This is a genomic window from Photorhabdus hainanensis, assembly GCF_018448965.1.
Lineage (GTDB): Bacteria > Pseudomonadota > Gammaproteobacteria > Enterobacterales > Enterobacteriaceae > Photorhabdus > Photorhabdus akhurstii.
This window is the reverse complement of sequence record NZ_RCWD01000043.1, coordinates 1-43,132: the sequence shown is the minus strand read 5'-3', so window position 1 is coordinate 43,132 and position 43,132 is coordinate 1. Positions and strand designations below refer to the sequence as shown.

The window sequence follows — 43,132 nt, the reverse complement described above, 5'->3', positions numbered from 1 at the left end:
ATGCCGCGCTGAACCTGACCGCCGTCAGTGATGACGGGCAGCCGTTAAATTATCTCCTCAACGGCAACGGCCAGGTGATGTCGGTGGGGGAGGGACGGACACTGCGGGAGCATTATCAGTATGATGAAACCGGGTACCCGTCAAGACGGTTTGACGGGGTGCAGGAGATTATGGGGGAAACCCTCTATCAGGAGGGCCATCGCCTGAACTGGGTGGGCTCGCACCGGTTTGTTTACGACCGGGCCGGCCGCATGCAGGAGAAGCAGTTTTTAGCGGAAGGTTGCCGGCTGGCGCTGACAAAATACCGGTGGAACAGCCAGAATCAGCTGACCGGGCTTATCACCCCGGACGGGATAGCGTGGGAATATCGCTATGACGCTTTCGGGCGACGGATAGAAAAACGGTGTATCCAGAGCGGTAAGCGGACCACCTATGTGTGGGACGGCGACGTGCCGGCGGAAATCCGGGAATATCAGCACGGCCGGCTGAAAATGATCCGCCATCTGGTGTTTGACGGCTGGGAGCTGATAGCGCAGCAGACGCAACAGTTTACGCTTAATCTGGACAACCGGGTGGAGCTGATGGCCGGGGAGGTGCAGACCCAGTATGCGGTCAGCGCCCCGACCGGCGAGCCGCTGGCGCTGTTCGACCCGGCAGGCAAGCGGGTGTGGCGGCGGCCGAAGCAGTCCCTGTACGGGCTGCGGCTGGGCGGACACGGCGAGAATCCGCAACTGGACCCGGGCCTCCGATTCGCCGGACAACTTTTTGATGAGGAAAGTGGTTTATTTTATAACCGGTTCAGGTATTATTTGCCGGAAGCAGCGTGCTACCTCAGCCCCGATCCTTGGGGGTTAGCAGGAGGAGTAAATCCTTACAGTTACGTGCATAATCCGACGGGTTGGATCGACCCATTCGGGTTAGCCGGTAAAAATTGCCAAGATGTTGGTAATAAGTCTAAAAATGCTCAAGAAATGGCAGAGGAGTTAGCTAATCAACTTAATAAAAATACAGTGACATTCTCAACTCCAACGACTATGGGGCATATAGATTTAAGAGGTAGAGCGCATTTTGATAAAATAACCCAAACGGATATACCAACTCCACATGTTCAAACTTCACCAATAAATATAGCTCCTAATGGAAAACGCTTTCCTTTGAAAAAGCAGGAAGTAGCCAGACCTGCTACTAAGCAAGATATACGTACAGCTAGAGAACTAGCTAAAAAACAAGGGATATTAAAATGAATGATAATATCATTGAACACCTTCAAAACTGGTATCAATCTAAATGCGATGGAATGTGGGAACATGAATATGGCTTTGATATCAGTACATTAGATAATCCTGGTTGGAAGGTTAATATATCAGGAGAAAATGGGAAAAACCCATTAAATATTATTGTAAATAACACTGATGCCGATTGGGTAAATATAAAGGCAAGTGAAAGAGAATTTAAAGGATATGGAGGTATTGCAAATTTAGAGACAATACTGAAATATGCAGCACAATGGCTTGATAAAGTGTAGAAATATAATTAATTAAAGCCGGAAAGATCTTTCGAGATCTTCCGGCTTTCTGATGATCTATCTTGGTGAATACCCACGGTAAGCCAGAGCGGACTGGAGCTTAGCGATCGCATCCTTAATCTGATACGCTTCCTCGTCATTCACGGCACAGGCGCGTATCTCTGCCCAGTTCAGCCGTTTAACCAGTTGGGCCAGAGCCAGCGCTTCAATGTGAGTTAACTGAATGTCCTGCAAATGTTCAATCACCACTTTCATTTTATCCTCTTCCTTAACCCGCAAAACCGGTTATCAGCGCCTGCATCTGCTGCTTAATCTCCCGCAGTTGGGCCTGTTGCCGCTGGTACTGCTGATGCTGTTGTTGCGTGGCCTCACTCTCTGGAATCAGCACCAGACAACCATCCATCACCTTCACCGTAATCTGGCCGCCAGTATTAAATCCCGCCTGTCTGAGCCACTGGCCCTTAAGATGTATTGCCGGTGTGGCGTTGTTGACCTTATTCCCGTTCGGTACATAACCCACGGTGTAATAACGTTCTGTTTTCACGGCTTTATTTACTGCCGCTTCTGCTTTAGAATGCGCCTTAGCCATAGTAACTACCTCTTTTAGTTGCTTGTGGTGAGCGGCAGACGTGAGGTGCGAACTCACCGTCTGCCGCGCTATCTCAACGCTTAGTGCTGTTAAATCCCATTGCCTGTTCAACCATTGCTTTCTTGACAAAGCTGTCAAGCACCAAAATCAACGCTTGTTGATCGGTATCTGGCAACAGGTCCGCTTTTTGCCACAAGGAATGTAATGTGTGGTTGCGGATCTTCACTTCATCCGATATGGCCTTGCGGCCAACCAGTTCATCTATCGTGACCTGGAGCACATCAGCGATCTTAATAACCGTTTCCAAATGTGGCGCACTCGCGCCTTTTTCCCAACGATTATAAGCGCGCGGATCAACGCCCAACAGTTCAGCCAGCCGAACCTGACTTAAATTACGTGCCTCACGCAACAAGCGAAGACGTTCTGCAAATGCTGACATATCCAACCCTGCACACAATGAATCAATAGGGTTCATTGTATCGTCTCCTTTTTTAGCTGCCTGTTGCAAATCCCATAATGTATAGATAATATAATCTACATATATGTCTATTGACAAGGGTTTAAAAGGAACATTTTTATGGCACGCATCCCGGAAGCAGAATTACAGCACCTGAAAGCCGCCGCCTCCTTAGTGGCCGTGGCGGAACAACAGGGACGAAAGCTGATTAAACACGGCAAAGACGATTACGTGGTGCTGTGCCCGTTTCATCAGGAGAAAACCCCGTCAATGGTGCTCAGCCCGAAAAAGAATCTGTATCACTGCTTCGGCTGTAATGCGGGCGGTTCGGTGCTGGACTGGGTGATGAAAACCGAAAGCTTAAGCCTGCGCCATGCGGCGGAGCGGTTGCGGGCTTTATTGGGCGAAAATCCGGCGGTCGAACCGCTGGTTGCGCCGTCTGAACCAACATTGCTGGCCGAAGATGAAGCCGGCCGGCAGGCGCTGCTGCATCGGGTGGTTGAGTTCTATCACCACACGTTGCTGAACGCGCCGGAGATGCAGGCGTATCTGACCCAGCGGCGACTCAATCACCCGGAGTTAGTGGCTCACTTCCGGCTGGGCTTTGCCAATCGCACGCTGGGGTATCGGCTGCCGTCGAAGAAGCTCAAACCGGGCGCTGAAATCCGGGCGCGACTGCGGGCGGTAGGGTTGATGCGTGAATCGGGTCATGAACACTTTAGCGGAGCGCTGGTTATACCGGTGATTGACCTTGAGGGGCAGGTCCGGGAAGTATACGGGCGCAAAATCCGGGACCGGTTGCGGCCGGGGTCCGTCTATCATCTCTATCTGCCAGGTCCCCATCGCGGGGTCTGGAATGAAGCGGCGCTGATGGCCTCGAAAAGCCTTATCTTATGTGAATCGCTGATTGATGCGATGTCGTTCTGGGTCGCCGGTCATCGGAACGTGACCGCCGCTTACGGGGTCAACGGGGTGACGGCTGACCACTGGCAGGCGTTTGAGCGGCATGGCATCAAACAGGCGCTTATCGCGTTCGACAATGACAGCGCGGGCAATGAAGCGGCGGTAAAACTGGCGGCGGCGCTGCTGACAAAAGGTATCACCCCGCTGCGCGTGATGTTCCCGCCCGAAATGGATGCGAATGAGTATCTGTGTCAGGCGGCCGAGCCGGAAGCCGCTTTCTCCCTGCTGCTTGAGAGCGCGACGCCAATGTCAACCGCAGTGACAACGCGCACGGAAGCGGAGGTATCCGCCGAAGCCGCCCCGCCACCGGCTTTAGCCGCTGCTGTGGCGGCAGTGCAAAACCCGACGCCCGGCCTCATCTGGGAAGCGGGGGCAGACGGGGAACTTAAGGTCTCGCTGGGCAGCCTGCGCTGGTGCATTCGGGGGTTGTCTTCCGTGAAAGCGGGCGCAGTTGCCATGAAACTCAATGCGCAGGTCATTGATACCCAAAGCGGCGTGATGTTCCTGGATGGCGTTGACCTGATGAGCGCACGCAGCCGTCAGGGTTACGCGCGGATGGCCGCGGCTGAGCTGGGGCTGGCTGAGGGGGATATTCGCCGGGCACTGGGGCAGGTGTTACTGGCGGTTGAGCAGTGGCAGCAGCAGGGGGAAATGGGAACTGAGCAGAAAACACCAGAAATGAACGACGCCGAGCGGGCAGCGGCGCTGGCGCTGCTGCAAGACCCGCAACTGAGTGAGCGCATCACCGCTGACTTAGCCGCCTGTGGCGTGGTGGGGGAATCCACTAACCTGCTGGCCGGTTACTTAGCTGCCGTCAGCCGCAAGCTGGAACGTCCGCTGGCCGTGCTGATACAGAGCAGCAGCGCAGCCGGGAAAAGTTCACTGATGGATGCGGTCCTCAATCTGATACCGGAAGAAGAACGGCTGCAATACAGCGCCATGACCGGCCAGAGTCTGTTCTATCTGGGGGAAACCAATCTCCAGCATAAAATCTTAGCCATTGCCGAAGAAGAAGGGGTGCGGCAGGCCGCCTACGCGCTTAAGCTGTTGCAAAGCGACGGCGAACTGACCATTGCCAGCACCGGTAAAGACGACGCCAGCGGGAATCTGGTCACCAAACAGTACACAGTGAAAGGACCGGTGATGCTGATGCTCACCACCACGGCGATTGATGTCGATGAAGAGCTGTTAAACCGCTGTTTAGTCCTGACCGTGAACGAATCGCGGGAACAGACCGAAGCTATCCATGCCTTACAGCGCCATAAGCAGACCCTCGAAGGTTTACTGGCGGAAAATGAAAAGACCTATATCACCGAGCTGCATCAGAACGCCCAGCGGCTGTTGCGCCCGCTCAATGTGGTTAACCCTTACGCCTCACAACTGACGTTCATGAGCGATAAAACCCGCACCCGCCGCGACCACATGAAATATCTCACGCTGATACAAAGTATCGCCCTGCTGCATCAGCACCAGCGCGAGGTGAAAACCGCGGAACACCGGGGCAAACGGCTTGAATATATCGAAGTCGCCAAAGAAGATATCCGCCTGGCGAACCGGCTGGCCCACGAGATATTAGGCCGGACGCTTGATGAAATGCCGCCGCAGACGCGCAGGCTGTTGCTGCTGATACAAAGCTGGGTCAGGGAAAGCGGGCAGCCGCGCCATGAAATGTTGTTTACCCGCAAAATGTTGCGTGATGCGGTGCAGTGGGGCGATACCCAGCTGAAAATCCATCTCTCACGGCTGGTTGAAATGGAGTACCTGCTGTTGCACCGGCGCGGGCTGACGTTCATCTACGAACTGCTGTTCGACGGGGAAGGCAGCGACGCTGCCCACCTGAGCGGGCTGATAGCGCCCTGAATGGCGCAGTATGAAATCGCCCGGTCGGGGTAAGGCGTTAAGCGGTCGCCCGCTGGTCGGTATCAGGTCGGCAAGCGGTCGGGTTAAAAATATCAGCGCAAAGTCAGATACAGCAAGGCTTCACAGCAAAGCGGTCGGGTTAAGTAAAAATTACTGTTCCGGCAGGACAGGATAAAAAAACCGTAGCATACCGACAGACCCCCATTAAGAGGCAGACAATGGAAACACAACCTGTTTTTACCCTTGCGACCTTACGCCAGCAGCTTGAGGCGTATCTGGAAATCCAGACCGCCAGCGGGCACAGCACCCGAACGCCGGAAACCTATCGGGAATGGTTAACGCCGTTCGTCGACTGGTGCGAGATGCGGGCGGTCTACCATGCGCCGCAGGTCTCCCTGCCGTTGCTGGAGAGCTGGCAGCGTTATCTGCGCCGTTACCGCAAGGCAGACGGACAGCATTACGGCAATAACAGCCAGTTACAACGGCTCCGTGCCTTACGGGGGTGGTTCCGCTGGTTATTACAGCGCCACCATATCCTGTATAACCCGACAGAAATGTTAATCCTGCCGAAAGAAGAGCAGCGGCTGCCGACGCAGGTACTGAGCGATGCGGAGACTGAGCATGTGCTGACCAGCCTCGACACCCAGACGCCCCTCGGCCTGCGTAACCGCGCCATACTGGAAGTGTTCTGGAATACCGGTATCCGGCGCACAGAACTGATTAATCTGAGACTCGGCGACATAGACCGCCATCGCGGGGTGGTGGTAGTACGGCAGGGAAAAAACGGCCATGACCGGGTGGTGCCGATAGGAGAACGGGCGCTGGCGTGGCTGGAGCGGTATCTGGCCAGCGTGCGCCCGCAACTGGCTTATCGGTATGACAGCGGGCATATGTTTATCACCGTCAGAGGCAGACCGCTGGCCCGCAACACCTTAACGCAAATCGCAGGGCGAACCATCCGGGAGCAGGCAAAACTCGACAAACCGGGGTCCTGCCACGTGTTCCGGCACACAATGGCGACGCAGATGCTGGAGAACGGCGCGGACACCCGGCATATCCAGGCGATACTGGGGCATAAAAAGCTGGAGACCACGCAAATTTACACGCGGGTTGCCATCGGACACCTTAAAGAAGTTCATCAACAGACGCACCCGGCAGAGCGGAAACCGAAGAAAAAGCAGACAACGCGGCCAGAGGACAAACAGGCGAATAGTAACAAGCCGGACAGCCCGAAGCCGGTCTGAACGCGCTGTGTTGTCGGACTAGTCTTTAAGGTTAGCCGGTTCCCTGTGAGCGCGTGGGGTGCAGTGAAAGGCAGACTGCGCGCGTCCCTGCGCACAGACTGCCTCCCCACCTCCGGCGTGCCCGGCAGTAAATGCCGGCCGCCCGGCGCTGAACTTCGGCGTTCTCTGTAACAATCGTTGCCGGTCAGCCGCCATTCAACATAATGTGGCATTAAGCGCAATGGGCCTGAACGGCCCGCCACGCTTAACGGAACATTATGTCGGCGCCGCCCACCCACGGGCGCTGCGCGGCCACCTCAACCCCGGTGAGCGGCTGGCCGCCGGGTTGAGCTTCTCAGCCCCAGCGGCGCACCGGGTTCGCCCGCTCACCCGCTGCTGTCAGCCGCGGCGCTAAAACCCACCGCCGCAGTCGCCGCCGTCCGTGGCGGCTCCGGTATCAACACCCGCCTTAAGTCGTTGTCGGTCAGTCCGTCAGGGTCAACCGCCCTGAAGGCAGGCCAGCAAGCTGGCCGCGGTTTATTGCCCCCGCCCCAACCCTGCTGCACTGGCTGCGCCCGGTTCGCAGTCGCAGGCTCCTTGCTCATTCCCGTGCTCGCCATCTCCGCCCCGTGCAGCCCCCGGGGGCTTCCCTGCTGAACAGCTTCACCTGCGGGCTTCGCCAGCCCGCACCCGGCCAACCCGCGTCAGCGGCGCAGACAAGCTGCCCCGCCGCCACGGGTTATCGAGAAAACCCGGTTCTGGCAGAAAAAGCGGGCGGAAACCCGGCACTGACATCGGGGAAAAAGTGAGCTAAAATCGGCAAAGTGCACATCGGGGTTTTGGGTTCGCGGCGGTGAGTGCAGTGGGACGAAGTGGCTCTTTAACAGGTTGTTATTAAAGAAAAAATCCCGGTCAAAAAGTATGGTCGTGTCGGGGCAGTCCCTAAGACCCATTCGGGTTAGCCGGTAAAAATTGCCAAGATGTTGGTAATAAGTCTAAAAATGCTCAAGAAATGGCAGAGGAGTTAGCTAATCAACTTAATAAAAATACAGTGACATTCTCAACTCCAACGACTATGGGGCATATAGATTTAAGAGGTAGAGCGCATTTTGATAAAATAACCCAAACGGATATACCAACTCCACATGTTCAAACTTCACCAATAAATATAGCTCCTAATGGAAAACGCTTTCCTTTGAAAAAGCAGGAAGTAGCCAGACCTGCTACTAAGCAAGATATACGTACAGCTAGAGAACTAGCTAAAAAACAAGGGATATTAAAATGAATGATAATATCATTGAACACCTTCAAAACTGGTATCAATCTAAATGCGATGGAATGTGGGAACATGAATATGGCTTTGATATCAGTACATTAGATAATCCTGGTTGGAAGGTTAATATATCAGGAGAAAATGGGAAAAACCCATTAAATATTATTGTAAATAACACTGATGCCGATTGGGTAAATATAAAGGCAAGTGAAAGAGAATTTAAAGGATATGGAGGTATTGCAAATTTAGAGACAATACTGAAATATGCAGCACAATGGCTTGATAAAGTGTAGAAATATAATTAATTAAAGCCGGAAAGATCTTTCGAGATCTTCCGGCTTTCTGATGATCTATCTTGGTGAATACCCACGGTAAGCCAGAGCGGACTGGAGCTTAGCGATCGCATCCTTAATCTGATACGCTTCCTCGTCATTCACGGCACAGGCGCGTATCTCTGCCCAGTTCAGCCGTTTAACCAGTTGGGCCAGAGCCAGCGCTTCAATGTGAGTTAACTGAATGTCCTGCAAATGTTCAATCACCACTTTCATTTTATCCTCTTCCTTAACCCGCAAAACCGGTTATCAGCGCCTGCATCTGCTGCTTAATCTCCCGCAGTTGGGCCTGTTGCCGCTGGTACTGCTGATGCTGTTGTTGCGTGGCCTCACTCTCTGGAATCAGCACCAGACAACCATCCATCACCTTCACCGTAATCTGGCCGCCAGTATTAAATCCCGCCTGTCTGAGCCACTGGCCCTTAAGATGTATTGCCGGTGTGGCGTTGTTGACCTTATTCCCGTTCGGTACATAACCCACGGTGTAATAACGTTCTGTTTTCACGGCTTTATTTACTGCCGCTTCTGCTTTAGAATGCGCCTTAGCCATAGTAACTACCTCTTTTAGTTGCTTGTGGTGAGCGGCAGACGTGAGGTGCGAACTCACCGTCTGCCGCGCTATCTCAACGCTTAGTGCTGTTAAATCCCATTGCCTGTTCAACCATTGCTTTCTTGACAAAGCTGTCAAGCACCAAAATCAACGCTTGTTGATCGGTATCTGGCAACAGGTCCGCTTTTTGCCACAAGGAATGTAATGTGTGGTTGCGGATCTTCACTTCATCCGATATGGCCTTGCGGCCAACCAGTTCATCTATCGTGACCTGGAGCACATCAGCGATCTTAATAACCGTTTCCAAATGTGGCGCACTCGCGCCTTTTTCCCAACGATTATAAGCGCGCGGATCAACGCCCAACAGTTCAGCCAGCCGAACCTGACTTAAATTACGTGCCTCACGCAACAAGCGAAGACGTTCTGCAAATGCTGACATATCCAACCCTGCACACAATGAATCAATAGGGTTCATTGTATCGTCTCCTTTTTTAGCTGCCTGTTGCAAATCCCATAATGTATAGATAATATAATCTACATATATGTCTATTGACAAGGGTTTAAAAGGAACATTTTTATGGCACGCATCCCGGAAGCAGAATTACAGCACCTGAAAGCCGCCGCCTCCTTAGTGGCCGTGGCGGAACAACAGGGACGAAAGCTGATTAAACACGGCAAAGACGATTACGTGGTGCTGTGCCCGTTTCATCAGGAGAAAACCCCGTCAATGGTGCTCAGCCCGAAAAAGAATCTGTATCACTGCTTCGGCTGTAATGCGGGCGGTTCGGTGCTGGACTGGGTGATGAAAACCGAAAGCTTAAGCCTGCGCCATGCGGCGGAGCGGTTGCGGGCTTTATTGGGCGAAAATCCGGCGGTCGAACCGCTGGTTGCGCCGTCTGAACCAACATTGCTGGCCGAAGATGAAGCCGGCCGGCAGGCGCTGCTGCATCGGGTGGTTGAGTTCTATCACCACACGTTGCTGAACGCGCCGGAGATGCAGGCGTATCTGACCCAGCGGCGACTCAATCACCCGGAGTTAGTGGCTCACTTCCGGCTGGGCTTTGCCAATCGCACGCTGGGGTATCGGCTGCCGTCGAAGAAGCTCAAACCGGGCGCTGAAATCCGGGCGCGACTGCGGGCGGTAGGGTTGATGCGTGAATCGGGTCATGAACACTTTAGCGGAGCGCTGGTTATACCGGTGATTGACCTTGAGGGGCAGGTCCGGGAAGTATACGGGCGCAAAATCCGGGACCGGTTGCGGCCGGGGTCCGTCTATCATCTCTATCTGCCAGGTCCCCATCGCGGGGTCTGGAATGAAGCGGCGCTGATGGCCTCGAAAAGCCTTATCTTATGTGAATCGCTGATTGATGCGATGTCGTTCTGGGTCGCCGGTCATCGGAACGTGACCGCCGCTTACGGGGTCAACGGGGTGACGGCTGACCACTGGCAGGCGTTTGAGCGGCATGGCATCAAACAGGCGCTTATCGCGTTCGACAATGACAGCGCGGGCAATGAAGCGGCGGTAAAACTGGCGGCGGCGCTGCTGACAAAAGGTATCACCCCGCTGCGCGTGATGTTCCCGCCCGAAATGGATGCGAATGAGTATCTGTGTCAGGCGGCCGAGCCGGAAGCCGCTTTCTCCCTGCTGCTTGAGAGCGCGACGCCAATGTCAACCGCAGTGACAACGCGCACGGAAGCGGAGGTATCCGCCGAAGCCGCCCCGCCACCGGCTTTAGCCGCTGCTGTGGCGGCAGTGCAAAACCCGACGCCCGGCCTCATCTGGGAAGCGGGGGCAGACGGGGAACTTAAGGTCTCGCTGGGCAGCCTGCGCTGGTGCATTCGGGGGTTGTCTTCCGTGAAAGCGGGCGCAGTTGCCATGAAACTCAATGCGCAGGTCATTGATACCCAAAGCGGCGTGATGTTCCTGGATGGCGTTGACCTGATGAGCGCACGCAGCCGTCAGGGTTACGCGCGGATGGCCGCGGCTGAGCTGGGGCTGGCTGAGGGGGATATTCGCCGGGCACTGGGGCAGGTGTTACTGGCGGTTGAGCAGTGGCAGCAGCAGGGGGAAATGGGAACTGAGCAGAAAACACCAGAAATGAACGACGCCGAGCGGGCAGCGGCGCTGGCGCTGCTGCAAGACCCGCAACTGAGTGAGCGCATCACCGCTGACTTAGCCGCCTGTGGCGTGGTGGGGGAATCCACTAACCTGCTGGCCGGTTACTTAGCTGCCGTCAGCCGCAAGCTGGAACGTCCGCTGGCCGTGCTGATACAGAGCAGCAGCGCAGCCGGGAAAAGTTCACTGATGGATGCGGTCCTCAATCTGATACCGGAAGAAGAACGGCTGCAATACAGCGCCATGACCGGCCAGAGTCTGTTCTATCTGGGGGAAACCAATCTCCAGCATAAAATCTTAGCCATTGCCGAAGAAGAAGGGGTGCGGCAGGCCGCCTACGCGCTTAAGCTGTTGCAAAGCGACGGCGAACTGACCATTGCCAGCACCGGTAAAGACGACGCCAGCGGGAATCTGGTCACCAAACAGTACACAGTGAAAGGACCGGTGATGCTGATGCTCACCACCACGGCGATTGATGTCGATGAAGAGCTGTTAAACCGCTGTTTAGTCCTGACCGTGAACGAATCGCGGGAACAGACCGAAGCTATCCATGCCTTACAGCGCCATAAGCAGACCCTCGAAGGTTTACTGGCGGAAAATGAAAAGACCTATATCACCGAGCTGCATCAGAACGCCCAGCGGCTGTTGCGCCCGCTCAATGTGGTTAACCCTTACGCCTCACAACTGACGTTCATGAGCGATAAAACCCGCACCCGCCGCGACCACATGAAATATCTCACGCTGATACAAAGTATCGCCCTGCTGCATCAGCACCAGCGCGAGGTGAAAACCGCGGAACACCGGGGCAAACGGCTTGAATATATCGAAGTCGCCAAAGAAGATATCCGCCTGGCGAACCGGCTGGCCCACGAGATATTAGGCCGGACGCTTGATGAAATGCCGCCGCAGACGCGCAGGCTGTTGCTGCTGATACAAAGCTGGGTCAGGGAAAGCGGGCAGCCGCGCCATGAAATGTTGTTTACCCGCAAAATGTTGCGTGATGCGGTGCAGTGGGGCGATACCCAGCTGAAAATCCATCTCTCACGGCTGGTTGAAATGGAGTACCTGCTGTTGCACCGGCGCGGGCTGACGTTCATCTACGAACTGCTGTTCGACGGGGAAGGCAGCGACGCTGCCCACCTGAGCGGGCTGATAGCGCCCTGAATGGCGCAGTATGAAATCGCCCGGTCGGGGTAAGGCGTTAAGCGGTCGCCCGCTGGTCGGTATCAGGTCGGCAAGCGGTCGGGTTAAAAATATCAGCGCAAAGTCAGATACAGCAAGGCTTCACAGCAAAGCGGTCGGGTTAAGTAAAAATTACTGTTCCGGCAGGACAGGATAAAAAAACCGTAGCATACCGACAGACCCCCATTAAGAGGCAGACAATGGAAACACAACCTGTTTTTACCCTTGCGACCTTACGCCAGCAGCTTGAGGCGTATCTGGAAATCCAGACCGCCAGCGGGCACAGCACCCGAACGCCGGAAACCTATCGGGAATGGTTAACGCCGTTCGTCGACTGGTGCGAGATGCGGGCGGTCTACCATGCGCCGCAGGTCTCCCTGCCGTTGCTGGAGAGCTGGCAGCGTTATCTGCGCCGTTACCGCAAGGCAGACGGACAGCATTACGGCAATAACAGCCAGTTACAACGGCTCCGTGCCTTACGGGGGTGGTTCCGCTGGTTATTACAGCGCCACCATATCCTGTATAACCCGACAGAAATGTTAATCCTGCCGAAAGAAGAGCAGCGGCTGCCGACGCAGGTACTGAGCGATGCGGAGACTGAGCATGTGCTGACCAGCCTCGACACCCAGACGCCCCTCGGCCTGCGTAACCGCGCCATACTGGAAGTGTTCTGGAATACCGGTATCCGGCGCACAGAACTGATTAATCTGAGACTCGGCGACATAGACCGCCATCGCGGGGTGGTGGTAGTACGGCAGGGAAAAAACGGCCATGACCGGGTGGTGCCGATAGGAGAACGGGCGCTGGCGTGGCTGGAGCGGTATCTGGCCAGCGTGCGCCCGCAACTGGCTTATCGGTATGACAGCGGGCATATGTTTATCACCGTCAGAGGCAGACCGCTGGCCCGCAACACCTTAACGCAAATCGCAGGGCGAACCATCCGGGAGCAGGCAAAACTCGACAAACCGGGGTCCTGCCACGTGTTCCGGCACACAATGGCGACGCAGATGCTGGAGAACGGCGCGGACACCCGGCATATCCAGGCGATACTGGGGCATAAAAAGCTGGAGACCACGCAAATTTACACGCGGGTTGCCATCGGACACCTTAAAGAAGTTCATCAACAGACGCACCCGGCAGAGCGGAAACCGAAGAAAAAGCAGACAACGCGGCCAGAGGACAAACAGGCGAATAGTAACAAGCCGGACAGCCCGAAGCCGGTCTGAACGCGCTGTGTTGTCGGACTAGTCTTTAAGGTTAGCCGGTTCCCTGTGAGCGCGTGGGGTGCAGTGAAAGGCAGACTGCGCGCGTCCCTGCGCACAGACTGCCTCCCCACCTCCGGCGTGCCCGGCAGTAAATGCCGGCCGCCCGGCGCTGAACTTCGGCGTTCTCTGTAACAATCGTTGCCGGTCAGCCGCCATTCAACATAATGTGGCATTAAGCGCAATGGGCCTGAACGGCCCGCCACGCTTAACGGAACATTATGTCGGCGCCGCCCACCCACGGGCGCTGCGCGGCCACCTCAACCCCGGTGAGCGGCTGGCCGCCGGGTTGAGCTTCTCAGCCCCAGCGGCGCACCGGGTTCGCCCGCTCACCCGCTGCTGTCAGCCGCGGCGCTAAAACCCACCGCCGCAGTCGCCGCCGTCCGTGGCGGCTCCGGTATCAACACCCGCCTTAAGTCGTTGTCGGTCAGTCCGTCAGGGTCAACCGCCCTGAAGGCAGGCCAGCAAGCTGGCCGCGGTTTATTGCCCCCGCCCCAACCCTGCTGCACTGGCTGCGCCCGGTTCGCAGTCGCAGGCTCCTTGCTCATTCCCGTGCTCGCCATCTCCGCCCCGTGCAGCCCCCGGGGGCTTCCCTGCTGAACAGCTTCACCTGCGGGCTTCGCCAGCCCGCACCCGGCCAACCCGCGTCAGCGGCGCAGACAAGCTGCCCCGCCGCCACGGGTTATCGAGAAAACCCGGTTCTGGCAGAAAAAGCGGGCGGAAACCCGGCACTGACATCGGGGAAAAAGTGAGCTAAAATCGGCAAAGTGCACATCGGGGTTTTGGGTTCGCGGCGGTGAGTGCAGTGGGACGAAGTGGCTCTTTAACAGGTTGTTATTAAAGAAAAAATCCCGGTCAAAAAGTATGGTCGTGTCGGGGCAGTCCCTAAGACCCTCTGGGTCTTGCTGGCTGTCCAGCAGTTAGAGACTCGTTTGAGCAAGCTAGAAATAAGGCATTAAATTGGCTTACAGATAGAGAATTTAAAGCAGAGAAAGTGAACACTGGTAAGTTTGGTTCTACAAAGAACCAGCCTGTCGGAATGACTACCGCTGATGGAAAAACAGGTTTTAGAATTGAATATGATGAAAGAAGCGGGGCCCATATTAATGTCTTTAGTGGAAAAGAAAAAGGTGAACATTTCCTTTTTGATGCTACTGAGAAAACAGTCACTAAGCTGCAAAAGCTATTTGATCTTCCATCAAAACCGTGGAGAGGCTCATGACTCTTGATGAAGAAATTAGAAATGAAATCAATCAACAACCTAATCCTCCAGTAATAATAGATGATTGGGAAGAAATAGCCGACTCTTTATCAGATTCTTTTGAATGGAAAGGCTCTAAGATAGATTGGTCAAAAACCAATAATCATCAAAGTTGTTTATATACGAAAGATGATGATTTGGAACTATTAATGAATAAATTTGTTGAAGATCATTCTATTAACAAGGTTATATCTGGCAGTAAAACGATTTATTATATAAATGATTCATCTTTAGACTTTGCAATCGCTATGAATCCAGAGCAATTCCATGCTATTTCTTTGCTTGTTATTAATAATGTGCCACAACATCATTATTTTTTTGATGAAAATAAAAAATGGTGCTTTGTTATTAGCTCTGAGGGATATATAGATTTTGGGTTCTCTAATTTATCCTAAAACATATTAAGAAGGCCGGAAGATCCTAAGTGATCTTCCGGCCTTCTTATGATCTACCGTGGTGCATACCACAGTAAGCCTACGTTGATTTCACTCGTTCAATGTTGGCGCCAAGTCCGCGCAACTTATCTTCGATATGTTCATAACCCCGGTCAATATGATAAATACGGTCAACAACCGTCACGCCTTCCGCAATACAACCCGCCAGAACCAGACTTGCCGATGCGCGTAAATCCGTCGCCATGACCTGTGCACTGGATAATTTCTTAACACCATGACAAAGCACGGTGTTACTTTCAATTTCCGCATGCGCACCCATCCGAATTAATTCAGGGATATGCATGAAACGGTTTTCGAAAATAGTTTCGGTGATCATCCCAGCACCTTCCGCAACCAAATTCAGTAAGCTGAACTGTGCCTGCATGTCGGTCGGGAAACCTGGGTGCGGAGCAGTACGTAATGTCACCGCTTTAGGGCGTTTACCGTGCATATCGAGGCTTATCCAATCTTTACCAATTTCAATATCAGCACCCGCCTCACGTAATTTAGCCAATACCGCATCCAGCGTATTAGGCTGAGCATGACGGCAAACCACTTTGCCACCGGATATCGCCGCCGCAACAAGAAATGTCCCCGTTTCAATCCGATCAGGTAGTACACGATATACACCACCACCTAGACGTTCTACGCCTTCAATGGTGATATGGTCTGTGCCCGCCCCTGTAATTTTTGCACCCAAAGTATTGAGGAAATTAGCCGTATCTTCGATTTCAGGTTCACGTGCTGCGTTCTCAATAACTGTTGTCCCTTCTGCCAACGTTGCCGCGGTCATAATCGTGACTGTCGCTCCAACGCTGACTTTATCCATCACAATGCAAGCCCCTTTCAGACGTCCATTAACGGAAGCCTTGACGTAGCCCTCTTCCAGAACAATTTCAGCACCTAACTGCTCCAAGCCACTGATATGCAGATCAACCGGGCGAGCGCCAATAGCACAACCACCCGGCAAAGAGACTTGTCCCTGACCAAAACGCGCCACCAAAGGACCTAACGCCCAAATAGATGCACGCATGGTTTTCACTAGCTCGTAAGGCGCACAATATTGATTCACACTGCGAGCATCCACAAATACAGAACCATTACGTTCAACTTTGGTCCCAAGGCGATTCAATAATTTGATAGTGGTATCAATATCTTTCAATTCTGGAACATTTTGCAACTCAACAGGCTCTTCAGCCAACAACGCGGCGAACAGGATTGGCAATGCAGCATTTTTTGCCCCGGAAATAGTAACCTCACCCGACAGACGAGTGGGCCCTTTCACACGAAATTTATCCATCTGTGACGACTCTCTTTATATAATTTGCTGTTCGCGGCGAGGCAAACAACATTAAAAACCGTTGAGCTTGCGATCCCGTTTCCAATCATCCGGCGTATAGGCTTTAATTGACAAGGCATGAATACGATTATCAGCAATGTATTCCATTAAAGGCGCATAAACAGCTTGCTGCTGTTTTACCCGACTCATACCGGCAAACATTTCACCAACCACAATAACCTGGAAATGGCTGCCATCTCCGTTAACGATGACTTCATCCAGCGCTAATTTATCCATCAGCACTTGCTTAATCTCATTAGTATCCATAATTGCTCAATGTTCTGTAGTTAGAAATGATAGTCAGCCGTCTATCCTAATAGAATCCTGCTTATTCTTAAACTATGAAAACGCCCTTGTAACATTTCTGCTTACAAGGGCGCTGATTGTACAGATAATTAATGAGATTATCGGTTAGCTATCAATGATCATTTCTTGCAGATCATAGAGCGTAATCAGGGTGTTAAGCCGTTCATCAATGCCAGAAAAGCGCAATTTATCCCCTCTCTTTTGCATATGATGTTTGAAACGAACTAAAAGAGCTAACCCGGTAGAATCCACATATTCAAGTTGTGACACATTGATGCTGTCAATATCAGCCAATAATTTCTCTTTTTGCTGCCAGAGAGGAAGCAAACTATCACGATCCAAAGTGCCCTTGAGAATCAGTGTTTGCCCTGTTTTTTCCCAGATCAGACTCTCACCCATCTTATTTTTTCTCTTCCAGTGTGATTGGCTGACGGGCGCTGATTTTAAGCTGCTTAGTCAGGCCCTCAACACCTTGCTGACGCAAGATAGAAGCCCATTCACCCTGTTTAGTCGTAATCATACTGACGCCCTCAGCAATCATATCGAATGCCTGCCAGTCGCCAGTTTTGCTGTTTTTGCGCCACTGGAAATCAAGACGGACAGGAGGACGGCCATTCGGATCGATAATATTGACACGAATAGCAACAACATTGCTGTCCCCCAACGGCTTTTCAGTGTCAATCTGGTAAGTTTGATTGTGATACATTGCCAGAGCCTGCCCATAAGCCTGTTCCAGATAAGATTCAAATGCAGCAAAATAAGCCTTGCGCTGCTCTGGAGTCGTATCTTTATAGTATTTCCCCAGAACTAACGCGCCGGCATATTTGATGTGGACATAGGGCAGTAGTTCTTCTTTCACTACTTGACGCAGATAATCTGGATTTTGACGAATTTGTGATTGGCTATTTTTCAAACGAGTGAAAGTCTTTTCCGCCGCTTCCTGCATCAGCTTATAAGGATTCGTCTGATCAACCGCGCTCGCTAATGGCGCAATAACCAATAGCGCCACCATTAATAATCTCTTCAACATAATCGGTTCCTCTTAATGATATTCAGTTGCTGGCTAGGGTGTCGGCGTGTGCTCTGCCCCACTTTGGGCATTATCGCCACTCTTATACAAGAACTGGCCGATAAGATCCTCAAGTACCATTGCTGATTTGGTATCCTGTACGCGATCACCTTCTTTCAGAATACGGGTGTCCATATCGGGATCTTCAAACCCTATATTCAGGGCAATATATTGTTCACCTAATAGGCCAGAGGTACGGATGGAAAGAGAACTGGTATCAGGGATATGGTCATACTGCTTCATAATATCCAGCGCCACTTGCGGCGTATAAGTTTTTTCATCAAGAGAGATATTTGCAACTCGGCCAATCACCACCCCCCCAATTTTTACCGGTGAGCGCGCTTTCAGACCACCGATATTGTCAAAAGTTGCGTATAAACGGTAAGTTGGCTGGTTGCCTACCGACTTAATGTCTGCCACTTTTAGGCATAAAAAGACGATTGCAGCCAGTGCAATCAAGACAAAAAATCCAACCCAAATTTCACTTTTCTTGCTTTGCATTGACTTAGTTCCCGAACATAAGTGCTGTCAGCACAAAATCCAAACCTAAAACTGCTAACGACGCATGAACCACCGTTCTGGTCGTTGCTCGGCTGATCCCTTCCGAAGTAGGGATCGCATCATAACCATTGAATAGAGCGATCCAGGTCACAGTAATGGCGAAAACGACACTTTTAATAAAACAATTCAGCAAATCTTTCTGCCACTCGATAGCAGACTGCATTGAAGACCAGAAGAAGCCACTGTCAATCCCCTTCCAATCAACACCAACTATCGCTCCTCCCCAAATGCCTACCGCCACAAAAATCAAGGATAATAGCGGCATACTGATAAACCCTGCCCAGAAACGGGGAGCTATCACGCGCCGTAATGGATCTACCGCCATCATCTCCAGGCTGGAAATTTGTTCCGTGGCTTTCATCAAGCCGATTTCTGCGGTCAAGGCTGATCCGGCACGGCCAGCAAACAACAATGCCGTGACCACCGGCCCCAATTCACGCAACAGAGATATCGCCACCATCATACCAAGACTGGCTTCTGCGCTGTATGTCGTCAGTACCAGATACCCCTGTAGGCCAAGCACCATGCCAATAAACAGCCCTGAAACGATAATAATCAACAATGACCGAACACCCACGCTGTAAAGTTGCTGTCGGAGTAACGGCCATTGTTTGGCGGGTTCCGGCCTGCCAATTATCGCGCGGAAAAGCATAAAACCAGCACGGCCAAAAGAGGCGAATACCTCAATGGCCCGTCGGCCAAGTGCCGCCAGCGCCTGTGTTAACATTAACATCCCATTATCCTAATAACTCAGTTTTATAATCCCCGGCCGGGAAACGGAAAGGTACCGGCCCGTCAGCAATACCATCAAGAAATTGCCGTACTCGTCTATCAGAATTAGACCGCAACTGCTGCGCAGTACCCTCAGCAATAATCTGTTGTTCAGCGATAATATAAGCGTAATCCGCAATGCTCAGAACTTCCGGCACATCGTGAGAAACCACTACACAAGTCACACCAAGCGCCTTATTCAGTTCATCAATCAACTTCACCAAAACCCCCATCGTAATCGGGTCCTGACCAACAAAAGGCTCATCAAACATAATCAGATCAGGATCAAGTGCAATAGCACGAGCCAAAGCCGCACGCCTTGCCATACCACCGGAAAGTTCGGAAGGCATCAAATTCGCGGCGCCACGTAACCCTACCGCCTCTAATTTCATCATTACAGTAGTCTGTATAATTTCCTCAGGCAGGTTCGTATGTTCACGCAGCGGAAAAGCGACGTTCTCAAAGACACTGAGATCAGTGAATAATGCCCCAGATTGAAACAGCATACTCATCTTCTTGCGAGCAGCATATAAGCGCGAACGAGATAAAGCAGGAATATTGTCGCCATCAAACCAGATTTCTCCGCGTTCAGGACGTAACTGACCGCCAATCAATCGTAATAGCGTCGTTTTCCCTATCCCAGAAGGCCCCATAATTGCAGTGACTTTCCCTCTAGGCACAACTAGATTAATATCAGCAAAAATCGAACGGTTACCACGGGTAAAATACATACCACGGATCTCGATGAGATTTGCTGTCTGTTGGTTCATTATTGATAGCCCTTAACGGTTAATAAATTGGCTTTAATATTTGGTTCACATATTAATCACATATACTACAAAAAAAATGGAGAATTTTCGCCATTAATGTGATGACAAATTTTACTTTTCTATCCGCCGCCGTCAGAATGTACCCCATCTAACTGGGCAGGCAATTTTTGTTTAGAAAATCAACCAGCGTTAACATTAATTCGGAATATACCTTACAAAGGACGCTTCATGCTTCTGACCTTTTTACTTTTAATTACCGGATTGATTTTACTGGTATATGGTTCCGATAGATTAGTATATGGCGCTGCAATTTTTGCCCGCACTCTGGGGCTGCCTCCATTTATTATTGGTATTACCATTGTTGGCATTGGAACTTCTCTGCCCGAATTAATGGTTTCAGTTACTGCAATGCTAGATAGCCAACCTGATATGGCGGTAGGTAATGTTCTTGGTTCCAACATTACTAATCTGTTACTGATAACCGGTGCTGCCGCATTTATTCGCCCAATGGTAGTAAAATCAGATATTCTGCGGCAGGAGCTGCTGTTGATGCTGCTGCTCACCGCCTTCTGTGGTTATTTGATGAGTGATAACTATCTCAGCCGGATGGATGGATTGGTATTGCTCACTTCCGCCATAGTGTATATTTTCCTGATGATCAAAATGGTTGCTCTACCACGCCGTGCCGAAACGGATATTTACACGCAGGAACAGGCCGCCGAATTACCGGTAGAAGGCAATAAACACATTGCCCTACTTTGGATTCTATTAGGGTTACTTATTTTACCTATGGCAACTCGCATGGTTATTGATAATGCAACCGTTATTGCCCGCATTTATGGTATTAGTGAATTAGTGATCGGGCTTACTGTACTTGCGGTCGGTACCAGCCTGCCAGAATTAGCAACCTCGATCGCCGCCGCATTCAAAGGCGAAGATGACATTGCATTCGGGAATATTATAGGTTCGAATATATTCAATATATCAATTGTTTTGGGCCTTCCCGCATTACTCTCACCAGCAGCAATTTCGCCTGAATCTTTCCATCGTGACTTTTGGGTAATGATGGTAGCCAGCACGATATTTACTGCATTTTGTCTGGGTCGTAAACACCGATTAAACCGATTTAAAGGCGTCTTGTTATTGAGCTGCTTTATCGCTTATTTTATCGTACTGTTTATTTCCGATTACAGCATTGAATAAACACGAATGAGTAGGAAAAAGAAATGCCTAAGATTGATTTTCAGCAAGCGGGTAAAAAAGTATTAGATATAGAACGTGATGGATTGGCAGAACTTGAACAATATATTAATGAAGATTTTGCCCGTACTTGCGAACTGATGTTCAACTGCGAAGGTAAAGTGATTATCATGGGGATGGGCAAATCCGGCCACATTGGGTGTAAAATTGCTGCAACTTTCGCCAGCACCGGTACTCCATCCTTTTTCGTTCATCCGGGAGAAGCCAGCCACGGCGACCTCGGCATGATTACACCTAAAGATATTGTTTTAGCTATCTCAAATTCTGGTGAGTCCAGTGAAATCTTGTCACTGATCCCGGCATTAAAACGCCAAAAAATTCCGCTTATCTGCATGACTAATAATTACCACAGTAGTATGGGGAAAGCCGCAGATATCCACCTGTGTATCAAAGTTCCACAGGAAGCCTGTCCGCTAGGTTTGGCTCCTACAACCAGTACTACTGCAACGTTGGTTATGGGCGACGCTTTAGCGGTTGCATTGCTCCAGGCACGCGGCTTTACCGCTGAAGATTTCGCCCTATCACATCCAGGCGGCACTCTTGGGCGCAAACTGTTGCTACTGGTGAGTGATTTGATGAATACAGGCGATGATATTCCAAAGGTTAATCGTGATGCGTCCTTACGGGAAGCACTACTCGAAATCACCCGGCAAAAACTGGGGATGACCGTCATTTGCGATGAAAATATGTATATTGATGGTATTTTTACTGATGGTGACTTACGGCGAGTGTTTGATATGGGAGTCGATTTGTACAATGTCAAAATTTCAGATGTTATGACAACAGGTGGTATCCGTATCAAGCCTCATGCCCTTGCAGTTGATGCATTGAACTTAATGCAGTCGCACCATATCACCTCTTTACTGGTCGCAGAGGAAAATAAATTGCTTGGTGTATTACATATGCATGACCTGCTACAAGCTGGTGTGGTTTAACCGGAGAAAACGTCTTAATGAGCCAATTAGTTTATTTGGATACCTGTTATGGTCCAGTGAGTAAAGATGTTATTGAAAAAGCCCGTAAAATCCGCTTGTTGATTTGCGATGTTGACGGTGTTCTGTCCGATGGCCTGATATATATGAGCAATAACGGTGAAGAGTTAAAAACATTTAATGTTCGAGATGGTTACGGCATTCGCTGCTTAATTACTTCAGGTATCGAAGTCGCTATTATTACCGGCCGTACAGCGAAATTGCTGGAAGATCGAGCAAACACACTGGGGATTACACATCTTTACCAAGGACAAAGTGATAAGGTTTTGGCGTACAAAGAATTGTTAGATAAACTGGGATTAAAACCAGAACAGGTTGCTTACATCGGTGATGATCTGATTGATTGGCCGGTCATGGAACAAGTGGGGTTATCTGTCGCTGTGGCAGATGCACATCCTCTACTCTTACCAAAAGCGCATTATGTCACCCAAATTGCCGGGGGACGCGGTGCGGTAAGGGAACTTTGTGATTTGGTGCTTTTCGCTCAAAATAAGCTGGAAGAGGCCAAAGGATTATCAATATAGTAGGTTGAAGTGAAACGAGAATGGATAGAATCAAATCCTGGTTGGTGATAACTCTGGTATTAATCATCCTGGCGTTAATTGGCTGGAACTTATCTGATTCAGATGAGATTAAATCATCTTCTGCAACAGATAACAGTCAGCCAACCTATCAAAGTCAGGAAGCTATAACTTTTGTTTATGACCCTACGGGGAAACTGACGTATAAACTGGTCGCTGATGACGTCCAAAATTATGCAGAGTCAAAACTTACCTGGTTTACCAAGCCAGTGTTGATTACTTATGACTCAAATGCCATTGCTACATGGACAGTTCGTGCTAACAAAGCCAAACTGACTAATGACAGAATGCTCTATCTTTACGGAGACGTACAGGTTGACAGTCTGACTAATACGTCACAATTACAACGTATTACCACAGAGAACGCTATCATCAACTTGGTAACTCAGGATGTTTCATCTGACGATCAGGTCACACTGATTGGTGTCGGGCTAAAATCCGTCGGTATGAAAATGCGTGGCAATCTGCGGAACAAAACCGCTGAACTGATTGAAAAGGTTAACACCTACTATGAAATCCAACATGAAAAACAGAATCCGTAATGCTTTTATTGCCAGCGCCATCTTTGCAGTCAGCCTTCCTGCTCTAGCACTGAAAGATGACACCCAGAAACCTATTTCTATCGATTCTGTTAAACAGGCCCTTGACATGACAGGGAACACTGCCACATTTACAGAAGATGTGATCGTTAAACAAGGTTCCATCGATATCCGCGCTGACAAAGTTGTTGTAACTCGTCCAGACGGCGACTCTAAGAAAATGATTATTGAGGCATTTGGTAATCCAGTCACTTTCTATCAGCTACAGGACAATGGCAAACCAATCAAGGGCCGCGGTTCCAAAATGCGTTACGAAATGGATAAAGAGCTGGTTACACTGACTGGCAATGCCTATTTGGAACAGCTAGACAGCAATATAAAAGGCGATCGTATCACCTATCTAGTCCCAACTCAGCAGATGGAAGCGTTTAGTGATAAAGGTAAACGAGTGACCACCGTCCTGCTCCCTTCTCAATTACAAGAAGAAGGCCCTGGGGCTAATAACAAGAGTAAATAACGATATATGGCAATACTAAACGCAGAAAACCTGGCAAAAGCTTACAAAGGCCGTAAGGTCGTTGAAAATGTCAGCCTAAATGTAAATTCCGGCGAAATTGTCGGCCTGCTTGGTCCGAACGGCGCCGGGAAAACGACGACTTTCTATATGGTCGTCGGTATCGTTTCACGGGATGCCGGGACAATCACCATTGATAATGAAGATATCAGCCTATTGCCGCTTCATGAACGGGCACGCCGTGGTATTGGTTATTTGCCTCAGGAAGCTTCTATTTTCCGTCGTCTAAGCGTATTCGACAACCTGATGGCTGTATTGGAAATCCGCCAGGATCTGACTCAAGAGCAACGAAAAGAACGCGCCGAAGAGCTGATGGAAGAGTTCCATATCAGCCATCTGCGCGACAGTCTTGGTCAATCGCTTTCTGGAGGTGAACGCCGCCGCGTAGAGATTGCCAGAGCGCTCGCAGCCAATCCTAAATTTATTTTGCTGGATGAGCCTTTTGCCGGCGTAGATCCTATCTCGGTCATCGATATCAAGAAGATCATTCAGCATTTGCGAGATTATGGGCTAGGGGTCCTTATCACAGACCACAATGTCCGTGAAACATTGGATGTATGCGAACGTGCTTATATTGTCAGCCAAGGGCAACTGATTGCTCACGGCACACCTAATGATATTCTTAATAATGAACAGGTGAAGCGCGTTTATTTAGGCGAAGGTTTCCGGCTCTGATTCAGCCAGGAGAATTGATTTAACGCTATGAAGCAAAGTTTGCAACTCAGGCTTAGTCAGCAACTGGCTATGACACCACAGCTCCAACAAGCTATTCGTTTGTTGCAACTTTCTACGCTTGAACTCCAGCAGGAAATACAACAAGCGCTAGAAATGAACCCTTTGCTTGAACAGGATGAAGATCATCAGGAAATCAGCAATCAGGAACTTCCCGATAATGAAACGGAAGCTATGGATACGCTTGATGCCTTGCAACAAAAGGATATGCCAGACGAGTTACCCCTGGATGCCAGTTGGGATGAAATTTACACCGCTGGCACACCTTCCGGGACACGTAACGACTATAACGACGATGAACTGCCGCTTTATCAAGGTGAAACCGTTCAAACCTTGCAAGACTACTTGATGTGGCAGGCAGAGCTAACCTCCTTCACGGAAACCGAGGCGGCCATTGCGACATCAATCATTGATGCCGTAGATGACACTGGCTATCTCACTGTGCCATTAGAAGATATTCTTGCCAGCATTGGCGACAATCAACTCACTCTGGCGGAAGTGGAAGCGGTACTAAAACAGATACAACATTTCGATCCTATCGGTGTCGCCGCTCGTGATTTAAAAGATTGTCTACTGGTCCAGCTATCAATACTTCCACCAGAAACACCTTATCTGAAAGAGGCGCAACTGATCGTTTGCGAACATCTGGAGCTATTAGGTCATCGGGATTTCCGCAATTTAATCCGTCTGAGTCATTTGAAAGAAGATACTCTGAAAGAGGTCATCAGTTTAATCCAGTCACTTGAACCGAAGCCCGGTCTGGCAATAAACACCGGCGAATCTGAATACGTCATCCCCGATGTACTAGTTCGAAAAGAGAGCGAACACTGGCAAGTAGAATTAAATACAGATAGTATCCCCCGTTTACACATTAATCAGCATTATGCAGAGCTTGGGCAACATACACGCAATGAAAGTGACAGTCAGTTTATCCGTAATAACCTACAAGAGGCTAGATGGCTTATCAAAAGCCTGGAAAGCCGGAATGATACTCTGCTGAAAGTTGCGCGTTGCATTGTAGAACAGCAACAGGAATTTTTTGAGCATGGTGAAGAACATATGAAACCTATGGTTTTAGCTGACATTGCTTTCCAGGTTGATATGCATGAATCCACCATTTCCAGGGTGACTACCCAAAAATTCCTGCACAGCTCACGTGGTATTTTTGAATTGAAGTATTTTTTCTCCAGCCATGTCAATACAGAAAGTGGAGGCGAAGCCTCTTCAACTGCAATACGGGCTGTGGTGAAAAAACTGGTAGCAGCGGAAAACCCCGCCAAACCATTAAGCGACAGCAAACTGACGAGCATGCTAGCCGATCAAGGCATCATGGTTGCCCGACGGACTGTCACAAAATATCGAGAGTCGTTATCCATTCCGCCATCAAACCAACGTAAGCGTCTGGTTTGAAATGAACAGAGAAGGAAGACAATATGCAACTCAAAATAACCGGCCACAATATTGAAATTACTGATGCATTACGCGACATTATCACTGCAAAATGCAGCAAGCTGGATCAATATTTCGACAGGATCAACCTGACTCAGGTAATCCTCCGAGTGGAAAAGGTACAACAAATCGCCGAAGCTACTGTACACATTAACGGAGGTGAGTTGCACGCATCATCAGAACATGAAGATATGTATGCAGCAATTGATGGACTGGTAGATAAACTAGCGCGTCAATTAACCAAACATAAAGACAAACTGAGACATCATTAACAGTTATTTAACAAAGAATGTAGTAACAACAGCGGAGTATTGCTGTAAAACAGTGCGCAAATACCGGATGTCACAGATATTCTATGACATCCGGTATCAATGAGGCACCTAAGTGAATAGAAAAAATGAATAATCAAGCAGATTTACTACTAAGTTCTGTGCTTTCTCTCGCATGTACGCGCAATAATGTACATTGTTCGAGTAAAAAAAGGGCTTTAGAGATTATCAGTGAGCTAGCATCTCAGCAGCTTAAGTTACCAGAAAATGTCGTATTCGAAGCAATATTAACCAGAGAAAAAGTAGGTACTACTGGAATTGGCAGTGGTATTGCTATCCCTCACGGTAAATTAGATGCAGAAAGCTCAGATCAAGCAGTCGGCGTTTTCCTAAATCTGGAACACCCCATTGCTTTTGATGCGATTGATAATCAACCAGTTGATTTGCTGTTTGCTTTACTGGTTCCAAATGATCAATGCCAGACGCACTTACACACATTGTCATTGATCGCCAAACGTCTTGCAGATAAAAACCTCTGCCGCCGTTTAAGATCGGCACAAAGTGATGAAGAATTATACTCAATTATCACTGAATAACTGTTGCAGTGCATGGAGAGCAACAGATAAGAGTGGCTCATAATAACCACTGAGAAATTAAGGGGAGTCGCCTCATGGTGCTGATGATAGTCAGTGGCCGTTCCGGTTCAGGTAAATCCGTTGCCTTGCGCGCACTGGAAGACATGGGTTTTTATTGTGTAGACAACTTGCCGGTAGTATTACTACCGGAATTAGCAAATACGTTGGCTGACCGCGATATTTCCGCCGCGGTGAGTATTGATGTAAGAAACATGCCGGAATCCCCTGAGGTTTTCGAAGAAGCCCTGACTAAACTACCAGCGAGTTTCTCACCGCAATTACTGTTTCTTGACGCTGACCGTAACACATTGATCCGCCGTTATAGCGACACCCGCCGTCTGCATCCGCTATCAAGCAAAAATCTTTCTCTGGAAAGCGCGATTGATCAAGAAAGTGATCTGCTGGAACCCCTTCGTTCAAGAGCAGATCTGATTATCGACACTTCCGAAATGTCAGTTCATGAATTGGCTGAGATGCTAAGAACGCGTCTGCTAGGCAAACGGGAACGTGAGTTGACAATGGTGTTTGAGTCTTTCGGCTTCAAGCATGGCATTCCAATTGATGCCGACTATGTTTTTGACGTACGTTTCTTACCAAACCCACACTGGGACCCTAAATTACGGCCAATGACCGGCCTTGATCGTCCCGTAGCCGCTTTCCTCGACCGTCATACGGAAGTGCATAACTTTATCTATCAAACCCGCAGTTATCTTGAACTCTGGCTGCCTATGCTTGAAACCAATAACCGCAGCTATCTGACCGTGGCTATTGGCTGTACCGGCGGTAAACATCGTTCTGTTTACGTGGCAGAACAGTTGGCCGATTATTTCCGCTCCCGAGGCAAAAACGTACAGTCGCGCCACCGTACTCTCGAAAAGCGAAAATAAATAATGACAGTCAAGCAGAGGCTTGAAATCAAAAATCGGCTGGGAATGCACGCCCGGCCAGCAATGAAGCTGTATGATTTAGTACAGCTCTTTGAGTCTCATGTTGTTTTACGCAATGATAGCCATGTTGAAGCCGAAGCTAGCAGTGTAATTGCTATGTTGATGCTGGATTCAGAAAAAGGCAGCTATATTGAAGTTGAAGCCAGCGGCCCAGATGAAGAACAGGCTCTCGCCGCCATTATTAATCTATTTAATTCGGGGTTTGACGAAGAATAACGTTGTTCACTCACCTGTGGATTATCATATCCTTTACTGTTTTCATTAGTAGCACAAAACAGTTCGTGATCATGATCTCTTTCTTTTCCAGTAAGAACAGCCTACTATCAGGTTAATCATTTTAAATAACACCCCCCTCCTTATGGTGCGGGGTGTTATTTTGTGTTGGAGTCCATTTGGAGTGTGGTATGACTAAACCAGCAATTATCATCAACGAATTAGACGCAGAACGTTTAGATTCCCTGTTGGAACAGCCAGCGTTTGCAGATACTAGTATCGCTGACGCTTTAAATGAGGAGCTGGATCGTGCAGAGATTGTACCTCCAGCAGAAATTCCATCAGATGTTGTAACAATGAACAGCCGGGTTCGTTTTCTTGACCTGACAAGCAATGAAGAGCGGGTACGTACTTTAGTTTATCCAGCGTCACTGCAAGACAGTTCAGATCAGCTTTCTGTTATGGCTCCTTTAGGAGCTGCAATATTGGGCCTTCGTATCGGCGACGAAATCAGTTGGGCACTGCCAAACGGCGAAGAAACCCGAGTCAAAGTATTAGAATTGCTTTACCAACCAGAAGCTGCCGGTGAGCTCCACCGTTAATTCAGCCAGCCCATTTGTCCGGGCTGACTAAAATAATCGGAAACGAGTATCTCTTATTGACCAGCGATACTCATTTCCGGTAGTAAGATTGAACCGCACTGGATATTACTGCGAGTTTCAATATCATTCCCGATAGTAACCATATTGGCCCACATATCTTTTAGATTGCCCGCAATAGTAATCTCACTGACAGGATACTGAATCTCGCCATTTTCTACCCAAAAGCCAGCGGCCCCACGGGAATAGTCGCCGGTTACTGCACTGACTCCCTGCCCCATCAGCTCAGTGACCACTAACCCTGTTCCCATCTGACGCAGCAAACCTGCGAAATCCTGACCTTGCCCTGCAATGCACCAGTTATGAATTCCACCTGCATGGCCGGTACTTGCCATTCCTAGCTTACGGGCAGAATAACTTGTCAGAAGCCAGGTCTGTAATACTCCATCCTTGATAATATCCCGATTACTGGTAGAAACACCTTCACTATCAAATGGAGAAGATGCTAAACCTGCCAGTAAATGTGGCCGCTCTTCAATTGTCAGCCATGATGGCAGAATTTGTTTGCCCAGATGACCAAGCAAGAAAGAGGATTTCCGGTAAATACTGCTACCACTGATAGCGCCAACCAGATGGCCGAAAAGGCCCGTTGCAACCTCCGCGGCAAACAACACCGGCGCTTTCATGGTCGGCAATTTACGTGGCGACAAACGAGATAACGCACGGCGAGCACACTCCTGCCCAACCCATTCTGGCGATTTTAAATCTTCAAAACGGCGACTAATGGTATACGCATAGTCCCGTTCCATATCGCCATCAAGTTCAGCAATCACGCAACTCGACATAGAATGACGACTGGAGCAATAGCTTTGCAACATACCGTGGCTGTTACCAAACACTCTGATGCCATAATGACTGTTAAAACTGCCGCCTTCGGTATTGGTAATACGCTTATCTGCCTGTAATGCAGCTTGTTCTGCTCGAGCGGCTAGTTCAATCGCGTTATCAGCATCCAATTCTGTTGGATGGAACAGCTCAAGATCTGGCGCTTCGAATGCCAGTAGCGTTTTATCCGCCGGGCCAGCACATGGGTCCTGAGAGGTATAACGAGCGATATCAATCGCAGCCTGAACAGTACGAGCAATAGCATCCGGGCTTAAATCTGTTGATGATGCGCTACCTTTACGTTGCTGATGGTAGACGGTAATCCCCAATGCGCCATCACTATTGAATTCTACATTTTCTATTTCACCAAAGCGGGTGCTGACACTAATACCCGTTGTTTTATTAACCGCAACCTCCGCAGCATCACAACCCGCTTTTGCCAGCTCTAGTGCCTGTGAAACCGCATTTTCCAGTTGTTTGCGTTGTTCCGCAATTTGATCCGTGATTTTCATTAATTACCCGTAATTTGATGAATAAAGGGAAAATCTGTCGGGAAAACAGGGCTATTTTATCCACACAGTCAATGCCGAGTGGTAATCAGACGTTTTTCCCAGTTACAATACACAATATTAGGATGTTAACACCCACCGGGCTACAGGTCATGCACCAAAAATCAACCTGCCAGCTCCGGCCTTTTTAAAAGGAAAACCACTATGGCAAAGCAGCCTGAAGATTGGCTCAATGATTATCCTGCTGAAGAGGAAGAAGAAGAGATAATTTGGGTCAGTAAAAGCGAAATTAAACGTGATGCCGAAGCATTGAAAAAGCTGGGTACAGAATTGGTTGAGCTCAGCAAAAGCGCGCTTGAACGCGTTCCGTTAGATGAGGATCTGCTGGCCGCCATTGAACTTGCACAGAAGATAAAAAGAGAGGGGCGCCGTCGCCAATTACAATTTATTGGCAAACTGCTGCGTACCCGGGATGTCGAGCCAATTACCACCGCGCTTGATAAACTGAAAAATCGTCATAATCAGCAAATCACTCTGTTCCATAAACTGGAAGAATTACGCGATAAATTGATTGATGGCAATGACGATGTTATTGATGAAGTGGTGGCGTTATTCCCACAAACCGATCGCCAGCAATTGCGTACTTTGATCCGCAACGCCAAAAAAGAAAAGGCGGCAAATAAGCCACCTAAATCTTATCGTCAGATTTTCCAGTATCTTAAAGATATGGCTGAATCCGCTTAACTACCTAAAACCCGTAAGGTTCTAATTTCTGTTAGGGGAAAATATTAAAACTCAATTCCCCTTCCAGTTCTTCTTCTGCTTCTTCAAACAAAAGCACTAACGAGGAGAAATCGCGTTCTTTCTGCTGCGTAAAATGGATGAAATTGACCTCTACAGGTAACTCAATTCCTCCTGTCACAACATCCCACAAAGCATCCAAATTACTACCAAACTCGTCTCCTAACTCAAATTGTTCAGAAAACTGCTGATAGAACATTTTCAGATCAGGGATACGGTCAAAATCAAACTCCACTTTATGCATAGAATTACTCCATTAAGGTAAAACTTTTGTAATGATCCAACGTCAGATAAATCAGACCATCAGATGAATAAAGCAATCTGTCACTCCCTCTGTGCCCACAACGGTAGTTAACATCTGCTTCAAACCACTGACGTTTCGGTTTCATTGGCAGTCTCTTTTCACGGTTAGTAAATTTGTCGCCACCAATTGCTCTACCCGGCAGAACCTGACATAAATTTCCCTGTTTTGCATTCCAGCCAAGGTCGCGGGCCTGCTTTTTAGTAATGTAAATATCGGGTAATTTATTATTCTGTCGTAAGTAAGCCACTACGTTATTCTGTTCAGTTAGCCCTTCAATCCGTTGTATTGCTGAGGTACCCCCATCTGTTTCTGGAGCCTGCAACAGCGTCTTATCAACACCTTTAGCAAAAGTACCACAAGTCACAACCAAAACAGTCAGTAACACACCTGCTAGCCAAGTCTTCTTCATGACTATCCTTATATGATCTATCTCGGATAAACAGCCGAAAATCAGGCTGTTCCTCCAACGGTCAAGTTGTCCAGTTTCAAAGTAGGCTGACCAACACCAACAGGTACGCTCTGGCCCTCTTTGCCACAAACCCCGACGCCTTTATCTAGATCAAGATCGTTTCCTACCATAGAGATCTGCTGCATCGCCTCAATACCGGAACCGATAAGCGTTGCACCTTTCACTGGTTTGGTAATTTTACCGTTCTCAATCAGATAAGCCTCAGATGTCGAGAACACGAATTTACCGGAAGTGATATCCACTTGACCACCACCAAAATTTGGCGCATATAAACCATTTTGCACACTACCGATGATCTCTTCCGGTGTGGAATGACCCGCCAGCAAATAGGTATTAGTCATACGAGGCATTGGTAGATGAGCATAAGATTCCCGGCGACCATTGCCAGTCGGCGCGACACCCATCAGACGCGCATTCATTTTGTCCTGCATGTAACCTTTCAGAATGCCATTTTCAATTAATACATTGTATTGTCCAGGGACGCCTTCATCATCAATTGTCAATGACCCACGACGACCTTTTATCGTGCCATCATCAACCACAGTACAAAGTTCTGACGCGACCTTCTCACCAATCTGACCAGAAAACACCGAAGTGCCACGGCGGTTAAAATCACCTTCCAGCCCATGACCAACAGCCTCATGCAGCAACACGCCCGGCCAACCCGCCCCCAGAACAACCGGCATAGTACCAGCGGGGGCAGCAACAGCGGAAAGGTTCACCAGTGCCATACGAACAGCTTCACGGGCAAATTGTTCCGCGCGGATCTGACCACTAACCACTTCCAGAAAATATTCATAACCGTAACGGCCGCCGCCGCCACTGCTGCCGTGTTCACGTTTGCCGTTATCTTCCACCAGCACCGTGACAGATAAGCGAATGAGAGGACGAATATCAGCCGCCAAAGTCCCATCGGTCGCCGCGACCAACACGCGTTCATAGATCCCTGTCAGACTGGCATTGACCTCCTGTACTCTTGGATCTTCCGCTCGAGCCACCTGATCCACTCGCTGCAATAATGCGATCTTTTCTTCACGGGAAAAGCTTTGCAGCGGATCAATTGCCGCATAAAGCGGAGAATAGGCCACTTCGCCAAAGGTATGGACTTTACCATTCCCGTTTTCATGGACGATGCTACGGGCAGCCTGTGCGCTTTGTTGCAGCGCATTCAACGTGATCTGGTCTGCATAAGCAAAACCGGTTTTTTCACCACTGATTGCCCTAACGCCAACCCCCTGATCAATATTATAGGAGCCATCCTTAATAATCCGATCTTCCAACACCCAAGATTCATGGTAACTGGATTGAAAATAGAGATCGGCATAATCCAGCCGACGTTCAGTCATTTGACCGAGTACTGAAAACAGATCTTGATGGCTTAATTTATTTGCAGCCAGTAAGTGTTCACTGACAGTAGTTAAACTCATAATTGCTACTCTTTAATTTGCGGTATTTTTTCAATCAAGGAAGTCAACTGCGGCCGGAAGCGGTTATGTTTCACCACTTTCATTTGCTCACGCATAATCTTCAAGCTATCTGCCCTGACATTCAATTGCAATGCACTGACTGCATCGGGGTTTTTCTTAATCACTTTCCCCCAACCATCCACGGCCATTGAGTGACCCCACGTCTGACGGGTTCCATGTACACCAACCTGAGCCGGGGCTAACAGAATACATTGGTTTTCAATAGCGCGGGCCCGTAACAGCGGTTCCCAATGCGCTTTTCCTGTTAAACGAGTAAATGCCGCAGGAACAGATATCAACTCAGCGCCTTGCTCACGTAGCGCCTGAAACAACCCAGGGAAGCGTAGATCATAACATATGGTCATCCCGAGACGGCCAACAGGGGTATCTACAACGGTAATATGTTCCCCACGTTGGAAAACGGACGATTCGTTATATGATCCGTGTTCATCATTAATATTGACATCAAACATATGGATTTTGTCGTAACGGGCGCAAATCTTACCCTGATCATCAAACAACAGGCTACTACTGGTGAGCCGTTCAGGGTTTTCACGACTGATAAGCGGCATAGAACCGATTAATAACCAGACACCATAACGGCATGCAATCTCACTGACAGCTTGCTGCAAAGGCCCATGCCCCTGTTGTTCCGCATGCTTGCGATAGCTATCAGCATTAGCAAACAACAATGCATTTTCCGGGGTCATGACAAACTTGATAGTATCTGGCAACTGCTTAATTTGTTGTTCAATTTGCGCCAAATTATGTTTGATATTCTCACCGCTACATAACTGCAAGAGTGCAACATTGACGTTTCTCATGTTCCTCTATTCTCCTTAAGCTGACGCAGAACTTCATCAATTTTCGGTTGTTCAAGATTACCCGTAATCCGGTAACGAATAACCGATATCTTATTCCATAACGGCCCCAAGACCTTGGTCGCTGCGAATAATGCAGCGCCGGCCATCGGATTGATAACAAAAGCCGTCGCTACCCCCACAGTAGCAGAAATCTCTGGCGTGACGATGGCTTCTATATTGATCTGCTGGCGAACAAGATCAATCTCACCTTTCGTTATCACATCGGCAATCAACCCATCGACCCGTAAGTTTTCAGTCTTGAGTATCCCATTTTTTACTGAAACATCACCACGGATTGAATCAAATTCAAAATCCTGGCTAAAGGTATCGCTGAAATCGAGCTGTAATTTACGTAACAGAGCATCAAAACTGACTAATTTTAGTAATTGGCCAGCACCTCCCCCGCCCAATTTTTCAATAGCGCCTTTGCCTAAGTTGCTTTTAAGATTGCCATTCAGCGTTTGGAAATTGGGTTTCCACGGTGTATCCCACCAATTAAAATCAAAACGGAAGGTAAACGGTGAATTTACAATCGGTACAACTATACCAAGGTAAGATGCCATCTCATCAAACTTTTCACCAGAAAATCGCCCCATAATACGAGTATTATTCCCTACCGCACCTTCTTGCCAACGACCTGCCAAATTCAGTTTACTGACACTGTTTTCTACTATTCCATCCCTTAATACAAGCGAATTACCTTCTGGAATCAGAGAACCAGACACCTTCCCAAGCTTCAATCCCATAATCCAACATTCAGAACAGATGATATCTAATGAAGGCCATTGGTTCAGCGAATAACGCAGAGTTGTACCTGTCTGAAATTGTTTAGGTAAATCGGATTCAGCTTGCTGAGAGCTATCTTTCAAAGGGCTATAGTAAAGATAGCTCAAATTCATTTGCCAAGGGCCACTATTACGGATATTAAGTTTACCGTTGATTTCCCGGCTATTAGCAGTGATCTGCGTTCCCCAAGACTGTTTTTCCACATCCAACCATAACTGATTCCAACGTTGCCCCCCCACATCCAGTGATGGAAGTGATATATACAGATGCTGTGGCAACATTGACACTCCTGCCAATGAAGAACCTGAGGTCAGAGGCGCAATCAGCCCTAACCACTCTTCCCCCTCAATTGCCGGAAGATTCAATTCCAATAGGGATTTTTCAGGTAAATCAGGAATATTGTTACTGTTACTTTGTAAAATTCCTCGTGATAGTTGAGTATTTTTCCCTGCCAAACGCCATTGAGTATTAAATGCATACTGTTTATCTAAAATGCCTTTTACTCGCAACTGCTCCATATCACCATCAGCCAGAATATGAAGAGTGCGCAGTTCATCCGCTTTCAAGGCAGATAAATGACTATCTACTTGTGATAAATCAGCGTCGATTTTCACATCATATTGAGGCTTACTCTGAAACGGCAAATTGATACCGATCTTTCCTTCCCAATCAACAGAGCCAGAAAACACTTTAGCAATCGCCGGTAAAAATCCAGATAATTTTGCAATAGCCCAATGCGCATTCAGACCAACATTGACTCGATAGTTTTTGGGTAAATTCTCGGTAGAAAAATCAACTGTAACAGGCTGCCCAAGCCATTGGGCCGATAATTTGCCGCTTTGTAAATTACCATTATTAAAGCGAAACCGGCCACTCACATTTTTCATTTCGCTATCTAAGGGTTTAATCAACAAATGATTATTTTTTAAAGTCACCTCACCGCGAGCATCCACATTGCCGCCATTGAGTGGAATATCCAAATGCAAATTACCCGCGATCTGACCACCAACCTGCAATGTCTCCAGCGTTTCACCAACAGAATGTGCTAACGGGCTGCGGGTAAAATATTCATGAATATCTTTGCCATCTCCCAGAATATCCGCGTCGATTAACAACTTCTTGTTACGATAATTAGGAATTACCGCTGACAGATTACTCGCTTTCACTTTACCAAGCGCCGTTTGCGGAGCAAGCATCCATAAGCCGTTATTCTGGAAATTAAGATCAATATTGAGATCCAGCAATGCCGGCCAGTTTGGTTGGTACTGGAAAGTCGCATGACGCAATGGAGCAAAAACTTGAAACTGCCCATTATTCTTTGCAAACGGGAAATCTTTTGGATTGCCTTGAAAAACAAAAGTCGCGTTTTCTATCTGCCCTTTAATAATTGAAGCTGTCAGATAGTCAGTCAGAGGTGGACCCATCAAAGGTTCTGGAAAATATCGCCAAGCATCACCCGCATCATAAACCCGTACTCCCGCCAGAATACTCAGCGCCGGAGGCTGTTCTTTGGGCTGTTGATAACGAAAATCACCATTGACCCACAATGATTTCCCTTGCAAATCCAACCCTTGACTCCAGAGTTGTAAACCCCGCTCACCTTGCCGCCAAAGTATTTCGCCATGACTTTGGGATATCTCAAACGGCGCCAGAAACATATCGCGGTAATCAACAACACTATCCTTCAACGCAAAACTCAGTCTACCTTGCCGTAAGCTGCCATTGAGAGAACCCGAGAAATTATCAATGGAAGGCAATTTCTGCCAGCGTTGCCAACTGACATTTTGCCATTGCACACTGATTCGGGAATCATCTGCCATTTTGGGTGTAATATCGAGGGCAAGATACTTTACCAATCCTTGTGGCTGACGACGCTGCCAATCCTTCACCAGATCAGAAGTCAAAAAAGAAAAAGTCGGTAAAATGCTACTTAGCCGTTCAAGTTGAATATTTTTCGCCCGAACACGCCAATGATCATGACCGTCAACTCTCTTGGCTTCCGGCAGATAGAGCACTGATACTTTTCCTGACGGCCATTGCTGCCCATCAGTGATCAAATTCGCCAGCTCAGGCGCATCAAACAACCAACCACCATCTTGGCGACGCATCCGTAACACCAGATCACTGACAGAAAGATTGTGAGGTTTGTTAGCAACTTTCCAATTAGCTTCTCCCTGACGGAGTTGCAGTTGGCCGCCATCAATTCGACCATCTTTAAGCATAATCCAGCTAGACAAACTAAACTCAGCATCTTCCAACCCAGTATTATCCTGCAACCAATGACTTAACCACGGATGAATATCAACATTATCTGCCTGTAAATAAATGGTCCCGTTATCCAACACGCCATTAATGTCATGCAAATCAAATTTAACTTGTACGTCCCCATGCTGATTATTGATAGAAGAGAGACTAATTTTCCCTTGAGCACGGTGACGATTATCTTTATTCAGCCAGGTTAATTGTGGTAACAACAGATCAGCACGTTCACCAGAGGGCGTAAGAAAAGTAAAACGACTATCTTGCAGATTAAAATGATCAAACTGCTCCAGAAACAGATCAGAAAATAGATCCGATTGGGAAAACATATTACCGCTTTGATCATTAAATAGCGGTTGACGATAATCGACCTGTAACTGATAAAAAGTAAGATCGCGAAAATTCCAACGCATTCTTAACAAAGATAACCAGATATCCAATGCAACCGTGATCTTTTTGGCTTTCACATCTGCATTTGCCGTTTTTACACTGATATCACGTAATTCAAAAACAGGCCCGAAAGACTCCCACTCTCCCGCAATATATCCAGCATCAATAGGTACACCAATAATTGACTCAACTTTAGCGAATAATTGTGAGCGGTAATCATTAATATGTGGCAGTAGAAAACGTAATCCACTGACAAGCAAAGCCACAATAATAATGACTATTGCGGCTGTCGCTAATAATACTCCCGGCAGTCGCCTCACACATATCTCCTTGGTTGCCAATGCTGTTATGTCAGCAAATTTGGATGGTTACATCATAACTACGTCAAATTGTTCCTGACTGTAGAGCTGTTCTGTCTGAACTTTTACCTGTTTGCCGACAAAAATCTCCACTTCCGCCAGTGCATGAGACTCCTCGCTTTTCAGCGCTTCGGCCACTGCTGGCGAGGCATAAATAAGGAAACGATCGGCGTCGACTGCCCGGTGCACGCGCACAATTTCACGCATAATCTCATAACAGACAGTTTCAACCGATTTTACAGTTCCCCTTCCTTTACAAGTAGGACAATCGCTACAAAGTATATGTTCTATACTTTCACGAGTCCGCTTGCGGGTCATTTCCACCAATCCGAGTTGGGAAAAACCATTAATCGTCGTCTTAACACGATCTTTACTCAGCGCCTGCTCAAGAGAAGCTAATACCCGACGACGATGTTCTTCGCTATTCATATCGATAAAATCGATAATAATAATACCACCCAGATTACGCAGCCTTAATTGTCTGGCAATAGCTTGCGTCGCCTCAATATTGGTATTAAAAATAGTTTCTTCCAAATTGCGATGCCCGACAAATGCGCCGGTATTAATATCAATTGTGGTCATCGCTTCAGTTTGGTCAATAATTAAATAACCACCTGATTTTAATTCAACTTTTCGATCAAGCGCTCGCTGAACTTCATTTTCTACATCAAACAGATCGAATATAGGCTGATTACCGTTATAAAGTTCCAATCTGGCTGTCATTTTAGGAATATATTCGCGAATAAATTCCTGTAACTGAGTAAACGTCAAACGAGAATCCACACGAATACGATCAAGGGCTGCTCCGGCGAAATCACGCAAAATACGATGGGCCAGGGCTAATTCGCCATAAAGTTTATTTTTAGTGATATTGCGCTTTTTACGCTCCATCACCTTACTCCATAGACGTTTCAAGAAAGCCGCATCCTGAGCTAATTCTTCGTCGCCAACGCCCTCGGCAGCCGTCCTAATAATGAAACCACCATGTTCATCACAATAGTCAGCGACAATATTTTTCAGCCGATTACGCTCGCCTTCACTTTCAATACGTTGTGAAACCCCGACATGAGACGCGCCGGGCATAAAGACTAGATAGCGGGAAGGTAAAGTAATATCCGTAGTTAGCCGAGCGCCTTTAGTACCAAGGGGATCTTTCACCACTTGAACCATTAAATCTTGCCCTTGGCGAACCAACTCAGCAATATCTTTGACATGAAAGTTCTTTTGCTCCTCACCGGCAATACATTCCGTGTGAGGCACAATATCCGAGGCATGAAGAAAAGCGGCTTTTTCCAGACCAATATCAACAAAAGCAGCCTGCATTCCCGGTAATACCCGACTTACACGACCTTTATAAATATTGCCGACAATGCCCCTTTTAGCTTCCCTTTCAATATGGATTTCTTGCAAAATCCCACCATCAATGTAAGCGACACGCGTTTCGGACGGTGTGATGTTGACTAATAACTCAGCTGTCATGTGTTCCCCTCCCCATCAACTAACGCAAAAAACTTTGTGATTAATTCGTGCGTTTCCACCAATGGCAGACCAACAACTGAGTGATAACTCCCATTCAGCGTTTTAACAAAGCAACCCGCTTTTCCCTGAATACCATAAGCACCCGCTTTGTCCATCGGCTCACCGGTTGCTACATAATCCAAAATTTCTTGCGTGGATAATTGGCGAAAGGTTACATCTGTAACGACTATATCACTTAAGGTACGCTGACTATCTGATAAAGCAATAGCTGTCATCACCTGATGACACTGACCAGAAAGTGCACTAAGCATTTCAACAGCATGTTGTTCACTGCGCGGTTTTTCGAGAATCTTACCATTCAATACAACAACAGTATCCGCTCCCAACACCAGAAAATCCTCTGGTGCAATAGCAACTCCCGCTAGAGATTTATCTTTTGCTAATCGGCTAACATATTGACGCGGAGTTTCACCCTCTTGCCATTGCTCCTTTACCTGAGGAGAAAGAATTTCAAATTTAAAGTCCAACAATTCAACCAGCTCACGCCGCCTTGGCGAGCCGGAAGCCAGATAAAGGGTTTTCATGATGATATCGTCCTTACTACTACCTATCTCATTAGGCTATTTCATTTGCCATTTTGAACCTAGAGCAACGCTTAATCCTCACGTACATTATGTACGCTCCGATTATACACACTACTCATATCCTCAAGTTACTTGGAAAGAATGGCCTGCATCAGTAACGCCTGCTGGAATAAGCTCTATCAGGACATTAAAAACTGCGATCCGACCACTAGCGTACATTAAACTGACGACGGATTTTCCGCATTAATAGGAACAACCACGGCCAAAGAATACCATTGACCAAACTGTTCCAGAATACTTCTGGATGAAAAGCAACATTTGATAACAAAAATTCCGCCCAAAAAACACTGAAATCCATCAGTATCGATAAAGCAACGACGACCAACGCCTGCTGCCAAAGCGCCATATTGCGGAACAATTGAAACTTAAATGACACCAAATAACTCACAAGGCTGTAAGACAAAGCGTTAACACCCAGTGTCGCCCCCTGAATCAAATCTACGATGATCCCCAATACAAAACCGGTACCAACGCTGACTCTATGAGGTAACGCCATCACCCAATAAATCAACAATAGCGCCGACCAGGTTGGCCGATACATATAAATTTGCTCCGGCCACGGCATAATTTGCAGCACCATTGCAATCAAGAAAGATAACCAAATGATCCAACGCCCATGACTCCGGTATTGATTCATTAACGATTTCCCGAATTTATAAATTTAGCAGACGTTATTGTCGATTCAGCATTTTTCACTCTTTCTGTTGTCTTGGTTGTTTCATCAGAAGCAGACGATGGCGCTGGTGGTCCCATTTCATTTGCATGCGGCAATACCTGAGGCATCATTTGCATTAAACGTTCATTAGCTACACGATAAACCTCTGAGGGAGGCAGTGGTTCTGATGGATTATTATCCGCTCCCCACAACAACAACAAATAACGCAAACGCTGTAATTCTGCCGTTGGCCGGGCATGAATCACCGTATAGGCCCGCTGATTATCGACTTTAACTGACGAAACCACCGCTACCGGATACCCTTCTGGAAAACGACCGCCTAACCCAGAAGTCACCAACACATCCCCAACCCGAATATCTGTGTTGCTTGGCAATGACTCAAACTGCAAATCATCAGCACAACCCGTACCGGCAATAATCGCTCTGATATCATTACGTAAGACCTGAATTGGCAAAGCATGAGTCGTATCACAAATCAGTAATACCCGGCTAGTAAACTGACTGACAGCAACCACCTGACCCACAATGCCTTTATCACTGATAACAGGCTGCCCTTCATAAACGCCTTCCCTTGATCCCTTATCGATGACGACCTGATCACTATAAGGATTAGCCCTACCGGAGATCACCTGCGTCACCATCATGTGTTCATCCTGACGTAAAGGCGACCCCAATAGCTCACGCAAGCGGGAATTTTCCTGTTTAAGTTGCCCTAATAACAGCATATCACTGTTTTTCATCAATAATTCTTGGCGTAAAGCACGATTTTCCAATCGAAGTTGTTCACGGGAGGCAAGGGTTTCTGACACCCCATCAAGCACTTGACGCGGGCCATTGGCAAGAAAATAAAATGGACTGACTACCGTATCCATATAATTACGAACTTTACTGAGAGCATCAAGACGGCTGTCTGCCACAACCAAAGCAATGGCAACAATAACAGCAAAGAAAAGTCGTAATTGCAGGGAAGGCCCCCTGCTAAAAATTGGCTTCATAAGCTGCGCTATTCCAAACTGTATGTTTCATAAACAATGGAATTCCCAGACAGCAATAGCAAGGAGGTCTGAGCTGCCCGTCATTCCTCCCTCACTTGCAAGTTAACACTCACTCCTCGCTGAAGAGCTCACCGCCATGCATGTCGATCATTTCAAGTGCTTTTCCACCACCACGGGCAACACACGTCAACGGATCTTCCGCAACAATGACAGGAATACCCGTTTCCTCTATCAGTAAACGGTCAAGATTGCGCAATAATGCACCACCACCAGTCAAGATCATGCCTCGTTCTGAAATATCGGAAGCCAATTCTGGCGGACATTGCTCAAGGGCGACCATAACCGCACTGACAATACCCGTTAAAGGCTCTTGCAGAGCTTCAAGAATTTCGTTGGAGTTAAGCGTAAAGCCGCGTGGTACACCTTCTGCCAGGTTACGACCACGAACTTCAATCTCCAACATCTCATCGCCAGGATAAGCAGAACCGATCGTGTGCTTAATACGCTCAGCCGTTGCTTCACCAATCAGTGAACCATAATTACGGCGAACGTAATTGATAATCGCCTCATCAAAGCGATCTCCACCGATACGTACAGAAGATGAATAAACAACCCCATTCAAAGAGATAACCGCCACTTCCGTAGTGCCGCCGCCAATATCCACAACCATTGAGCCAGTGGCTTCAGAAACAGGTAAGCCAGCGCCAATCGCCGCAGCCATAGGCTCTTCAATCAAAAATACTTCACGAGCGCCGGCACTGAGCGCCGATTCACGGATTGCCCGACGCTCAACCTGAGTTGCGCCAACAGGTACACAAACCAAAACTCGCGGGCTTGGACGCATGAAACTGTTGCTATGAACTTGCTTAATAAAGTGTTGCAGCATCTTCTCGGTAACATAAAAATCGGCAATCACGCCATCTTTCATCGGACGAATTGCCGCAATATTACCCGGTGTTCGACCCAGCATTTGCTTTGCTTCCTGCCCAACGGCAGCAACACTTTTCGATGAACCCGCACGATCCTGACGGATTGCGACAACAGAAGGTTCATTCAATACAATACCCTGACCTTTGACGTAAATAAGGGTATTGGCGGTACCCAAGTCAATAGACAAGTCGTTGGAAAACATGCCACGAAATTTTTTAAACATAGCGAAAGGATAATCCTGCAAGCTGGGGACGGAACAAAACCCGTCTACTCTACCAACCACATGAAGCAGCGACAAGGCGCACAAGCACCTGCTTCAATAAAAAAGTGGCTACGTTATTCATATCAACAACGCGATATTCTACGTTACTTCTCCCAAACGGAGCAGAAAAAAACTGCATAAAAATGGGTTAATTTTACCAATTGCTCCATAACGAAACCTGATTACCATCGAATCTCAGCTAGCTTGAGTAAATACTCAGGTATAGGTGCTGCCCGGATACATGAATAAATAAGCTGTTCGAATGTTTTTTTAAGGTTAAAGCGCCAATTGAACCTGAAACAGAATTCGGCAAGATAACGAGGTAAATACTTTTTGCTAATCGAATGATATGTTCCGCGTATCGAATTTTTTACATTACTTATCATTGTGTTAACCCACTGAAAATAAGGAAGCTTAACACT

Annotated in this window: 50 protein-coding genes; 25 read left to right on the top strand and 25 right to left on the bottom strand. The window is 48.1% G+C overall.

Annotated features, from left to right (window positions below; translation table 11 throughout):
- The first annotated feature begins 8 nt into the window (after nt 1-8).
- Nucleotides 9-1,244 (top strand): RHS repeat domain-containing protein, encoded by a 1,236-nt coding sequence (locus tag EAE92_RS24775; protein ID WP_479687653.1) that lies wholly within the window; start codon nt 9-11, stop codon nt 1,242-1,244.
- Nucleotides 1,241-1,525 carry an Imm53 family immunity protein gene (locus EAE92_RS20395; protein ID WP_133814652.1) on the top strand — a complete coding sequence of 95 codons (285 nt, stop codon included), beginning with the start codon at nt 1,241-1,243 and terminating at the stop codon, nt 1,523-1,525. The genes EAE92_RS24775 and EAE92_RS20395 overlap by 4 nt, the downstream gene beginning before the upstream one ends.
- 57 nt (nt 1,526-1,582) lie before the next feature.
- Here the strand turns inward: EAE92_RS20395 and EAE92_RS20390 are convergent, their stop codons facing one another.
- The 3 genes from EAE92_RS20390 to EAE92_RS20380 form a co-directional block, all read right to left on the bottom strand.
- Nucleotides 1,583-1,780 carry a DUF7706 family protein gene (locus EAE92_RS20390; protein ID WP_214069404.1) on the bottom strand — a complete coding sequence of 66 codons (198 nt, stop codon included), beginning with the start codon at nt 1,778-1,780 and terminating at the stop codon, nt 1,583-1,585.
- A 13-nt stretch (nt 1,781-1,793) separates the two neighbouring features.
- The gene (locus EAE92_RS20385; RefSeq protein WP_214069403.1) at nt 1,794-2,114 is read right to left on the bottom strand and encodes a SymE family type I addiction module toxin; all 321 of its coding nucleotides are present in this window, start codon (nt 2,112-2,114) and stop codon (nt 1,794-1,796) included.
- Nucleotides 2,115-2,187: 73 nt separating this feature from the next.
- Nucleotides 2,188-2,589, bottom strand: coding sequence for a helix-turn-helix domain-containing protein (locus tag EAE92_RS20380; protein WP_214069402.1), 402 nt, complete (start codon nt 2,587-2,589; stop codon nt 2,188-2,190).
- A 102-nt stretch (nt 2,590-2,691) separates the two neighbouring features.
- Between EAE92_RS20380 and EAE92_RS20375 the strand changes: the two genes are divergently transcribed.
- From EAE92_RS20375 to EAE92_RS20355, 5 genes are all read left to right on the top strand, one after another.
- Nucleotides 2,692-5,394 (top strand): CHC2 zinc finger domain-containing protein, encoded by a 2,703-nt coding sequence (locus EAE92_RS20375; protein ID WP_214069401.1) that lies wholly within the window; start codon nt 2,692-2,694, stop codon nt 5,392-5,394.
- A 10-nt stretch (nt 5,395-5,404) separates the two neighbouring features.
- On the top strand, nt 5,405-5,569 hold the full coding sequence (locus EAE92_RS20370; RefSeq protein ID WP_214069400.1) for a hypothetical protein: 165 nt from the start codon (nt 5,405-5,407) through the stop codon (nt 5,567-5,569).
- Between the two features lie 43 nt (nt 5,570-5,612).
- Nucleotides 5,613-6,638, top strand: coding sequence for a site-specific tyrosine recombinase XerC (gene xerC, locus EAE92_RS20365; RefSeq protein WP_214069399.1), 1,026 nt, complete (start codon nt 5,613-5,615; stop codon nt 6,636-6,638).
- 991 nt (nt 6,639-7,629) lie between these two features.
- Complete coding sequence (locus EAE92_RS20360) at nt 7,630-7,902, top strand: hypothetical protein (protein ID WP_207631823.1); 273 nt, start codon at nt 7,630-7,632, stop codon at nt 7,900-7,902.
- On the top strand, nt 7,899-8,183 hold the full coding sequence (locus tag EAE92_RS20355; protein WP_133814652.1) for an Imm53 family immunity protein: 285 nt from the start codon (nt 7,899-7,901) through the stop codon (nt 8,181-8,183). Before EAE92_RS20360 ends, EAE92_RS20355 begins: the two co-directional genes overlap by 4 nt.
- A 57-nt stretch (nt 8,184-8,240) precedes the next feature.
- Here EAE92_RS20355 and EAE92_RS20350 read toward each other — a convergent pair whose 3' ends face one another.
- The 3 genes from EAE92_RS20350 to EAE92_RS20340 all read right to left on the bottom strand — a co-directional run bounded on the left by EAE92_RS20350 (nt 8,241) and on the right by EAE92_RS20340 (nt 9,247).
- A complete protein-coding gene (locus EAE92_RS20350) occupies nt 8,241-8,438 on the bottom strand; it encodes a DUF7706 family protein (RefSeq protein ID WP_214069404.1) in 198 nt (65 codons plus the stop codon).
- Between the two features lie 13 nt (nt 8,439-8,451).
- Complete coding sequence (locus EAE92_RS20345; RefSeq protein ID WP_214069403.1) at nt 8,452-8,772, bottom strand: SymE family type I addiction module toxin; 321 nt, start codon at nt 8,770-8,772, stop codon at nt 8,452-8,454.
- A gap of 73 nt (nt 8,773-8,845) precedes the next feature.
- Nucleotides 8,846-9,247: a helix-turn-helix domain-containing protein gene (locus EAE92_RS20340; protein WP_214069402.1), complete on the bottom strand. Its 402-nt coding sequence runs from the start codon at nt 9,245-9,247 to the stop codon at nt 8,846-8,848.
- A gap of 102 nt (nt 9,248-9,349) precedes the next feature.
- Here EAE92_RS20340 and EAE92_RS20335 point away from each other — a divergent pair, with 102 nt between their 5' ends.
- The 5 genes from EAE92_RS20335 to EAE92_RS20315 all read left to right on the top strand — a co-directional run bounded on the left by EAE92_RS20335 (nt 9,350) and on the right by EAE92_RS20315 (nt 14,988).
- Nucleotides 9,350-12,052 (top strand): CHC2 zinc finger domain-containing protein, encoded by a 2,703-nt coding sequence (locus tag EAE92_RS20335; RefSeq protein ID WP_214069401.1) that lies wholly within the window; start codon nt 9,350-9,352, stop codon nt 12,050-12,052.
- A 10-nt stretch (nt 12,053-12,062) separates the two neighbouring features.
- On the top strand, nt 12,063-12,227 hold the full coding sequence (locus EAE92_RS20330) for a hypothetical protein (protein ID WP_214069400.1): 165 nt from the start codon (nt 12,063-12,065) through the stop codon (nt 12,225-12,227).
- A gap of 43 nt (nt 12,228-12,270) precedes the next feature.
- Nucleotides 12,271-13,296: a site-specific tyrosine recombinase XerC gene (gene xerC / locus EAE92_RS20325; RefSeq protein ID WP_214069399.1), complete on the top strand. Its 1,026-nt coding sequence runs from the start codon at nt 12,271-12,273 to the stop codon at nt 13,294-13,296.
- A 1,030-nt stretch (nt 13,297-14,326) separates the two neighbouring features.
- A complete protein-coding gene (locus tag EAE92_RS20320) occupies nt 14,327-14,554 on the top strand; it encodes a hypothetical protein (RefSeq protein ID WP_228940685.1) in 228 nt (75 codons plus the stop codon).
- Nucleotides 14,551-14,988 carry a type IV secretion protein Rhs gene (locus EAE92_RS20315; RefSeq protein ID WP_065390237.1) on the top strand — a complete coding sequence of 146 codons (438 nt, stop codon included), beginning with the start codon at nt 14,551-14,553 and terminating at the stop codon, nt 14,986-14,988. Before EAE92_RS20320 ends, EAE92_RS20315 begins: the two co-directional genes overlap by 4 nt.
- 79 nt (nt 14,989-15,067) lie before the next feature.
- On the opposite strand, the gene murA is transcribed toward EAE92_RS20315, so the two are convergent.
- The 7 genes from murA to mlaF all read right to left on the bottom strand — a co-directional run bounded on the left by murA (nt 15,068) and on the right by mlaF (nt 19,843).
- Nucleotides 15,068-16,327, bottom strand: a complete 1,260-nt coding sequence (murA, locus tag EAE92_RS20310; protein ID WP_214069398.1) for a UDP-N-acetylglucosamine 1-carboxyvinyltransferase — start codon at nt 16,325-16,327, stop codon at nt 15,068-15,070.
- 51 nt (nt 16,328-16,378) lie between these two features.
- Nucleotides 16,379-16,633, bottom strand: coding sequence for a BolA family iron metabolism protein IbaG (gene ibaG / locus EAE92_RS20305; RefSeq protein ID WP_011148158.1), 255 nt, complete (start codon nt 16,631-16,633; stop codon nt 16,379-16,381).
- A 144-nt stretch (nt 16,634-16,777) separates the two neighbouring features.
- On the bottom strand, nt 16,778-17,071 hold the full coding sequence (mlaB, locus tag EAE92_RS20300; RefSeq protein ID WP_046395091.1) for a lipid asymmetry maintenance protein MlaB: 294 nt from the start codon (nt 17,069-17,071) through the stop codon (nt 16,778-16,780).
- Nucleotide 17,072: 1 nt separating this feature from the next.
- Complete coding sequence (mlaC, locus tag EAE92_RS20295; protein ID WP_046395092.1) at nt 17,073-17,702, bottom strand: phospholipid-binding protein MlaC; 630 nt, start codon at nt 17,700-17,702, stop codon at nt 17,073-17,075.
- A gap of 33 nt (nt 17,703-17,735) precedes the next feature.
- Nucleotides 17,736-18,242, bottom strand: a complete 507-nt coding sequence (mlaD, locus tag EAE92_RS20290; RefSeq protein ID WP_214069397.1) for an outer membrane lipid asymmetry maintenance protein MlaD — start codon at nt 18,240-18,242, stop codon at nt 17,736-17,738.
- Nucleotides 18,243-18,246: 4 nt separating this feature from the next.
- Nucleotides 18,247-19,029, bottom strand: coding sequence for a lipid asymmetry maintenance ABC transporter permease subunit MlaE (gene mlaE, locus EAE92_RS20285; protein ID WP_036776080.1), 783 nt, complete (start codon nt 19,027-19,029; stop codon nt 18,247-18,249).
- A 10-nt stretch (nt 19,030-19,039) separates the two neighbouring features.
- Nucleotides 19,040-19,843: a phospholipid ABC transporter ATP-binding protein MlaF gene (gene mlaF / locus EAE92_RS20280; protein ID WP_065390232.1), complete on the bottom strand. Its 804-nt coding sequence runs from the start codon at nt 19,841-19,843 to the stop codon at nt 19,040-19,042.
- A gap of 228 nt (nt 19,844-20,071) precedes the next feature.
- On the opposite strand from mlaF, the gene EAE92_RS20275 reads away from it, so the two are divergent.
- From EAE92_RS20275 to rnk, 12 genes are all read left to right on the top strand, one after another.
- Complete coding sequence (locus tag EAE92_RS20275) at nt 20,072-21,046, top strand: calcium/sodium antiporter (protein ID WP_214069396.1); 975 nt, start codon at nt 20,072-20,074, stop codon at nt 21,044-21,046.
- Nucleotides 21,047-21,069: 23 nt separating this feature from the next.
- Nucleotides 21,070-22,038, top strand: coding sequence for an arabinose-5-phosphate isomerase KdsD (gene kdsD, locus EAE92_RS20270; protein WP_214069395.1), 969 nt, complete (start codon nt 21,070-21,072; stop codon nt 22,036-22,038).
- Nucleotides 22,039-22,055: 17 nt separating this feature from the next.
- Nucleotides 22,056-22,619, top strand: coding sequence for a 3-deoxy-manno-octulosonate-8-phosphatase KdsC (gene kdsC / locus EAE92_RS20265; RefSeq protein ID WP_046395096.1), 564 nt, complete (start codon nt 22,056-22,058; stop codon nt 22,617-22,619).
- A gap of 20 nt (nt 22,620-22,639) precedes the next feature.
- A complete protein-coding gene (gene lptC, locus EAE92_RS20260; RefSeq protein WP_214069394.1) occupies nt 22,640-23,218 on the top strand; it encodes an LPS export ABC transporter periplasmic protein LptC in 579 nt (192 codons plus the stop codon).
- On the top strand, nt 23,199-23,732 hold the full coding sequence (gene lptA, locus EAE92_RS20255; protein WP_036775984.1) for a lipopolysaccharide ABC transporter substrate-binding protein LptA: 534 nt from the start codon (nt 23,199-23,201) through the stop codon (nt 23,730-23,732). The genes lptC and lptA overlap by 20 nt, the downstream gene beginning before the upstream one ends.
- Before the next feature lie 6 nt (nt 23,733-23,738).
- The gene (gene lptB, locus EAE92_RS20250; RefSeq protein WP_214053296.1) at nt 23,739-24,464 is read left to right on the top strand and encodes an LPS export ABC transporter ATP-binding protein; all 726 of its coding nucleotides are present in this window, start codon (nt 23,739-23,741) and stop codon (nt 24,462-24,464) included.
- 27 nt (nt 24,465-24,491) lie between these two features.
- On the top strand, nt 24,492-25,931 hold the full coding sequence (rpoN, locus tag EAE92_RS20245) for an RNA polymerase factor sigma-54 (RefSeq protein WP_214069393.1): 1,440 nt from the start codon (nt 24,492-24,494) through the stop codon (nt 25,929-25,931).
- A gap of 23 nt (nt 25,932-25,954) precedes the next feature.
- Complete coding sequence (gene hpf, locus EAE92_RS20240) at nt 25,955-26,242, top strand: ribosome hibernation promoting factor (RefSeq protein WP_036775988.1); 288 nt, start codon at nt 25,955-25,957, stop codon at nt 26,240-26,242.
- 125 nt (nt 26,243-26,367) lie between these two features.
- The gene (ptsN, locus tag EAE92_RS20235; RefSeq protein WP_214069392.1) at nt 26,368-26,835 is read left to right on the top strand and encodes a PTS IIA-like nitrogen regulatory protein PtsN; all 468 of its coding nucleotides are present in this window, start codon (nt 26,368-26,370) and stop codon (nt 26,833-26,835) included.
- A 74-nt stretch (nt 26,836-26,909) separates the two neighbouring features.
- Nucleotides 26,910-27,761, top strand: a complete 852-nt coding sequence (gene rapZ, locus EAE92_RS20230; protein ID WP_021323560.1) for an RNase adapter RapZ — start codon at nt 26,910-26,912, stop codon at nt 27,759-27,761.
- Nucleotides 27,762-27,764: 3 nt separating this feature from the next.
- The gene (gene npr, locus EAE92_RS20225; RefSeq protein WP_036809268.1) at nt 27,765-28,037 is read left to right on the top strand and encodes a PTS phosphocarrier protein NPr; all 273 of its coding nucleotides are present in this window, start codon (nt 27,765-27,767) and stop codon (nt 28,035-28,037) included.
- A 188-nt stretch (nt 28,038-28,225) separates the two neighbouring features.
- Nucleotides 28,226-28,636 (top strand): nucleoside diphosphate kinase regulator, encoded by a 411-nt coding sequence (gene rnk / locus EAE92_RS20220; RefSeq protein WP_105394673.1) that lies wholly within the window; start codon nt 28,226-28,228, stop codon nt 28,634-28,636.
- A 53-nt stretch (nt 28,637-28,689) separates the two neighbouring features.
- Here the strand turns inward: rnk and pmbA are convergent, their stop codons facing one another.
- Complete coding sequence (gene pmbA / locus EAE92_RS20215; RefSeq protein ID WP_214069391.1) at nt 28,690-30,030, bottom strand: metalloprotease PmbA; 1,341 nt, start codon at nt 30,028-30,030, stop codon at nt 28,690-28,692.
- 201 nt (nt 30,031-30,231) lie between these two features.
- Here pmbA and yjgA point away from each other — a divergent pair, with 201 nt between their 5' ends.
- The gene (gene yjgA / locus EAE92_RS20210; protein ID WP_036809275.1) at nt 30,232-30,771 is read left to right on the top strand and encodes a ribosome biogenesis factor YjgA; all 540 of its coding nucleotides are present in this window, start codon (nt 30,232-30,234) and stop codon (nt 30,769-30,771) included.
- A gap of 31 nt (nt 30,772-30,802) precedes the next feature.
- On the opposite strand, the gene EAE92_RS20205 is transcribed toward yjgA, so the two are convergent.
- The 11 genes from EAE92_RS20205 to EAE92_RS20155 form a co-directional block, all read right to left on the bottom strand.
- On the bottom strand, nt 30,803-31,072 hold the full coding sequence (locus tag EAE92_RS20205) for a barstar family protein (protein WP_011148185.1): 270 nt from the start codon (nt 31,070-31,072) through the stop codon (nt 30,803-30,805).
- A gap of 4 nt (nt 31,073-31,076) precedes the next feature.
- On the bottom strand, nt 31,077-31,541 hold the full coding sequence (locus EAE92_RS20200; protein WP_046395101.1) for a ribonuclease domain-containing protein: 465 nt from the start codon (nt 31,539-31,541) through the stop codon (nt 31,077-31,079).
- Between the two features lie 41 nt (nt 31,542-31,582).
- Nucleotides 31,583-33,028, bottom strand: a complete 1,446-nt coding sequence (tldD, locus tag EAE92_RS20195; RefSeq protein ID WP_040149305.1) for a metalloprotease TldD — start codon at nt 33,026-33,028, stop codon at nt 31,583-31,585.
- Between the two features lie 5 nt (nt 33,029-33,033).
- Complete coding sequence (gene nit1 / locus EAE92_RS20190) at nt 33,034-33,891, bottom strand: deaminated glutathione amidase (protein ID WP_214069390.1); 858 nt, start codon at nt 33,889-33,891, stop codon at nt 33,034-33,036.
- Nucleotides 33,888-37,685, bottom strand: a complete 3,798-nt coding sequence (gene yhdP, locus EAE92_RS20185) for an AsmA2 domain-containing protein YhdP (RefSeq protein WP_214069389.1) — start codon at nt 37,683-37,685, stop codon at nt 33,888-33,890. Before yhdP ends, nit1 begins: the two co-directional genes overlap by 4 nt.
- Nucleotides 37,686-37,733: 48 nt before the next feature.
- On the bottom strand, nt 37,734-39,203 hold the full coding sequence (gene rng, locus EAE92_RS20180) for a ribonuclease G (RefSeq protein ID WP_214069388.1): 1,470 nt from the start codon (nt 39,201-39,203) through the stop codon (nt 37,734-37,736).
- Nucleotides 39,200-39,787 (bottom strand): Maf family protein, encoded by a 588-nt coding sequence (locus tag EAE92_RS20175; protein WP_214069387.1) that lies wholly within the window; start codon nt 39,785-39,787, stop codon nt 39,200-39,202. Before EAE92_RS20175 ends, rng begins: the two co-directional genes overlap by 4 nt.
- A 208-nt stretch (nt 39,788-39,995) precedes the next feature.
- Nucleotides 39,996-40,484, bottom strand: a complete 489-nt coding sequence (gene mreD, locus EAE92_RS20170; RefSeq protein WP_214069386.1) for a rod shape-determining protein MreD — start codon at nt 40,482-40,484, stop codon at nt 39,996-39,998.
- Complete coding sequence (gene mreC / locus EAE92_RS20165; RefSeq protein WP_214069385.1) at nt 40,484-41,518, bottom strand: rod shape-determining protein MreC; 1,035 nt, start codon at nt 41,516-41,518, stop codon at nt 40,484-40,486. The genes mreD and mreC overlap by 1 nt, the downstream gene beginning before the upstream one ends.
- A gap of 109 nt (nt 41,519-41,627) precedes the next feature.
- Nucleotides 41,628-42,671: a rod shape-determining protein MreB gene (gene mreB / locus EAE92_RS20160; RefSeq protein ID WP_011148194.1), complete on the bottom strand. Its 1,044-nt coding sequence runs from the start codon at nt 42,669-42,671 to the stop codon at nt 41,628-41,630.
- Between the two features lie 221 nt (nt 42,672-42,892).
- Nucleotides 42,893-43,132 (bottom strand): transposase (locus tag EAE92_RS20155; RefSeq protein WP_214066812.1); only part of this gene is annotated, 240 nt, incomplete at its 5' end.

Bases quoted from the DNA above. Each gene is read 5' to 3' on its own strand.
- EAE92_RS20340 (WP_214069402.1), bottom strand. From the start codon at position 9,247: ATGAACCCTATTGATTCATTGTGTGCAGGGTTGGATATGTCAGCATTT.
- EAE92_RS20275 (WP_214069396.1), top strand. From the start codon at position 20,072: ATGCTTCTGACCTTTTTACTTTTAATTACCGGATTGATTTTACTGGTA.
- EAE92_RS20315 (WP_065390237.1), top strand. From the start codon at position 14,551: ATGACTCTTGATGAAGAAATTAGAAATGAAATCAATCAACAACCTAAT.
- kdsC (WP_046395096.1), top strand. From the start codon at position 22,056: ATGAGCCAATTAGTTTATTTGGATACCTGTTATGGTCCAGTGAGTAAA.
- kdsD (WP_214069395.1), top strand. From the start codon at position 21,070: ATGCCTAAGATTGATTTTCAGCAAGCGGGTAAAAAAGTATTAGATATA.
- EAE92_RS20330 (WP_214069400.1), top strand. From the start codon at position 12,063: ATGAAATCGCCCGGTCGGGGTAAGGCGTTAAGCGGTCGCCCGCTGGTC.
- EAE92_RS20355 (WP_133814652.1), top strand. From the start codon at position 7,899: ATGAATGATAATATCATTGAACACCTTCAAAACTGGTATCAATCTAAA.
- nit1 (WP_214069390.1), bottom strand. From the start codon at position 33,891: ATGAGAAACGTCAATGTTGCACTCTTGCAGTTATGTAGCGGTGAGAAT.
- EAE92_RS20200 (WP_046395101.1), bottom strand. From the start codon at position 31,541: ATGAAGAAGACTTGGCTAGCAGGTGTGTTACTGACTGTTTTGGTTGTG.
- npr (WP_036809268.1), top strand. From the start codon at position 27,765: ATGACAGTCAAGCAGAGGCTTGAAATCAAAAATCGGCTGGGAATGCAC.
- mlaC (WP_046395092.1), bottom strand. From the start codon at position 17,702: ATGTTGAAGAGATTATTAATGGTGGCGCTATTGGTTATTGCGCCATTA.
- mreB (WP_011148194.1), bottom strand. From the start codon at position 42,671: ATGTTTAAAAAATTTCGTGGCATGTTTTCCAACGACTTGTCTATTGAC.
- mlaF (WP_065390232.1), bottom strand. From the start codon at position 19,843: ATGAACCAACAGACAGCAAATCTCATCGAGATCCGTGGTATGTATTTT.
- EAE92_RS20380 (WP_214069402.1), bottom strand. From the start codon at position 2,589: ATGAACCCTATTGATTCATTGTGTGCAGGGTTGGATATGTCAGCATTT.
- xerC (WP_214069399.1), top strand. From the start codon at position 12,271: ATGGAAACACAACCTGTTTTTACCCTTGCGACCTTACGCCAGCAGCTT.
- mreC (WP_214069385.1), bottom strand. From the start codon at position 41,518: ATGAAGCCAATTTTTAGCAGGGGGCCTTCCCTGCAATTACGACTTTTC.
- xerC (WP_214069399.1), top strand. From the start codon at position 5,613: ATGGAAACACAACCTGTTTTTACCCTTGCGACCTTACGCCAGCAGCTT.
- lptA (WP_036775984.1), top strand. From the start codon at position 23,199: ATGAAAAACAGAATCCGTAATGCTTTTATTGCCAGCGCCATCTTTGCA.
- hpf (WP_036775988.1), top strand. From the start codon at position 25,955: ATGCAACTCAAAATAACCGGCCACAATATTGAAATTACTGATGCATTA.
- rnk (WP_105394673.1), top strand. From the start codon at position 28,226: ATGACTAAACCAGCAATTATCATCAACGAATTAGACGCAGAACGTTTA.
- rpoN (WP_214069393.1), top strand. From the start codon at position 24,492: ATGAAGCAAAGTTTGCAACTCAGGCTTAGTCAGCAACTGGCTATGACA.
- rapZ (WP_021323560.1), top strand. From the start codon at position 26,910: ATGGTGCTGATGATAGTCAGTGGCCGTTCCGGTTCAGGTAAATCCGTT.
- mlaB (WP_046395091.1), bottom strand. From the start codon at position 17,071: ATGGGTGAGAGTCTGATCTGGGAAAAAACAGGGCAAACACTGATTCTC.
- EAE92_RS20335 (WP_214069401.1), top strand. From the start codon at position 9,350: ATGGCACGCATCCCGGAAGCAGAATTACAGCACCTGAAAGCCGCCGCC.
- EAE92_RS20360 (WP_207631823.1), top strand. From the start codon at position 7,630: ATGGCAGAGGAGTTAGCTAATCAACTTAATAAAAATACAGTGACATTC.
- pmbA (WP_214069391.1), bottom strand. From the start codon at position 30,030: ATGAAAATCACGGATCAAATTGCGGAACAACGCAAACAACTGGAAAAT.
- EAE92_RS20370 (WP_214069400.1), top strand. From the start codon at position 5,405: ATGAAATCGCCCGGTCGGGGTAAGGCGTTAAGCGGTCGCCCGCTGGTC.
- rng (WP_214069388.1), bottom strand. From the start codon at position 39,203: ATGACAGCTGAGTTATTAGTCAACATCACACCGTCCGAAACGCGTGTC.
- ptsN (WP_214069392.1), top strand. From the start codon at position 26,368: ATGAATAATCAAGCAGATTTACTACTAAGTTCTGTGCTTTCTCTCGCA.
- EAE92_RS20175 (WP_214069387.1), bottom strand. From the start codon at position 39,787: ATGAAAACCCTTTATCTGGCTTCCGGCTCGCCAAGGCGGCGTGAGCTG.
- EAE92_RS20385 (WP_214069403.1), bottom strand. From the start codon at position 2,114: ATGGCTAAGGCGCATTCTAAAGCAGAAGCGGCAGTAAATAAAGCCGTG.
- EAE92_RS20345 (WP_214069403.1), bottom strand. From the start codon at position 8,772: ATGGCTAAGGCGCATTCTAAAGCAGAAGCGGCAGTAAATAAAGCCGTG.
- yjgA (WP_036809275.1), top strand. From the start codon at position 30,232: ATGGCAAAGCAGCCTGAAGATTGGCTCAATGATTATCCTGCTGAAGAG.
- EAE92_RS20375 (WP_214069401.1), top strand. From the start codon at position 2,692: ATGGCACGCATCCCGGAAGCAGAATTACAGCACCTGAAAGCCGCCGCC.
- tldD (WP_040149305.1), bottom strand. From the start codon at position 33,028: ATGAGTTTAACTACTGTCAGTGAACACTTACTGGCTGCAAATAAATTA.
- lptC (WP_214069394.1), top strand. From the start codon at position 22,640: ATGGATAGAATCAAATCCTGGTTGGTGATAACTCTGGTATTAATCATC.
- mreD (WP_214069386.1), bottom strand. From the start codon at position 40,484: ATGAATCAATACCGGAGTCATGGGCGTTGGATCATTTGGTTATCTTTC.
- lptB (WP_214053296.1), top strand. From the start codon at position 23,739: ATGGCAATACTAAACGCAGAAAACCTGGCAAAAGCTTACAAAGGCCGT.
- mlaE (WP_036776080.1), bottom strand. From the start codon at position 19,029: ATGTTAACACAGGCGCTGGCGGCACTTGGCCGACGGGCCATTGAGGTA.
- EAE92_RS20350 (WP_214069404.1), bottom strand. From the start codon at position 8,438: ATGAAAGTGGTGATTGAACATTTGCAGGACATTCAGTTAACTCACATT.
- EAE92_RS20390 (WP_214069404.1), bottom strand. From the start codon at position 1,780: ATGAAAGTGGTGATTGAACATTTGCAGGACATTCAGTTAACTCACATT.
- mlaD (WP_214069397.1), bottom strand. From the start codon at position 18,242: ATGCAAAGCAAGAAAAGTGAAATTTGGGTTGGATTTTTTGTCTTGATT.
- EAE92_RS20395 (WP_133814652.1), top strand. From the start codon at position 1,241: ATGAATGATAATATCATTGAACACCTTCAAAACTGGTATCAATCTAAA.
- ibaG (WP_011148158.1), bottom strand. From the start codon at position 16,633: ATGGATACTAATGAGATTAAGCAAGTGCTGATGGATAAATTAGCGCTG.
- murA (WP_214069398.1), bottom strand. From the start codon at position 16,327: ATGGATAAATTTCGTGTGAAAGGGCCCACTCGTCTGTCGGGTGAGGTT.
- EAE92_RS20205 (WP_011148185.1), bottom strand. From the start codon at position 31,072: ATGCATAAAGTGGAGTTTGATTTTGACCGTATCCCTGATCTGAAAATG.